The following is a 55,475-nucleotide window of genomic DNA, read 5'->3' on the forward strand; positions in this document are numbered from 1 at the left end:
GATCGGCTCGGGCGAAGTCTTCGATCCCTCGATTACCGTCGAGGGGGCCGCGACCGCGAAGGCCCTGAACAAGCTGGCCCATGCGCGCGAGCTGGAGATTCCGGTCGCCGCGATGGTTCTTGCGCTTACCGAACAGTCAATCAGCGTGGATGAGGCGATGCAGGCTCTGCTCGCCCGCCCCTTGAAGGAGGAATGAGATGTATTTTGCCGTGATCTGCCGTGACAAGCCCGGCGCCCTGCAAACCCGGATGGACAACCGCGAGAAGCACCTCGCCTATATCGAAGAGACCGGCGTTGTCTTCATGGCGGGCCCGTTTCTCGAGAATGACCAGATGGTCGGCTCGCTCGTGATCGTGGAGGCCGAGAGCCTCGAGGCCGCACAGGACTGGGCCGCGAACGATCCCTATGCCAAGGCGGGGCTGTTCGAGGATGTGCAGGTCAAGGCGTGGAAAAAGGTGATCGGCTGATGCGGTACTGGCTGTTCAAATCGGAACCCAACAAGTTTTCCTGGGACGATCTGGTCGCCAAGGGCGATGCGGGCGAGGAATGGGACGGCATCCGCAACTATCTCGCGCGTAACAACATGCGCGAGATGAAGGTCGGCGATCGCGGCCTGTTCTACCATTCGAATATCGGCAAGGAGGTCGTCGGCATCTGCGAGGTCGTGGCCGAGACCCATCCGGATTCCACCACCGACGATCCGCGCTGGGATTGCGTGGACCTCAAGGCGGTGCGGCCCTTCACCAAGCCGGTCACGCTGGCCGATGTGAAAGGCGAGCCGCGCCTGTCGGAGATGTCGCTTGTGACCTCGATGCGGCTGTCGGTTCAGCCGGTCACCGAAGAGGAATGGAAGATCGTCTGCGAGATGGGCGAGACCGATCCGACCTGAACCGGATAAAACAGGAGGGTTCCGGCACCCCAGCCAGAACCCTCCTTCACCCACGTGCACCCCTACGCACCACACGTGAAACTAAATCTCGGGTCTGGCCATCCTGGCCTCTGCCTTATGCGTATATGCAAAGATGCGGTCGCGCAAATGGCATCTACGGACAATATTCCTAAAATTCAGGGCGTTAACCGAAAACTCACGCCGCAAACGCGTGATTGCCATAGCGCGCTGCCGCGCTAATCTAGAGGCATGCAGCCGGTCATTCTCGTCGCCCATGGATCCCCGTCCGAGCCTGAAATTCAGGAGAAGGCTCTCTTTTCCTTGGCCAATAAGGTCTCGGAGGAGATGCCGGGCCGCAAGATAGACGCGGCGACCCTTGCAAAACCCGGGTCGTTGGAGGCTGCCTTGGCGCGGCACGATAATCCGGTGATCTATCCCTATTTCATGGCGCAGGGCTGGTTCACCAAGACCGAACTTCCGCGGCGGCTGGCGGCGGCTGGCTCACAAGCGCGCCAGTTGGAGCCGTTTGGCGTCGACCCTGCGCTGCCCGATCTGCTGACCAGAGTAATCCTTGAGGCCCGCGCTTCGAAGGGAATCCCAGCCGACTCGCCCCTGATTCTCGTAGCGCACGGGTCGAAAATATCGCGAAAATCGCGCAATTCGGTTTACGACATGGCCGAAACCTTGGGCCGCAATTCCGCGATGCCGGAGATTCATGTGGCCTTGATCGAAGAGCCCCCGTTCCTCGAAGATGTGGCCCGCGCGCACCCGGATGGCGTGTGTCTGCCCTTCTTCGCGCTGCGGGCGGGACATGTGACAGGCGATATTCCCGAGGCCTTGCAAGCAGCTAGCTATCGGGGGCACCTTTTGCCCGAAATCGGGGCCCATCGTGAGGTTCCCGTCCTGATTGCACAGGCGGTTTCGCGTGTCTGATCACGAACCTTCACGGACTCGTAGATTGTCACATAGCTGTTACATAATGTTTGCATAAGCGTCACCGAAGACCCCTAGGACCGCGCTGAGGCCACTCGACGGCCCAAATTTGAGAACACTGGGAGTGATCTATGAAATCGTTCAACCTCGCCGCCTCCGCGATCGCGATCGTTGCCGCTTCGGGCACCGCCGCTTTCGCGCGTGACAACATCCAGGTCGCCGGTTCCTCGACCGTGCTGCCCTACGCCTCCATCGTCGCCGAAGCCTTCGGCGAAAACTTCGATTACCCGACCCCGGTCGTGGAATCGGGCGGTTCCTCGGCTGGCCTGAAGCGCTTCTGCGAAGGCGTTGGCGAAAACACGATCGACGTCGCGAACGCTTCGCGCAAGATCAAGGACAAAGAAGTCGCGACCTGCGCCGACAATGGCGTCACCGACATCATGGAAGTCCGCATCGGCTATGACGGCATCGTCTTCGCGTCGCAAAAAGACGGCCCGGCCTTCAACGCATTCACCCCCTCGGACATCTTCAACGCGCTCGGCGCGAAGGTCTTGAAGGACGGCGAAATCGTCGACAACGGCTACGCCAAGTGGAACGAGTTCAACTCCGACCTGCCGGATGCCGACATCATCGCCTTCATCCCGGGCACCAAGCACGGCACCCGTGAAGTCTTCGAAGAGAAGGTTCTGGAAGCTGGCTGTGAAGCGACCGGCGCGAAAGAAGCCTTCATCGCTTCGGGCATGGACGAAAAAGCAGCCGGCAAGGCCTGCATGGAAGTCCGCACCGACGGCAAGGCTGTCGACATCGACGGCGACTACACCGAGACCCTCGCCCGCATCGGCTCGAACCCGAACGGCATCGGCGTCTTCGGTCTGGCGTTCTACGAGAACAACACCGACAAGCTGAAAGTCGCGACCATGTCGGGCGTCGAGCCCTCGACCGAGACCATCGCTTCGGGCGAGTACCCGGTGTCGCGTCCGCTCTACTTCTACGTCAAGAAAGCGCATATCGGCGTGATCCCCGGCCTGAAAGAATACGCTGAGTTCTTCGTCTCCGACGAGATCGCTGGCCCCGACGGCCCGCTCGCTCAGTACGGCCTCGTTGCTGACCCGGAACTGGCCAAGACCCAGGACGCCGTGTCGAACGAAGTGACCATGGGTTCGGGCTCGTAATCGAGACCGCTATCTTCAGGGGGCGGCATATTTCGCTGCCCCCTTTTTCCTTTTTGGTTATTTTCAACTGGTGGGGCTGAAATGCCTGTTTTGTGGATCGTTGTGATCGTGGTCGTGCTGGCAGTCGTCGGCTTCGTGATGGGCCGTATGCGTGCGCTGCATTCGGCAGGCGAAGACCGACGGTCTCTGCACAGCCTGCCGAATTACTACGGCTTCAACGTCGCGATGTTCACCGCCGTGCCGGCTCTTCTCCTGCTGCTGGTCTGGATGGTGGCGCAGCCGCTGATCGTGAATACCCGCGTCTCCGCCGAGATCCCCGAGGCGCTGCTGGATGGCTCGAACATGAGCCTCGTGATGTCCGATGTCCGGCGCGTCGCGGATGGTCTCGACACCGCAATTGCCCAAGGCGCGCTGAGCGCACGGCAAGCCGCGAATATCGATCTGCAAACCACGGACCTGCGCGAGGTTCTCGGCTCGGTCGGGGTCGCGCTCGGCTCCAGTGTCGATCCGGCGACGCTGAACGCGGCGCAGACCTATCGCGGCATGACCTCGACGGGCGATCTGGCGATGACGGTACTGGTCCTGCTGGCAGCCATCGCGGGCTTTGCCTTCGCCTACCTGCGCACGAACAAGGATTTCCGCGCCCGCAACACGGTGGAGAAAGGCGTGCGCGTTCTGCTGATCGCCGCGGCCTCCATCGCGATCCTGACGACGATCGGTATCGTTCTGTCGCTGGTCTTCAACACGATCGAGTTCTTCCGCCTCTATCCGATCACCGACTTCTTCTTCGGCACGACCTGGTCGCCGAGCTTCGGCGGCGGATCGGAGCTGGGCATCTTGCCGCTTCTCTGGGGGACGCTCTACATCTCGCTGGTGGCCCTTCTGGTCGCGGTGCCGATCGGGCTGTTCGCCGCCGTCTACCTGTCGGAATACGCGACCAAATCGGTGCGCGGCGTCGTGAAACCGCTGCTCGAAGTGCTCGCCGGTATCCCGACCATCGTTTACGGCCTTTTCGCGCTGCTGACCGTGGGCCCGTTCCTGCTGTCGATCTTCGGCGCGAATGGTCCGACCGCGGCGATGGCCGATGGCGGCTGGATGCATGCGGGCACGGCCGTAATGACCGCGGGTCTGGTGATGGGCATCATGCTGATCCCCTTCGTCTCCTCGCTGTCCGACGACATCATCAACGCAGTGCCGCAAAGCTTGCGCGACGGCTCCTACGGCCTCGGCGCGACGAAATCCGAAACGATCAAGCAGGTTATCCTGCCCGCAGCCCTGCCCGGCATCGTCGGCGCGGTGCTTCTCGCGACCTCGCGCGCCATTGGCGAGACGATGATCGTGGTGCTGGGCGCAGGCGCCGCCGCGCGGCTCAGCATGAACCCGTTCGACGCCATGACCACCGTCACCGCCAAGATCGTCTCGCAGCTGACCGGTGACGCCGATTTCGCCTCCCCTGAGGCGCTGGTCGCCTTCGCACTCGGCATGACGCTGTTCGTCCTGACGCTCGGGCTCAACATCTTCGCGCTCTACATCGTGCGCAAATACCGGGAGCAATACGAATGAGTGATGCGACCCAACACGGCGCAGGCCAACCCGCGACGCGTTCGCTGCATCATCTCGATGCGCGCACGAAACGCCGCAACGCCTCCGAGAAACGCTTCAAGGCACTCGGCATCGGCGCGATCGGGATCGGTCTCGCGTTCCTCGTGATCCTGCTGGTGACGATCGTCTCCAACGGCGCGACCGCGTTTCAGCAGACCTTTGTCGAGGTGCCGGTCTATCTGGACGCCGCGAAGCTTGACAAGAAGGGCAACCGCGATCCGGAGGATCTGAAGAAGGCGACAACCTTCACCTACAAGCCGCTGATCGAGAAAGCTCTGCTCGACGCGGTGGAGAAATCCGGCGCGACGACCGATCTCGCCAAGGCGAAGGACATGAAGAACCTGATCTCGGCCTCGGCTGCGAGCCAGGTGCGCGACGCGGTCCTCGCCGACCCGTCGCTGATCGGCACGACGGTGGATTTCAAGATCCTCGCCTCGTCGCGGGTGGACAGCTACCTCAAGGGCCGCGTGCATCGCGACGAGATCGCCAAGGACAAGAACATCACCGTGGCGCAGCTCGACCTCGTCGATCAGCTTCGCGATGCGGGCATCATCCATAAAGGTTTCAACTGGGCCTTCATCTTCGGCGCCGACGCCTCCGACAGCCGTGCCGAGCAGGCCGGGATCGGGATCTCGATGCTGGGCTCGTTCTACATGATGCTGGTGGTGCTGGTGCTTGCCCTGCCGATCGGGGTCGCGGCCTCGATCTATCTGGAAGAATTCGCACCGAAGAACCGCTTCACCGATCTGATCGAGGTGAACATCTCGAACCTCGCGGCGGTGCCCTCGATCGTCTTCGGTATCCTCGGCCTCGCGGTCTTCATCCAGTTCGCGCATCTGCCGCAATCGGCCCCGCTGGTCGGTGGCCTCGTGCTGACGCTGATGACCCTGCCGACGATCATCATCTCGACCCGCGCCGCGCTAAAAGCCGTGCCGCCCTCGATCCGCGACGCAGCCCTCGGCGTTGGCGCATCGAAAATGCAATCCGTCTTCCACCACGTTCTGCCGCTGGCCATGCCCGGCATTCTGACCGGCACGATCATCGGCCTGGCGCAGGCTCTGGGCGAGACCGCACCGCTCCTGCTGATCGGGATGGTGGGCTATATCGCGACCAACTCGCCGGACGGGTTCCTCGACGGGTTCGTCTCGCCCAACTCGGCCATGCCCGCGCAGATCTACGAATGGGCCAAGCGCGCCGACCCGGCATTTTACGAACGCGCCTGGGGAGGTATCATCATTCTGCTGATCTTCCTTCTGGGCATGAACATCATCGCCATCATCCTGCGCCGCAAATTCGAGCGTCGTTGGTAAGGGAGCGCGAGAAATATGGAAGACATGAGCCTGACGGAGAGAGCCGTGACCACTGACGACATCAAGATCACCGCACGCAACGTGCAGGTCCATTACGGCGACACCCACGCGATCAAGGACGTCGATGTCGACATTCTCGACAAGACCGTAACTGCGTTCATCGGCCCGTCGGGCTGCGGGAAGTCGACCTTCCTGCGCTGCCTGAACCGGATGAACGACACGATCGATATCTGCCGCGTCGAGGGCGACATCAAACTCGACGGCGAAGACATCTACGACAAGCGCGTCGATCCGGTGCAGCTGCGCGCCAAGGTCGGCATGGTGTTCCAGAAACCGAACCCCTTCCCGAAGTCGATCTACGACAACGTGGCCTATGGGCCGAAAATCCACGGCCTCACGAAGAACAAGGCCGAGCTGGATCAGGTGGTAGAGGACTCGCTGCGCAAGGCCGCGCTGTGGAACGAGGTGAAAGATCGCCTGCACGCGCCCGGCACCGGACTTTCGGGCGGTCAGCAACAGCGCCTGTGCATCGCACGCGCCGTGGCGACCTCGCCGGAAGTGCTGCTGATGGACGAGCCCTGCTCGGCGCTCGACCCGATCGCGACCGCGCAGGTCGAGGAGCTGATCGACGAACTTCGGGCGAATTTCTCGGTGGTGATCGTGACGCACTCGATGCAGCAGGCCGCACGCGTCAGTCAGAAGACCGCGTTCTTCCACCTCGGAAACCTCGTCGAATACGACGACACGGACAAGATTTTCACCAACCCGTCCGACAGCCGGACGGAAAGCTACATTACCGGCCGTATCGGCTGAGGAGGCTAATAATCATGAGCGAGCACATTCTTTCCGCCTTCGACCGCGACCTTGAGGCGGTGCAGGCATTGGTCGTCAAAATGGGCGGCCTCGTCGAGGAACAGATTCTCGAAAGCGCCCGCGCCCTCGAAGTGCGCGATCTCGAACTGGCCGAGCAGATCCGGGCCCGCGACCGTGCCGTCGACGAGCTGGAAGAGAAGATCAACGAAGAAGCCGCGCGCCTGATCGCCCTGCGTGCCCCCGCCGCGCGCGACCTGCGCATGGCGCTCTCGGTCATCAAGATCTCGGCGAGCCTCGAGCGGGTCGGCGATTACGCAAAAAACATCGCCAAGCGCACGCAGGTTCTGTCCGACGGGCCGCAGATCAGCGGCACCGCGACCGCGATCCGCCGCATGGCGGGGACGACGGAGGCGATGCTGAAAGACGCGCTCGACGCCTATATCCAGCGCGACCCGAAACTGGCCGCCGATGTGCGCGAGCGCGATCTTGAAGTGGACCAGATGTATAACGCGCTGTTCCGCGAATTCCTGACCTACATGATGGAAGACCCGCGCAACATCACGCCCTGCATGCACCTGCATTTCATCGCGAAGAATATCGAACGGATGGGCGACCATGCGACGACGATCGCCGAGCAGGTGATCTACCTCGTGACCGGCGAAATGCCGGAAGACGCGCGCCCGAAAAGCTCGAGCGTAATGTGACGGAGACCTGAGAAATGTCGCCAGCCCAACAACCCTGTGTCCTTGTGGTTGAAGACGAAAACGCCCAGCGCGAAGTTCTCAGCTACAACCTCGAAGCCGAAGGGTTTCGCGTAGTGATGGCGGAGAACGGAGACGAGGGCCTCTTGTTCCTGAAGGAAGAGAAGCCCGATCTGATCGTGCTGGACTGGATGCTGCCCAACGTCTCGGGCATCGAGATTTGCCGCCGCGTGAAGGCCAATTCCGAGACCCGCAACATTCCTGTCATCATGCTCTCGGCACGCTCCGAAGAGGTGGACCGGGTGCGGGGCCTCGAGACCGGCGCGGATGACTACGTCGTGAAACCCTATTCGGTCGTCGAGCTGATGGCGCGCGTCCGCACCCAGCTGCGCCGCACGCGGCCCGCGACGATGGGCGAGCGGCTGAGCTTCGAGGACATCATCCTCGATGCCGAGGAACATCGCGTCTTCCGCAACGGCCAACCGCTGAAACTCGGGCCGACCGAGTTCCGGCTGCTCTCGACGATGATGGAAAAACCGGGCCGCGTCTGGACCCGCGATCAACTGCTCGACCGGGTCTGGGGCCGCGACATCTATGTCGACACCCGCACTATCGACGTCCATGTCGGGCGGCTGCGCAAGGCACTGATGGCCAATGGCGGGGATGATCCGGTGCGCACGGTGCGCGGCACGGGCTACGCGCTGGGATAAAGCGAAACAGGCGCGCGGATCACCGCGCGCCTTTTCAATTCAGTCCTTCAGGCACAGCTTGCACGAGGCAAGCGCCGCCATGTTGAGGATGTCGTTCACCGTCGACGTGGTCGAGCACAGCTGCACCGCGTGGCTCGTCCCGGTCAGGATCGGGCCGATCACGGTGGCGCCCGCCATCTCCTGCATCAGTTTCACAGAGATCGAGGCCGAATGGCGTGCCGGCACGACGAGAATGTTGGCGGGGCCGGTCAGACGGCAGAACGGATAGTTCTTCATCTGATCCATGTTGAGTGCCACATCGACGGTCATCTCGCCATCATACTCGAAATCCGCCCCGCGCGCGTCGAGCACCTTCGGCGCGACATGCATCTTCGTGGCCCGTTCCGACACCGGATAGCCGAAGGTCGAGAAGGAACAGAAGGCCACGCGCGGCTCGAGGCCCAGACCGCGGGCGACATGCGCGCCCGCCGTCGCGATATCGGCCAGATCGTTCTCGTCGGGCCATTCATGCACCAGCGTATCGCCGATCAGCACCACGCGACCCTTGTTCAGCAGGGCGGTGATCCCGACAGCACCATCCGAGGGCTTCGCGTCGATCACCTTGTTGATCAGCTCCAACACATGCGCCGATTTCCGGGTCGCGCCCGTGACCATCGCGTCGCCATGCCCATGCACCAGCATCAGCGCCGCGAAGACATGCCGGTCGCGCGTCGCCAGCTTATGCGCATCCTCGCGGTCCACACCCTGCCGCTGCAGGCGCTTATACAGGAAGTCCTTGTAGGTCTCGGTATGCTTGGAGTTGGCCGCATTGACCACGCGCAGCTCGCGATAGGCATCGCCCAGGCCAGCCGCTTCGAGCTTTTCCTTCACGTCCTGCTCACGGCCCACGACCAGCGCCTCGCCCATGCCGGAGCGCTGATAGGCCACAGCGGCGCGCAGCACCCGCTCGTCATCACCCTCGGCAAAGATCATCTTCGCCTGAGCCTGACGCGCACGGCTCTGGATGCCCTGCAGGATCGACGCGGTCGGGTCCATCCGGGCTTTCAGGCTTTGGGCGTAGCCTTCCATGTCGATGATCGGACGCCGCGCGACACCGGTATCCATCCCGGCTTTCGCCACCGCCGGCGGGATCACGTGGATCAGCCGCGGATCGAAGGGCGTCGGAATGATGTAATCGCGCCCGAAGCTGAGCTTGCGCCCATAGGCCATCGCGACCTCGTCGGGCACATCCTCGCGCGCCAGTTCCGCCAAGGCGTTGGCGCAGGCGATCTTCATCTCGTCATTGATCGCGCGGGCATGGATGTCGAGCGCGCCGCGGAACAGGTAGGGGAAGCCGAGGACGTTGTTCACCTGGTTCGGATAGTCCGACCGCCCCGTCGCCACGATCGCATCGGGACGCACCGATTGCGCCTCTTCCGGCGTGATCTCCGGGTCCGGGTTCGCCATCGCGAAGATCACCGGATTGTCGGCCATCGACTGCACCATCTCGGGCGTCACCGCGCCCTTGGCCGACACGCCGAGGAACACATCCGCGCCCTCCATCGCCTCTTCGAGCGAGCGCGCATCGGTCACCGCCGCATGGGCCGATTTCCACTGGTTCATGCCCTCGGTGCGCCCCTGATAGATCACGCCCTTGGTGTCGCACATGATGCAATTGTCATGCTTCGCGCCCATCGCCTTCACAAGCTCCAGACAGGCGATGCCCGCAGCGCCCGCGCCGTTGAGCACGATCTTGCAGTCTTCGATCTTCTTGCCCGACAGCTCCAGCGCGTTGATCAGCCCCGCCGCACAGATCACCGCCGTGCCGTGCTGATCGTCGTGGAACACCGGAATGTCCATCAGCTCCTTGAGCCGCTGCTCGATGATGAAACATTCCGGCGCCTTGATATCCTCGAGGTTGATCCCCCCGAAGGTCGGCCCCATCAGCTTCACCGCGTTGATGATCTCGTCGGCATCCTCGGTATCCAGCTCGATATCGATCGCGTTCACGTCGGCGAAACGCTTGAAGAGGACCGCCTTGCCCTCCATCACCGGTTTCGAGGCCAGCGCCCCGAGATTGCCAAGCCCCAGAATGGCCGAGCCGTTCGAGATCACGGCGACCATGTTCCCCTTCACAGTGTAATCGTAGGCCAGTTCGGGGTTCTCGGCGATTGCCTCCACCGGCACGGCAACGCCCGGGCTGTAGGCCAGCGACAGATCGCGCTGCGATGTCATGGGCTTCGACGCGGTGATGTCGTATTTCCCCGGATGCGGGTCGAGGTGATAGGCCAAGGCCTCCTCGGGCGTGATACGGTTCTTGCTGGGCATTGGGCCGGCTCCTCCTGCAGGTCCGAACCCGTTTAACGTCCCGTGATCCGTCACTCAACGGAATTGCGCCCGAATCCGGGGTTTTGTAGGGTCGCGCGACCAGCAAATGGGGGGCACATGGCCAAGCCGACCGTCACACCGATGATGGAACAGTATCTGGGGATCAAGGAGGCCAATCCGGGCGCGCTCCTGTTCTATCGGATGGGTGATTTCTACGAGATGTTCTTTCAGGACGCGGTCGATGCCGCATCCGCCCTCGATATCGCGCTGACCAAGCGCGGGCAGCACATGGGCGAGGACATCGCGATGTGCGGCGTTCCCGTGCACGCGGCCGAGGGCTATTTGCTCACGCTGATCCGAAAAGGCTTCCGCGTGGCGATTGCCGAGCAGATGGAGGACCCGGCCGAAGCGAAGAAGCGCGGCTCGAAATCCGTCGTGAAACGCGATGTGGTGCGGTTGGTCACGCCCGGTACGCTGACCGAGGAAAGCCTGCTGGAGGCGCGCCGCCACAACTTCCTCGCCGCCTGGGCGGAAGTGCGTGACGAGGCCGCGATCGCCTGGGTCGATATCTCCACCGGCGAGTTCCGCGTGACGCCCTGCCCGCTGTCGCGACTGGGCCCCGAGCTTGCCCGGCTCGCGCCGCGAGAAGTTCTGGTCAGCGAGGCGAAAGAGGCCGATTGCGCCGAAATAGTCTCTGATATGCGAGCTGCAATGACGCCCTTGTCGCGTGCGAGCTTCGACAGTCAGGCCGCCGAGACGCGGCTTCTGTCGCTATATTCCATCGGGTCGCTCGATGCGTTCGGCAGCTTCACCCGCGCCGAGATGGCCGCGATGGGGGCGATCGTCGATTACCTCGAGATCACGCAGAAAGGGAAGCTGCCCCTGCTGCGCCGTCCCGTGCATGAAGACAGCGGCGCGGCGATGCAGATCGACGCCGCCACGCGGCGTAATCTGGAGCTGACGCAGGCTCTGTCGGGCGGACGCGAGGGCTCGCTCCTCAACGCCATCGACCGCACCGTGACGGCTGGCGGGGCACGGCTTCTCGAACGCCGGATCTCCGCCCCGTCCCGGAACCTGAGCGAGATCCATGCACGGCACGATTCCGTGCGTTTTCTGCTGGAACAGGGTCGATTTGCCGAAGATATCCGCGCCGATCTGAAGCGCTGCCCCGATATGGATCGCGCACTGTCGCGCCTCGCCCTCGACCGCGGCGGGCCGCGCGACATGGCCGCGATCCGCAACGGGTTGGAGCAGGCCGAGCGGATCGCCGAAGCCGTTGCAGCCGTCGAGGCCCCACCACTTCTCGCCGAGGCAGCCAAGGCGCTCACGGGCCACGACGATCTAACCGCCCTTCTGGATGCGGCGCTCATCGCGGAGCCGCCGCTTCTTGCGCGCGATGGCGGCTTCATTGCGGCGGGCTACGACGAGGATCTCGACCAGACGCGCCAGCTGCGCGACGAGGGCCGCGGCGTGATCGCGAAAATGCAGGCGGAATACATCGAGGCCACGGGCATCAATTCGCTGAAGATCAAGCACAACAACGTGCTGGGCTACTTCATCGAAACCACGGCCACCCATGCCGAGAAGATGCTCGCCCCGCCGCTGTCGGAACGCTTCATCCACCGTCAGACCACCACAAACCAGGTGCGTTTCACGACCGTCGAACTGAGCGAGATCGAAACCCGGATTCTCAATGCCGGAAATCATGCGCTTGAGATCGAAAAAAGGCTCTATTCTAGCCTAAGACAGGGAATTCTCGACCGCGCGGGCCCGATCAATGAGGCCTCGCGCGCACTTGCCGAAATCGACCTCGCCAGCGCTTTCGCGACACTCGCCCGCAACGAAGACTGGACAGAACCCACCGTCGATGACAGCCACGCGTTCGAGATCGAAGGCGGGCGACATCCGGTCGTCGAAGCCTCGCTAAAGAAATCCGGCGAGCCTTTCATCGCGAATGACTGCGAACTGACCGAGGGCGCGACCCCCGCGATCTGGCTGCTCACCGGTCCCAACATGGCCGGTAAATCGACCTTCCTGCGTCAAAACGCCCTGATCGCGCTTCTCGCCCAAGCGGGCAGCTTCGTTCCGGCGAAATCCGCCCATATCGGCCTTGTGTCCCAACTCTTCAGCCGTGTCGGTGCGGCGGACGATCTGGCACGGGGCCGGTCGACCTTCATGGTCGAGATGGTCGAAACCGCCGCGATCCTCAATCAGGCCGATGACCGCGCTCTGGTCATCCTCGACGAGATCGGCCGCGGCACCGCGACCTATGACGGGCTCTCGATCGCCTGGGCGGTCATGGAGCATCTGCACGCCTCCAACCGTTGCCGCGCGCTCTTCGCGACGCATTACCACGAGATGACCGCGCTTTCGGCCAAGCTCGACGGCGTCGAAAATGCGACCGTCGCGGTGAAGGAGTGGGAAGGCGAGGTGATCTTCCTGCACGAGGTTCGCAAAGGCGCCGCCGACCGCTCCTACGGTGTTCAGGTCGCGCGCCTCGCCGGGCTTCCGCATTCCGTCGTGGAACGCGCCCGGATTGTGCTAGATGCGCTGGAGAAGGGCGAACGCGAAGGTGGCGGCAAGAAACAGGCGGTGATCGACGATCTGCCGCTGTTTTCAGTGTCTAACACACCGCAACCGGCCGCCGCGCCCGCCGGTCCGTCGGAGTTGGAAGAGCGGCTGAAAGCCCTCATTCCAGACGATATGACACCGAAAGACGCGCTCAACGCCCTCTACGAGCTTCGCGCGCTTCTCACGGAGTGATCTTCGTTTTGGGGAAAATATCCCGGGGGTCTGGGGGCAGCGCCCCCAGCCTTGCCGATCAGGATTTCGGAGTGGAGCTGACGCCCACTTTCGCCGGCCGCAGCAGCCGGTCGTGGATCATGAAGCCGTTCTCCATGACCTGAATAATGTCGCCGGCCTTGGTGCCGGGCGCGGGCGCTTCGAACATCGCCTCATGCATCTGCGGGTCGAATTTCTCACCGACCTCGGGCGCCACCGTGGTGATGCCGTGACGGGCGAACACGTTCAGCAATTCGCGCTGGGTCAGCTCGACGCCTTCGAGGAACGGCCCGGCCTGCGAACGAACATCCTCATTCGCGGCTTCGAGCGCACGCGAGAGCGCGTCGAACACGGGCAGCATGTCGCGCGCCAGACGCGTCCCACCGTAATTCGAGGCTTCCTGACGCTCTTTGTCGGCACGTTTGCGCGCATTCTCGGCATCCGCCAGCGCGCGCATGAATCGGTCGCGATAATCGTCGCGCTCCGCACGCAATGCCTCGAGCTCGTCTTCCTCATGGGACAGCACATCCTCGAAGCTCTCGTCGATATGCGCCTGATCCTCGGCAATCTCGTCTTTTTTCTCGCTCATGCCATTCATCCTTTGCCCTGGCCGGAGATCATCCGCCCGACCAGTTGCGCTGTGTAGTCCACGATCGGCACGATGCGCCCGTAGTTGAGCCGGGTCGGCCCAATCACGCCCACCGCACCAATGATCTTTCGGTCAGCGTTCATATATGGAGAGACAACCAAAGAGGAACCCGAAAGAGAGAAAAGTTTGTTCTCCGAGCCAATAAAAATACGCACGCCCTCGCCATCCTCGGCCAGATCGAGGAATTCGGCGATGTCGCGCTTCCGCTCGAGATCGTCGAACAGCGAGCGAATGCGGTCGAGGTCGTCTTCGGAGCCCAAAAGATTGGCACGACCGCGCACGATCAGCCGCTCGTAGCGCTCGCCTTTATTCTCCCAGGCTGCCAATCCGCTGTCGATCAGCTCGGTCGCGAGCGAATCGATTTCGGTGCGGTGATTTGCGATTTCGCGGGCGATGTGACCACGCAGCTCCGACAAGGTCTTCCCCTCCGCCATCGCGTTGAGGAAATTCGCGGCCTCCCGCATCGAGGACGGCGTCTGACCCAGCGGCGGCGTGAAGACGCGGTTTTCCACCTGCCCGTCCGCGAAGACGAGCACCACCAGCGCCCGGTCCGGCGAGAGCGAGACGAATTCGATATGCCGGATCGGGGCCTCGTGTTTCGGCGTCAGAACGAGGCTCGCGCCCTGCGTCATCCCCGAGAGCGCGCTGGAAACCCGGTCCAACAAAGACCCTACATCGCCTGAATTCGCGCCCATCGTGGCATCGAGCGCAGCGCGGTCCTCGTCGCCGAGATGGTTCACCTCCATCACCCCATCGACGAACAGCCGCAGACCCGTCTGGGTCGGAACACGTCCGGCGGAGACATGGGGGCTGTCCAGAAGGCCGAGATATTCGAGGTCCTGCATCACGTTGCGGATCGTCGCCGCAGACAGCTTCTCGTTCATCTCTCGGGTCAGGCTCCGAGAGCCCACGGGACCGCCGGTCGTGAGATAGCCTTCGACCACCCGGCGAAACACTTCGCGGGAGCGGTCGTTCAGTTCGGAAAGAATATCGTTCTGGTCACTCATCGCGCTTCATCCCTGCTGACTTAAAGCCGCGCGAAGCCGAAGGTCAATCACGGCACGGGGGTTGCATCGCTGCGCATGGGCGATCAAATGGGGTGAATTCATTAGAAAGGTCCCCACGATGCGCCCATCCGGCAGAGAGTTAAGTGAACTTCGCCCGATTTCAATCGAGACCGGGGTTACGAAACACGCAGAAGGGTCTTGCCTGATCAAAATGGGCGACACCCATGTGCTGTGCACCGCCACGATCGAAGACCGCGCGCCGTCTTTCCTCAAAGGCTCCGGCCTTGGCTGGGTGACGGCAGAATACGGCATGCTGCCGCGCGCAACCAACACGCGTAATCGTCGTGAGGCCGCTGCGGGCAAGCAAGGTGGAAGAACCGTTGAAATTCAACGACTTATCGGCCGCGCCCTGCGCGCTGGCGTTGATCGTTCGGCGCTTGGCGAACGTCAGATCGTCGTCGATTGCGATGTGATCCAAGCCGATGGCGGCACGCGCTGCGCCTCGATCACCGGCGGTTGGGTCGCGCTGCGTCTCGCCACGAACAAGCTGATGAAATCGGGCGCCTGCACCTCCGATCCGCTGCTCGATCATGTCGCAGCCCTGTCCTGCGGGATTTACGCGGGCCAGCCGGTCGCCGATCTCGACTATGCCGAGGATAGCGAAGCGGGCACTGACGGGAATTTCATCATGACCGGGCGCGGCAAGTTGATCGAAGTGCAGATGTCGGCCGAAGGCGCGACATTCTCGCGCGAACAGATGGATCGGCTTCTCGATCTGGCCGAGGAAGGCGCTGCGAAGCTTGTCGAAATGCAGAAAGCCGCAGTCGAATGAGAAGCTTCACCGAAAAGAAGCTGCTGGTTGCGACCCATAACGCCGGAAAGCTCGAGGAGATCAAAGCGATCCTCGCGCCTTTCGGCGTCGAGGTCGTCGGCGCGAAGGAAATGAACCTCCCCGAGCCGGAAGAGACAGAGAGCACCTTCGTCGGCAATGCGCGGATCAAGGCCCATGCGGCGGCGAAAGCGACCGGGCTGCCCGCATTGGCTGACGATTCCGGCATCGAAGTCGACTGTCTCGACGGTGCGCCGGGCGTCTACACCGCCGATTGGGCGACCACGCCGAACGGGCGCGACTTCACCATGGCGATGGAAAAAACCTGGAAAGCCTGCGACGAGATCGAAGCGGAGCTGCCGCGGACCGCGCGCTTCCGCTCCACCCTGGTTCTCGCCTGGCCCGACGGGCATGACGAGGTGTTCGACGGCCGTGTCGAAGGTCAGCTGGTTTGGCCGATGCGCGGCGCTCTCGGGCATGGATATGACCCGATGTTCCAGCCCGATGGCTATGACCAGACCTTCGCGGAGATGGATCCCGCGCAAAAGAACGAGATTTCGCACCGTGCGGATGCTTTCCGCAAGTTTGTGACGATTTTCGACGCGAAATGACTGAGGATTGGCGGCACGGAGGGTTCGGCCTCTACCTTCACTGGCCGTTCTGTGCCGCCAAATGCCCCTATTGCGACTTCAATTCCCATGTCGCGACCGCCATCGACCAGAAACGATGGCTCTCTGCCTATCTCAGCGAACTCGACCGCTATGCCGCGCAGACGGAAGGCCGGATTCTGAACACGGTTTTCTTCGGCGGCGGCACACCCTCGCTGATGGATCCCGAGATCGTCGCCGCAATCATCGAGCGCATCCGCAGAAACTGGCAAACCAGCAACGACTTCGAGATCACCCTCGAAGCGAACCCCACAAGTGTCGAATCCGGGCGGTTTAGAGCCTTTTCCGAGGCTGGCGTGAACCGCGTCTCGATGGGGATGCAGGCCCTGAACGACGAAGATCTCCGTCGTTTGGGCCGAATGCACTCAGTCGCGGAAGGCCAGAAAGCTTTCGACATCGCGCGCAAGCAATTCGAGCGTGTGAGCTTCGATCTGATCTACGCGCGCCAGCACCAGACGATCGAAGATTGGAAAGCAGAGCTGGATGAGGCGCTGAAAATGGCGGTCGACCACCTCTCGCTCTATCAGCTGACCATCGAACCCGGCACGGTTTTCGGCGCGCGGCACGACGCGGGCAAGCTGCGCGGCATTCCTGAGGACGATATCTCCGCCGAGATGTATTTCGCGACGCAGGAAATCTGCGAGAAGCACGGCCTGCCCGCCTACGAGATCTCGAACCACGCGCGCCCGGGCGCCGAGAGCCGGCATAACCTGATTTACTGGCGTTATGGCGACTACATCGGCATCGGTCCCGGCGCACATGGGCGCCTTACCGAAGGCGGTGTCCGTCACGCTACCGATACGCTCAAACAGCCCGGCGCCTGGCTTGCGCAGGTGGAAAAAACCGGTGCCGGAGAGAATGAGCGCGCCGCGCTGCCCCGCGAAGAGCAGGCAATCGAGTATCTTCTCTTCGCGCTGCGCCTGTCCGAAGGGCTCGAGATGGAACGGTTCAACACCATCTCGCGTTCACCGCTCGATGAGGCGACAATGCGCCATCTTGAGGATATCGGCATGGTTGAGAGAGAGAACGGATTTCTGCGCGCGACGGATCAAGGCCGCCCGGTCTTGAACGCCATTATTCGCGATCTCATCCCCTGATGCGCATCCTCTGGCTCACGCTTGGCATCATCTCGGCCGGGATCGGGATCATCGGGCTATTTCTGCCGCTCGTCCCGACCGTTCCGTTGATGCTTCTGGCGACGTTTTGCTTCGCGCGATCCTCTGATCGTCTGCACAACTGGATCATCACCCATCCGCGCTTCGGACCGCAGATCATAGACTGGCAGGAGCGCCGCGCCATCGCGAAACGCGCGAAAATCGCGGCAACAGTGTCTGTTTTCGCGGCTTTCGGCCTGTCTTTGGTCTTCCGGTTACCGGTCGAAATCCTGGCAATTCAGGGGATCACCTTGCTCGGCGTCCTGATTTTCATCTGGACGCGCCCGAATAGCTGATCAGCCGTTGCTGAGCATCTGGCAAAGCTTGTCGAGCTCCTCCAGATCGTCGTAAGAAATCGTAATCTTGCCACCGCCGCTGCTGGTATGATCGATCGCGACCTTCATCCCGATCGTCGCGGACAAATCGCCCTCAAGCGCCCGCGTGTCAGCGTCTTTCTGGGGTTTTGGACGCGCTTTACGCTCTTCCCCGCCCTGCTGCTTCTTCGCAAGTTTCTCGACATCGCGCACCGAAAGCGTCTTCGCAACGGCCTGTTTCGCCAGGCTGACCGGATCTTCGGCGGTGATCATCGCCCGCGCATGACCGGCAGACAGCTTCCCTTCGCGCAGATAGACCTGCACTTCTTCGGGAAGCTGCAACAAACGCATCAGATTCGCGATATGGCTGCGGCTTTTCGACAGCGCCTCGGCCAGCTTCTCCTGCGTATGCCCGAAGCGGCTCATCAACTGCTTATACGCAAGCGCCTCTTCGAGCGCATTAAGGTCGGCGCGCTGAATATTCTCGATGATCGCGACTTCCAGCACTTCCGTGTCGTTGAATTCGCGAATGATGACCGGAAGCTGGTGCAGCTTGGCCATCTGCGACGCGCGCCACCGGCGTTCACCGGCCACAATCTCGTAATGATCGGGCTTCGTCGGGTGTTTGCGCACGATAAGCGGCTGAATCACGCCCTTTTCGCGGATCGATGACGCCAGTTCTTCCAAAGCGGCCGGTTCGAAATCGCGACGTGGCTGATCGGGGTTCGGCTCGATCTTTTCGACCGGGACATATTGCTCCGGACGACGCGGAGGCGCCGTCGTCTCGGTCGGATTCAAATCAACATCCGCCATCAAAGCCGACAAACCACGCCCCAATCCACGCTTTTCGCGTTCCTTCGCCATTCTCACACCGCCTTTGCCAGTTCATGCCGCGACATCAATTCGCTGGCGAGATTCCGATAGGCCAACGCCCCGCGCGAACTGCTGTCGTAGCTGAGCACCGGCATCGCATAGGACGGCGCCTCGGAGACCCGCACGTTCCGTGGGATCATCGTCCGGAACACCAACTCGCCCAAAGTCGCGCGCGCATCCGCCTCCACCTGCTGCGAGAGATTGTTCCGCACGTCATACATCGTGAGAACGACCCCCTCGATTCGCAGGTTACGATTCGCGCTTAGGCGGATCTCCCGGATCGTCAGCATCAGCTGCGAAAGTCCTTCGAGCGCGAAGAATTCCGCCTGCAGCGGCACTAGGACCGAATGCGACGCAACCATTGCGTTGATCGTCAGAAGGCTCAACGAAGGTGGGCAGTCGATCAAGATATAGTCGAAGCCATAGCTATCAACATCTGGATGTCGTAGCGCGTCATGCAGAAGGAAGCTGCGCTTTTCGGTCGAGACAAGCTCCATATCCGCCGAAGACAGGTCCGTCGTCGCCGGGCAGAGGTAAAGACCGTCGATTTCGGTCTTGTGCAAAACCGAAGAAACCGGCGCGTCTTCGATCAGCAGATCGTAGGTCGTCAGCTCGCGATCATCGGGCTCGATACCCAGACCCGTCGACGCATTCCCCTGCGGATCGAGATCGATCAAAAGAACCTTACGCCCGGCTTCAACCAGCCCTGCAGCGAGGTTGATCGCCGTCGTCGTCTTCCCCACGCCGCCTTTCTGGTTCGCAATCGCAATGATTTTCGGTTCATTTGCGCGAATTGGATCAGACACGCTCGGCTCCGTGGATTTTCAGGACAACACTGTTTGGATCGCTGAGGCTTTCGATCGCCTCGTAGTCAAAGGACCAGCTTTCCTTCGCCTGCGCAAGTTCTTCCTGCCAGCGCGCACCTTTCGGGAAGATAGCGATGCCGGAGGGCTTCAGATGCCGCGCAGTGAATTCCAGTAGTTTCGGTAGGTTCGCGAGGGCCCGGGCCGAGACGACATCGGCCTTCAGCGGGGCGATCTCTTCGATTCGTTGCGCAAGAACGCGGATATTGAGCGACAGCTCCCGCGTGACCGTCGAGAGAAAAGCCGATTTTCGCAGATCCGATTCGACCAGAATGACTTGGCGTTCCGGTGCCTTTTCCGCCGACAGAATCGCAATCACCAAACCCGGAAAGCCGCCCCCTGCCCCGAAATCCGCCCAAATCCGCGCATCTTCGGGCGCCATCGCGAATATTTGTGCCGAATCGAGGAAGTGGCGCGACCACATATCCTCCAAGGTCGACTTCGCGACGAGGTTAATCGCAGGATTCCACTTCTTGAGCAGCGCCTCATAGGCAAACAGCTTATCCAATGTTTCACGTGAAACATCGAATCGCTCAGCGAACTCTTCAGTTTCAGGCGCCGTCATGCAGAGCGTGCCCGCTTTGATTGCCGCAGCCGCGCCAAGATCAACGTAAGTGCCGCCGGCGTCACGCCGTCGACACGTCCCGCCTGCCCCAAAGTTTTCGGCATCGCGCGCTTAAGTTTACCCTTCAACTCGTTCGAGAGCCCCTGCAGCGAATCGAAATCGAAATCTTCGGGAATCTCCCAGCCCTCATCGCGCTTAAGGGAAGCCGCGTCGACCTCCTGACGCGCAACGTAATTCGCATAGAGCGCATCGATCGACAGCTGCCGCGCGGTCTCATCGGAGAGATCCTGTAATTCCGGCAGCGCCTCTTGCAGAGCGGGCATCGTGATATCGGGGAAAGACAGCAGATCGAAAACGGTCCGCCGCGTCCCGTCCTCGTTCACCTTGAAGCCCTTCGCCTTGGCTTCCTTGGGCGTCAGCGAGATCGACTGCAGCAGATCCCGCCCTGCCGTCAGATCGGCGGATTTCTCTTCAAACAGAACCCGGCGCGCCTCGCCAACACAGCCGATCTCGATCCCCATGCCCGTGAGGCGCTGGTCGGCATTATCGGCCCGCAGCGACAGGCGGAACTCAGCCCGCGAGGTAAACATGCGGTAAGGTTCGGTTACCCCGCGCGAGGTCAGATCGTCGATCATCACGCCGATATAGCTCGACGTCCGACTGAAATGCACCGGTGCGCCCGCCTTCGCAGAGGATGCCGCGTTCAAGCCAGCGACGAGGCCCTGAGCTGCGGCCTCCTCATATCCTGTAGTCCCGTTGATCTGACCCGCAAGATATAGGCCGGGCACAGCACGCAACTGCAGCGTCGCGTCCAACGCGCGCGGATCGACATAGTCATATTCGATCGCGTAACCGGGCTGGAGGATCTTCGCCTCTTCCAACCCGAAAATCGAATGGACGTAATCTTCCTGAACATCCACGGGCAGCGAGGTGGAAATCCCGTTCGGATAGACCGTGTCGTCGTCCAGACCTTCCGGCTCGAGGAAAATCTGATGCGAGTCCTTATCCGCGAAGCGCACGACCTTGTCTTCGATCGACGGGCAATAGCGGGGCCCCACCCCGGAAATATGACCGCCATACATCGCGGAGCGGTCAAGGTTGCTCCGGATGATGTCATGCGTCCGCCCATTCGTATGGGTAATCCCGCAAGAAATCTGCCGGACCTCGGGACTCCGGTTCAGGAAGGAAAACATCACCGGATCATCATCCCCGGGCTGACTCTCCAGTTTGTCCCAGGCAATCGTCTTCCCATCCAGCCGCGGCGGCGTGCCCGTTTTAAGGCGCCCCATCGGCAGATCCATCGCGTAAAGCCGTTCTGCCAACGCCCGCGAAGGCCGATCCCCGATGCGGCCACCCGGACGCTGCTGGTCGCCGATATGGATCACGCCATTCAGGAAGGTCCCAGACGTCAGGATCGCGGACTGACAGCTCAGTGCCACGCCATCGGCCAGCACTACACCAGTGACCCGACCGCCTTCAACGCGCAGATCGGTCACCTCGCCCTCGACCACCTCAAGGTTGGGCTGCGCCGCGGTCATACGCTGGGCAGCCTCGCGGTAGAGTTTGCGATCCGCTTGAGCGCGCGGGCCTTGCACGGCGGGGCCTTTACGTCGGTTAAGAAGGCGGAACTGAATACCGGCCGCGTCGGCAAGACGGCCCATCACACCGTCCAGCGCGTCGATCTCACGGACCAGATGGCCTTTACCAAGCCCACCGATCGCCGGATTGCACGACATCACCCCGATCGCATCAGCGCGAAGCGTCACCAAAGCCACCTGCGCACCCATCCGGGCCGCCGCGTGGGCTGCCTCGGTTCCGGCGTGCCCGCCTCCGATCACGATGACGTCGTAATGTTTCACGTGAAACACTCCTTACTTTCCGATGCAGAAGCTCGAGAAAATTTCGTCCAACAGGTTCTCGACATCCACCCGACCGAGCAACGCTTCGAGCGCCCAAGCCGCCTGGCGCAGTGATTCCGCTGCCAGCTCGCTTCGGTCGGACCCGCGCAATACCTCATCTCGCGCCGATTCCAAAGCCCCGAATGCCCGCTGCATCGCAACCCTGTGCCGTTCGCGCGTCATTACGCCGGCGCCTTCGCCCAGCCCAGACAGACGTTCTTCGATCGCAGAGAGCAACTCGCCAAGCCCCTCACCCGTTTTGCCTGAGACGTTCAGCCCATCATGCGCGGCGATATCAGCTTTGCCATGCACCACCAGATCGCCCGGTTCTGGCGCGATCAGCGGGACTTCCTCGCCGTCGAGCAGGAAAACACGCAGATCGGATTGTCGCGCGCGGTCGAGCGCCCGTTCCACCCCGATCGCCTCCACGACATCGTCGGTTTCGCGAAGCCCAGCGGTATCGAGCAAGGTCACCGCCTGCCCGCCAATCTCCATCCGCACCTCGATGACGTCGCGCGTCGTGCCTGCGAATTCGGAGGTGATCGCCGCTTCACGCCCCGCGAGCGCGTTAAGCAAGGTTGATTTCCCGGCATTCGGCCGCCCGACAATCGCGACCTCGAACCCTTCGCGAATACGCTCCGCGGCACCAAGACGACGTAATTCATCACGAATTCCGGCGCTGACCGCGTCAATCAGCTCCAGTACCTCGGGCGAAACATCTACCGGAACTTCCTCATCCGCAAAGTCGATCGTGGCTTCGATCAGCGCCCCCGCCCGGATCAGCTTTGCGCGCCAATCCTCGACCAGAGCGCCAACCGCGCCCGAGAGAACCTTCAATGCCTGCTTGCGCTGCGCCTCGGTTTCCGCCTCGATCAGATCGGAAAGCCCTTCGACCTGCGCCAGATCGAGCCGTTCGTTTTCCAACGCCCGCCGGGTGAATTCACCAGGTTCTGCAAGCCGCAACCCGTCGATCTGCCCAAGCGCGCGAAGCACCGCAGAAACCGTCGCAATCGCGCCGTGGATATGCAGTTCCGCGACCTCATCGCCGGTAAAGCTGGCGCCGCGCTCGAAACACAGCACCACTGCCTCGTCGAGTTCCTCACCCGCGAGCCGCAACCGCCGCAGCCCTGCGACGCGCGGCTCCGGCAGGGTCCCTGCCAAGTTCCGCGCCGCCTGCCACGCCAGCGGTCCTGAAATACGAATGACGGCCACGCCCGCTTTTCCGCGGGCCGTGGCCAGAGCATAGATCGTGTCCATAGCAATCCTCTTCCCTGCGGAAGATAGGACGGCCTCAGCCGTTCATCGAGTCGAAGAATTCCGAGTTCGTCTTGGTCTGCTTGAGCTTCGAAATCAGGAACTCGATCGCATCGGTCGTGCCCATCGGGTTCAGGATGCGGCGCAGAAGGTAGGTTTTCTGCAGATCCTTCTGATCGACGAGCAGTTCCTCTTTCCGGGTACCGGATTTGAGGATGTCCATCGCCGGGAAGACGCGCTTGTCCGCGACCTTGCGGTCCAGCACGATTTCCGAGTTACCCGTGCCCTTGAATTCTTCGAAGATGACCTCGTCCATCCGCGAGCCGGTATCGATCAGCGCCGTCGCGATGATGGTCAGCGAGCCGCCCTCTTCGATGTTCCGCGCGGCCCCGAAGAAGCGCTTCGGACGCTGCAGCGCGTTTGCGTCGACACCACCGGTCAGCACCTTGCCCGAGCTCGGAACGACGGTGTTGAAGGCGCGGCCCAGACGGGTGATCGAGTCCAGCAAAATAACCACATCGCGCTTATGCTCGACCAGACGTTTCGCCTTCTCGATCACCATATCGGAGACCGCGACGTGACGCGTTGCCGGTTCGTCGAAAGTCGAGGACACGACCTCCCCCTTCACCGAGCGCTGCATGTCGGTCACTTCTTCCGGGCGTTCGTCGATCAGCAGCACGATCAGGTAACATTCCGGATGGTTCTGCTCGATCGAGGTCGCAATATTCTGCAGCAGCACCGTCTTACCGGTCCGCGGCGGCGCCACGATCAGCGAACGCTGACCCTTACCGATCGGCGCGACGAGGTCGATGATCCGGGCCGAGCGATCCTTGATCGTCGGATCCTCGATTTCCATCTTCAGACGCTCGTCGGGATACAGCGGCGTGAGGTTGTCGAAGGCGACCTTGTGGCGCGCTTTCTCCGGCTCTTCGAAGTTGATCCGCTCAACCTTCGTTAACGCGAAATAGCGCTCGTTCTCGCCCGGGGCGCGGATTACGCCTTCGACGGTGTCGCCGGTGCGCAGGCTGTGCTGGCGGATCATGTCGGGCGAGACGTAGATATCGTCGGGACCCGGCAGATAGTTCGCTTCGGTCGAGCGCAGGAAGCCGAAGCCGTCCTGCAGCACTTCCAGCACGCCATCGCCGCCGATGACCCAGTCATCCTCGGCATGCTCCTTCAGGATCGAGAACATCATCTCGCCCTTGCGCATGGTCGAAGCGTTTTCGATCTCCCATTCTTCGGCCAGCGCCAGAAGTTCCTTCGGGCTCTTAGCTTTCAAATCGGAGAGATTGAGGCGTTCATCGCTCATCGGATCACCTGCAGCTGGCGCCTCATCTCAACGATGGACGCATAAATTCGTCATGTAACAGAAAAACCGGTCGACCAGGACGGCCGTGGCTTAGCGACGCAGATAAGCGCAAAGCGTCGCTGAGTCAACGAAAGTCAGAATTTCACGATCACCGAGGCGACGATAACGATCATGAAGATCGTCGGGATCTCGTTCATCATCCGGTAGTAGCGCCCGCTGCGGTTCGCCCTGCCCTCTGCGAGCGCCTTGCGTTCCTTCGCGCACCACATGTGGAACCAGGTCATACCGAGAACGGCTGCGGCTTTGGTCCACGGCCAGATGCTCGACCAATCGACGATCCCCGGCGTGAAGACCAGCATCAGGCCGAAGAGCCAGCTCGCAATCATTCCCGGATTCATAATGGCCTTGAGGAGAAGCCGTTCCTGATGCCGGAACAGGAGTTCCTGATCGCTATCGCGCTCCATGCCCGCCTTGTTCAGCCCCTCGACGTGGTAAACGTAAAGTCGCGGCAAATAAAACAGGGCCGCCATCCAGGTGATGATCGCCATCACATGCAGTGCTTTGATCCACAAATACCAAGTGCTCAGGAAATCGGTCATCTCGCCTCCGGCTGACAGCTGCCATCATCTTCAAAAAAGATTCTTTAAAGAAAAAGATGATGATGATGTAGGGCCTGTTGATGATGTGGATTAACACTTTATCAAGACTTTCTCCACAGGCGGAAAACATCAGGCGAGCACTAATCTTTTACTCGGCTCACGTTTCGTAAAATATTGATATCGCGTGATTCTTTTTCAGAGAGTCACAACGTCAACCTGTGGATAACTCTTGGGAGAAAATTGTGAAATCCCCGGCATGTCCCCAACGACTCGAATCCGAATTCCACAGGTGGACAAGTTTCGGAAATCTGCCATGAAACATGCCGATCCGGTGGAGTAATCCGCCGATCCGCGTTATGCCCAATTTGACCCCGAGACTTCTGCGCCCGCTTATCCACAAGTTCATGAACATCCTCCTCGCCTCCGCCTCAGAAATCCGCGCGCAGCTTCTGCGCAACGCCGGCCTGTCCGTGACCGTGCAGCCCGCACGCATCGATGAAGACATGATCCGCCGGAGTTTGGAGGCCGAAGAGGCGAAGCCGCGCGATGTGGCGGACCTCCTTGCCGAGATGAAGGCCGCGAAGCTCTCGGCGCGCCACCCCGGGGAGCTGGTGATCGGCGCGGATCAGGTTCTCGAACTCAAAGGCGCGGTTTTGTCGAAACCGGAGACGCCGGAAGATGCGAAATCGCAGCTGCGCGCCCTCTCCGGCCAGACCCACAAACTTCTTTCCGCGATGGTCGCGATCCGGGATGGCGAGCCGCTGTGGCGGCATGTCGGCGAAGTACGCCTGACGATGCACCCGCTGTCGGAGCCGTTCATCGACGATTACGTCGCCCGCAACTGGGACAGCATCCGCTGGTCGGTTGGCAGCTACAAACTCGAGGAAGAAGGCGTGCGTCTTTTCTCCCGCGTCCAAGGCGACTATTTTGCCGTACTCGGCCTTCCCCTGATCGAATTCCTTAACTGGCTTCACGCCCGAGGAGATTTCACAACATGACGGATCATCCGCGCATTCCCCTCGCTGGCGTCATCGGGTCGCCGGTCGCGCATTCGCGCTCGCCGCTCCTGTTTCGGACGTGGTTCGCCGAATACGGGATCGACGGGTTCTACATTCCGATGGATGTGGCGCGCGATGACCTGGAAACCGTGCTGCGGAGCCTGCCGAAAGCGGGGTTTGTCGGCACCAATGTCACCATCCCGCACAAGATCCGTGCGCTTGAGATTGCCGATGTCATTTCCGATCGTGCGGCTCTGATCGGGGCGGCGAACACTTTGGTCTTCCGGCCTGACGGAAAAATTTACGCTGATAATACAGACGGTTACGGGTTTATCGCTAATCTTCGGCAGAATGCGCCGAACTGGGATCCCAAGTCCGGTCCGGCCGCAGTTCTGGGCGCTGGCGGGGCTGCGCGCGCCATCGTCGCCTCGCTTCTGGAAAGCGGTGCGCCGGAGATTCGTATCTCAAACCGCACCCGGGCCCGCGCAGACGCGCTGCGTCAGGAATTCGGCGCGCGTCTCGTCGTTTACGATTGGGTGCAGGCGGGCAATATGCTCGAAGATGCCGCGACCGTCGTGAACACGACCTCGCTCGGCATGGTCGGGAAATCCGAATTCCGCGTTCCGCTCGATGCGTTGCGGCCAAGCGCGACCTGTTGCGATCTCGTCTACACACCTCTTAAGACGAAATTCCTCGCCGAGGCTGAAGATGTGGGATGCACCGTGGTCGACGGGCTCGGCATGCTTCTGCATCAAGCCGTTCCCGGGTTTGAGCGCTGGTTCGGCCAGCGCCCGGAAGTGACCGAAACTGTCCGCAACGCGGTGCTCGGGGCATGAGCAATCCTTTCCTGCTCGGGCTGACCGGCTCCATCGGGATGGGAAAATCCACGACGGCAGCGATGTTCGCCGAGGCGGGAATTCCCGTGTGGGATGCCGATCGGACGGTGCACGATCTCTACGCGAAGGGTGGCGAGGCCGTTGCGCCGATTGCCGCGGCCTTCCCGTCTGCGGTCAAGGATGGAGCGGTGGACAGGGCCGAGCTGAAAAAGCTGCTCGCCAGCGATAAAAAGGCTCTAACCCGCCTTGAATCGATCGTTCATCCGCTCACCACGGCCTCGCGGAGCGACTTCATCGCCGCGCATCCGGAGGCGGATCTGATCCTTCTCGACATTCCGCTTTTGTTCGAGACCGGGGCCGACGCTGCCTGCGATGAAACGCTCGTGGTCACCGCCCCGCCTGAGGTTCAGCGCGCGCGTGTTCTCGAGCGGCCTGACATGACCGAGGCGCAGCTTGATTTCATTCTGTCGCGCCAGATGCCGGATGCCGAAAAACGACGTCGCGCAACCTTCGTGATCGAAACCCTCGATCTTGAGCAGACCCGCCAAGATGTGCGAAACCTGATTGCGAAGATCAGGGGTGAGCAAGATGCGTGAAATCGTTCTCGATACCGAAACCACGGGCTTCGAGCCGGGAGAAGGCGACCGGATCGTCGAGATCGGTGCGGTTGAGCTCTTCAACCACATGCCGACCGGTAACACCTATCACCAGTACATTAACCCTGAGCGGTCGATGCCCCAGGAAGCTTTTCAGGTGCACGGGCTGGGCGATGAATTCCTGTCGGACAAACCCAAATTCGCCCAGATTGGCCTCGATTTTCTGAATTTCATCGGCACGGACTCGGTCCTCGTGATCCACAATGCCAAGTTCGACATGAAATTCCTGAATGCCGAGCTTGGCTGGGCCGGATTGCCGCTGATCCCGGATGATCGCGCGCTCGATACGCTGGCAATGGCGCGGCGGAGATTCCCGGGCTCGCCCGCGACGCTCGATGCACTGTGCCGCCGCTTCAGCATCGACAACTCATCGCGGACGCTGCATGGCGCGTTGCTCGATAGTGAAATTCTGGCCGAGGTTTATCTCGAGTTGATCGGTGGCCGGCAGCCGGGCTTCGGGCTGCAACCCGTTGAAACGGGACAGAAACGTCAGGCCGGAGCCAATCAAGACTGGCGTCCAAAGCCTCGCCCTGAGCCCCTGCCCCCGCGCTTGACTGCCGAGGAGGCCGAGGCGCATGCTGCCTTCGTAGCCCAGCTCGGCGAAGCCGCGATCTGGAACCGCTACGACTGAAAACGTCGGGTTTTCTGACATAATAAGCAAGTTTTCCATTTAACCGAGCGTCAACCTCCCTTAAATCGGGGGCTTCTTAGGGAGAGAGCGGGAGGACCGTCCATGCTGGACCTGACCGAAATGCGTGCCACGCTGGCCGAGACTTACGATCTTGCGCCATCCATTGAGTTGGCAGAAGAAATGCGGGACATCCACGCAAAGATGGATCGCGTTATTCCCTTGCCGGATTTCGCGCGCTACGCGCCCTACATCCGCGCGATTAATCGTCTGAAAAAAGAGAAAAACGCGGTAATTCTCGCGCATAACTACATGACGCCGGAAATCTACCACGGCGTGGCAGATGTTGTGGGTGACAGTCTTCAGCTCGCCATTGAGGCCACGAAGGTTCAGGCCGGGACGATCGTCCAATGCGGCGTGCATTTCATGGCCGAGACGTCGAAGATCCTGAACCCTGCCAAGACTGTTCTCATCCCTGACATGAAGGCCGGTTGTTCGCTGGCGGAGTCGATCACCGCCGACGGTATCGCGGAGATGCGCGCCAAATATCCCGGTGCGCCCGTGGTAAGCTACGTTAACACGACTGCCGAGGTGAAAGCGGCGTCCGATATCTGCTGCACCTCGTCCAATGCTGCGCAGATCGTGCGCGCGATGGAGAGCGACACGGTCATCATGACCCCGGACCAGTATCTCGCGCAGAACGTGGCGAACGAGGTCCCCGAGAAGAATGTCGTCTGGTGGGAGGGCTCGTGCATCGTTCACGAGCAGTATACTGCCAAGGATATCAATGACTTCCGATCGATGCATCCGAATACACGGATCATCGCGCACCCCGAATGCCCGCCCGATGTCGTCGCGGCGTCGGATTTCTCGGGCTCGACCTCGGGCATCATCAACTACGTCGAAACCAACAAGCCGAAAGAGGCGATGTTGGTCACCGAATGCTCGATGGCGTCGAACATCGCCGATGCGTTGCCGGAAGTAGATTTTGTGGGTCCGTGCAATATGTGCCCCTACATGAAGAAGATCACGCTCGAAAAAATCCTGTGGTCGCTGCATACCGGGACCGAGGAAGTGATCGTCGATCCGCAGGTCGCCGAAAAGGCGCGCGTCGCGGTTGAGCGGATGATCGAGCTGTCCCGGACCCTCGCGAAGTGATCGAAACGCGACGGATCATCATCGTCGGCGCAGGTCTGGGGGCGCTTTATGCGGCGCTCAGCCTCGCGCCCCGCCCCGTTCTCATCATCTCGCCGGAAACTCTGGGCGAAGGCGCATCTTCGGCTTGGGCCCAGGGCGGCGTCGCGGCAGCGATGTCGGTTGGCGATACGCCCGCCTCTCATGCGCGCGACACGATGATCGCCGGCGCAGGCACTGTTTCACCGCAAATCGCGCATTTGGTGACTGAAGAAGCGCGTCAGCACATCCTTGCATTAACCGAACTCGGCACGCCTTTCGATCGCGATCCGGAGGGTGATTACGTGATGTCGCGCGAGGCGGCGCATAGCCACGCGCGGGTCGTTCGGGTGAAGGGCGATCAGGCAGGGCGCGAGATCATGCAAACCCTCGTGGCCGCGGTCCGTCAGACCCCGTCGGTTCAGGTTCTGGAGGGCGTTTTGGCGACGCATCTGGAGACGGAGGACGGGCGCGTCACCGGAGTGTGGATCGAGCGCGCGTTTGAGCCCTCGGGGCCGGTGCTGATCAAAAGCCCGGCGATCCTGCTGGCGGGCGGCGGGTCGGGCGGGCTGTTTGCCGTCACGACGAACCCGCCGCGAATTCGTGGGCAGGTGATCGGGATGGCGGCGCGCGCCGGGGCGCGGATCGCCGATCCGGAATTCGTGCAGTTCCATCCGACCGCGATCGCGAGTGGCGAAGACCCTGCCCCGCTTGCGACCGAGGCGCTGCGCGGTGAAGGCGCAACACTCGTTAACGCGGATGGCGAACACTTCATGCTTTCGGTTCATCCCGATGCCGAGCTTGCGCCGCGCGATATCGTGGCCCGGGCTGTGTATCTGGAACGCAAAGCCGGGCGCGAGCCCGCTCTGGATACGCGCGAAGCCCTTGGAGCCGAGGTTCTGACGCGCTTTCCGGCTGTGGCCGAAGCTTGCGAAAGGGCTGGAATAGACCCTGTTTCCGGCGTGATCCCCGTCGCACCCGCCGCGCATTATCACATGGGCGGGATCGATACCGATACCGAGGGACGCAGTTCGCTCGATCGGCTTTGGGTCTGTGGCGAGGCGTCGTCGACCGGGCTTCACGGGGCGAACCGTCTGGCGTCGAACGGATTGCTGGAGGCCCTAGTCTTCGCGCGGATATGCGCTGTCGGGATCGCCGCGGAGCTTGGGGAGATCCCCGACGTCGGAATGGTTAATCCCGATTTTCCGCAAGGCGATGTCCCGGTGAATGAGCCAGCCGTACAGGTCTTGCGAAAAGCCATGACCGACGGCGTCGGTGTCGTGCGCGATGCGGACGGTTTGAAAGCTGCGCTTCGGGTCATTGCGAAGATCGAGGCGGAGGCTCGCACGGAAACGATGCGGAACATGACCGCCACGGCCACGTTGATTGCTGCGGCGGCGCTTGCGCGCGAGGAAAGCCGCGGGGGGCATTTCCGCTCGGATTTCCCGGAGATGAACCCGAAACTCGCGGAAAGAACGAAAATTACGCTGGAGGAGGCGCTGAACATCCGCGCCGCTGCCTTGGAGGACTGACATGCTGCCCGATTTGCTGATCGAACCGATTGTCCGCGCCGCGCTGGTCGAAGACCTTTCGCCCATGGGCGACGCGACGACCAATGCGGTGATCCCGGCGGGCAAAACCTATTCCGCGCGGCTGAAAGCGCGCGAAAATGGCGTGGTTTCGGGGATGCAGGTCGCGGCGATGGCGTTTCGGCTGGTCGATCCCACGCTGCGCGTGTCGATCCTGATCTCTGACGGCAACCCCTGCCAAGCGGGTGAGACTTTGCTGACGGTCGACGGATCGGCGGCCTCGATCCTGATGGGGGAGCGTGTGGCGCTGAATTTCGCGGGCCGTCTGAGCGGGATCGCCACGAAAACCGCAGGCTTTGTCGCGAAAACCGCAGGCACCAAGGCGCGTATCACCTGCACGCGGAAAACGACGCCGGGGCTGCGCGTTCTGGAGAAGGCCGCAGTGACCCATGGTGGCGGTTTTAACCATCGTTACGGTCTGTCCGACGCGATCCTGATCAAGGATAACCATATCGCGGCGGCTGGTGGCGTCCGTGCGGTGCTCGAAGCGGCGAAAGCGGCGCGCAGCCACATGATGCGGATCGAGCTGGAAGTCGACACGCTGCGCCAGATGGAAGAAGCGCTGAAGATCGGCGGGGCCGATGTCATCCTGCTCGACAATATGGACAGCGCGGAACTGCGTGCGGCGGTGGCGCTGAATGCGGGCCGCGTGGTGCTGGAAGCCTCGGGGAACATGACGCTCGAGCGGATTGCCGAAGTGGCGGCGACCGGTGTGGATTATATCTCTTCCGGCGCGCTCACCCATTCGGTCCGGACGCTCGATCTGGGCCTCGATTTCTGAAAATTCAGCCGAGATAGTCTCTGAATTCGGCGCGCACGGCCTCATAGACCGAGCGTTTGAAGGGCACGATATTCTCGACCAGCTCGTCGAAGGGCATCCATTGCCAAACCGAAAATTCGGGATGGTCAGTCTCGATCTGCACCTGATCGTCGGAACCGAGGAAGCGCATCAGAAACCATTTCTGCTCCTGCCCGCGCCAGCGGCCGTTCCAGATTTTCGGCACGAGATCATGCGGCAGGTCGTAGCGCACCCAATCGGAGGTTTTCGCGACGATTTCGACGAGATCGGGGTTCACCCCGGTCTCTTCTTCCAGCTCGCGTAGGGCTGCTTCTTTCGGTTTCTCGCCTTTGTCGATCCCGCCTTGCGGCATCTGCCAAGCCGGGCCGGGATTGTCGATGCGCTGGCCTGCGAACACGAGGCCAGCGGGGTTCATCAGCACGACGCCGACATTGCGGCGGTAAGGAAGTTTAACGATCTCTTCGGGGGTCATATGAAAAAGGGGCCCGAAGGCCCCTTCCCTCAATTCTGCTGCGTGTCGGATTTGCCATCGGCGCTCGGCGCTTCGGCCTTCTGCGTCGAGGCGGTGTCAGCCTTCGTCTCGGGGGCAATGGCCGAGAGGCCTTTGATCAGGTCGATCGCGTAGGACATCTGGAAATCTTCCATCCGGCGCTTCGCAGCCTCTTCGGCTTTCGCGCGCTCGTCCTCGGCCTGCTGCTTTTCGTCCTCGGTCATCGAGTCGTTGGTGATCGCACCCTTCAGATCGGCCTCGGAGGTCATCTTGCGGGCGTTGTCGCCTTCGGCGGCCGCTTTATCCTCGGATTTCGGCTGATCGGGCTGCGGCACGACCACATCGGGGGCGATACCCAGCGACTGGATCGAACGGCCCGACGGCGTGTAGTAACGCGCGGTGGTCAGACGCATCGCGCCTTCGCCCTGGATCGGCATGACCGTCTGGACCGAGCCTTTGCCGAAGCTCTTGGTGCCGACGACGATCGCGCGGTGATGATCCTGCAGCGCACCGGTCACGATTTCCGACGCCGAGGCCGAGCCACCGTTGATCAGCACGACGATCGGCTTGCCGTCCGCCATGTCGCCCGCGGTCGCGTTGAACCGCTCGCTATCCTGCGGATTCCGGCCACGGGTCGAGACGATCTCGCCCTTGTCGAGGAACGCATCCGCCGTCTTGATCGCCTGCGTCAGCAGACCGCCGGGGTTGTTGCGCAGATCGACGATGAAGCCATCGACCTTGTCCATGCCGCCGACTTCCTTGACCTGCTCCTTGATCGAGGATTCGAGGTTCGGGAAGGTCTGGTCGTTGAACGTGGTGATGCGCAGAATGACGGTATCGCCGTCGTGGCGGCCTTTCACGGCGGTCAGCTTGATCGTGTCGCGGGTCAGCGTGACGTCGAACGGATCCTGCTCGCCTTCGCGGACGATGGTCACGGTGATGTCCGAACCGACCGGCCCGCGCATCTTGTCCACCGCCTGATCGAGCGGGATCCCCATCAGGGACTCGCCATCGACCGCGGTGATGAAATCGCCGGACTTGATGCCAGCCTCGGCTGCGGGCGTGCCGTCCATCGGCGAAACCACCTTCACGAAGCCGTCTTCCTGCGTGACCTCGATGCCGAGGCCGCCGAAGGAGCCGCGCGTCTGAACGCGCATATCGCTGTAATCGGAGGGCGGCAGGTAGCTGGAATGCGGATCGAGCGAGCTGAGCATGCCGTTGATCGCGGCTTCGATCAGCTTCTTGCTGTCCACCGGCTCAACGTAGTCTTGGCGGATTTTTTCGAAAATGTCGCCGAACAGGTCCAGCTGCTGGTAGACGGTCTCGTTGCGTTTCGTTTCTTCGGCCATCAGCGGCGCCGCGACTTGCGTGGACAAAAGCGCCCCCGCGAGCGTGCCGCCAACCGCTGCCATCATGAACTTTTTCATACTCAACCCTTGTCGTCTTTTGTCTGGATGAACCACGGCGTCGGGTCCACGGGCTTACCGCCCTCTCTCAGTTCCAAATAAAGCGTCTCGCTGCGATCTGCACCAGCGCCATCTGCCGCCGCCTGCACGAATTCCTTGCCGAATTCCTTCGCTCCCGGCTGAATTCCGCCCATCAAACCGATGGGCGTGCCCTTTGGCAGCACGTCTCCGACCTCACCATAGACGGTTCCGAGGCCCGCAAGAACCAGAAGATATCCATCTGCGGGTTCGAGGACCATCACATTTCCGTAGTCGAGCAACGGACCACGGTAGCGAATTGTCGCAGCCCAGGGCGTTGTGACCAGCGAGCCCGGCTCACTTGCGATCACGAGGCCGGGACGTTTGATCCCCGCGGCATCGGGCTCGTTGAAGCTCCGCAGAACCGAGCCGATCACCGGCAGATTCAGCGTGCCTTTCGCGCCCGCAAAATCGCCGCGCGGCGGGCCGATATCGTTTTCCATATCGCTCAGGCCCGTCGCGAAGCCTTCGAGCGTATCGGCGCTTTGCACCAGCGCGGTCAGCTCCTCGGGCTCTTCGAGATAGCGTTGCGGGAGTTTCTCGCGGCGCTCGGAGATCGCCTCGGACAGCGCGGTGCGGGCCTTGGTCACCGAAACCATCCCCGCTTCCAGCGTTTCGCGCGCGTTTTCCTGCAGTTTGCGCAGGGTCGCGATCTCCTCGAGGTGGACGCTCAGCTTCTGCGCCTCTTCCTGCAAGGCCGGCGCGACCGAAGACAGCACCATTCCCGAACGAGCCGAGCCTTCGGGCCCCGAGGGATGCAACAGTAAAAGCGGCCCGTCGGATTGCTGCATCGTCGACATCACGGCCAGCAGCCCGCCAAGCTCCTCGCGTTTCGCGTCGAACCCTTGCTTGATCTCGCGCTCGCGGATCGCGGCCCGGCGCAGCCCGTCGCGTAGCGCGCTCAGCCCTTGCTCATAGGCGTGGATCGTTTTCGTCAGCGCAGCGATGCGATCCGATTTCGACTGCGCCGCATCGAGCGCAGTGATCGCTTTGCGCAGATCGGCCGAGGCCTTGAGTGCGGCGTCGCCCGATCCTTCCGCCCAAAGCGGCCCGGCCGAGATCAGAAGAGCTGCGAGTGCGGCGCGGATCACGATACGATCAGGCTCTTTCCGGTCATTTCCTCGGGCTGCTCGATCTGCATCAGCTCCAGCAGCGTCGGCGCGAGATCCGCAAGCCGACCTTCGCGCAGCTTGGCGCCCTCCGGCCCGCCGACCAGAGAGACGGGCACGAGGTTCGTGGTATGCGCGGTATGCGGTCCGCCGGTTTCGGGGTCGATCATGGTTTCGCAATTGCCGTGATCGGCGGTGATGATCATCGCGCCGCCCGCAGCTTCCAGCGCCTCGACGACGCGGCCGATATCATGGTCGATCTCTTCCACCGCCGCGATCGCGGCTTCCAGCGAGCCGGTATGGCCGACCATGTCGGGGTTGGCGTAGTTCACGATGATCAGGTCGTACCCGGTCTCGATCGCCTCGACGAATTTGTCGGTGACTTCCGGCGCACTCATCTCGGGCTGCAGGTCGTAGGTCGCGACCTTGGGCGATTTCGGCATGTAGCGGTCTTCGCCTTCCCACGGCTCTTCCTTGCCGCCGTTGAGGAAGAAGGTCACATGCGGGTATTTCTCGGTCTCGGCGAGGTGAAACTGGCTAAGCCCTTGTTTCGAAATCCATTCGCCGAGCGTGTTGACGATCTCGCGCTTCGGATAGGCGGTCTTCATATAGGCGTTATGCTTGTCGGAATACTCGACCATCCCCAGCAGCGCCGCCCATTTCGGACGGGTCCCGGTTTCGAATTCCGAGAAGTCCGGCTCGCCGATCGCGCGCAGGATTTCACGAGCTCGGTCGGCGCGGAAATTGAGACAGAAGAACCCGTCGCCATCCTTTGCGCCGTCGTAATCGCCGATCACGGTGGGCTTGATGAACTCGTCCATTTCTTTCTTGTCGTAGCTGGCCTCTACGGCCGCGACAGGGGTGTCGGCTCCCTGCCCTTTGCCGTTGATCATCGCATCATAGGCAAGGCCCACGCGCTCCCAACGGTTGTCGCGGTCCATCGCGTAATAGCGGCCATCTACCGTGACGACCGTGCAGCCTTCGGGCAGCCGGTCGCAAAGATCGGAGACGAAGGACTTCGCGCTATCGGGTGCCACATCGCGTCCGTCGGTGATCGCGTGGATCAGCACTGGAACGCCCGCCTCCGAGACCATCTTCGCCGCGGCGAGCGTATGTTCGATATGGCCGTGCACGCCACCGTCCGAGATGACGCCCATCAGATGCGCGCGCCCGCCGCTCTCTTTCATCGTGTCGATGAAGGACAGGATCGCCTCGTTCTTGAAGAAAGAACCGTCCTCGATCGCCAGATCGATCTGGCCCAGATCCATCGCCACCACCCGGCCTGCGCCGATATTGGTGTGACCGACCTCGGAATTGCCCATCTGACCGCTCGGTAGCCCGACATCGGGGCCGAAGGTCACCAGCGTCGATTTCGCCGGGTTGTTCCACAGAACGCGGTCGAGGTTCGGGGTATCGGCCAGCAGGGGCGCGTTGCCTTCGCGCTCCTTTCGCTCGCCAAAGCCATCGAGAATGCACAGGACGACGGGTTTCGGACGGGTCATGGCGGCCTCCTAATCTGTTGCCCCCTCATACGCCTCGCAAGCCTTGGCGGCAACCGGGGGCGTGTGCGCCTTAGGCCTGGAACATGATCCGCCGGGCTTTCTTCTCATAGCTGAGTATTTCGGTCTGTCGCGTGGCCGCGATCAGCGACGAAAGCGCCGCGTCGGGCTTTTGTATGTAGCGTCGACGCAGGTCCAGCACGACCGCGCCGCCATCCCGGATTACCCGCATCATAAGGTCGAGATAGTCGCCGATCGGGTAATGGAAACCGCAGGAAATCAGGCTGGTGACGAGATCGCCCGTGACCCCCTCCAAAGCATCAGGCTGCTTGACCGGGTTGAGCGTCTCGACCGCATGGGCGCCATTGTCGCGTAGAAACGCCGCCGCGGCGTCGAGCGAGGCATAGCCCGCACCGGTATCGCTCCAGAAATGGTATTGCTCCGGGGTTTCCTCGATATCGATCAAGGTCACGGCGCAATCGTAATCCTTGATCAGCAGCGCGTCGTTGAGACCCTGTCCGCAGCCGATGTCGATCACATGGGTCGGGCGGCGACCGGTTTCCTCGAGCGCCTTGCGCAGCGGGAGATACTCGGTGAAGACCTCGGCGAGCGCCCCCCGGAAAATCTCCTCGTTGCGGGCCTCGACTTCTTCCAGCGCGGGCCCCCTGTCGCCGGCTTCCCAGGCCTTGCGCGCGGTGCCGGAAATCTGGCGCGTTCGCTGGAAGCCCATCAGCATCATCGCCTCGCGCGAAATGGACGCGCCGGAAATATTCATGTCGCGAAGTGTATTCATGGAGCCTGACCTGCTGGGCATTGTTTTCGAGCGCAGCGTAACGTCGCGGAGACGCTGCGCAAGCTATTGAAAACTGCACAATCTAAAGATGTGCTGATCAGACGCGGTGATAGGGCGTGCCGGCGATGATCTGTCCGGCGCGGTAGATCTGTTCGGTCAGCATGACGCGGGCCAGCATATGCGGCCAGACCATCTTGCCGAAAGAGATCGAGAACTCGGCGCGGCTGCGCAGGGACGGGTCGATCCCGTCCGCGCCGCCGATCACGAAAGCCACATCACGCGCCTTATCGCGCCAGCCTTGCAGCTTCGTGGCAAATTCGGGCGATGAGATCAGGCTGCCGCGCTCGTCGAGCGTGACGATCACCGATCCATCAGGAATGGCGCGGCTCAGCAGGTCTGCCTCTGCGCCCTGCCCCAGGCCCTTCTTGTCTTCGACCTCGACGACGGAAGCCGGGCCGAGCCCGAAGGCGCGCCCGGATTTCTCGAAGCGTTTCAGGTAGTCGTCGATCAGCTCGCGTTCGGGCCCCTTGCGCAAGCGGCCCACCGCGCAGATCGTGATCTTCATGCAGCCGAACTCAGACGGGGGCGCCCGCAGGCATCCACATCTTTTCCAGCTGATAAAACTCGCGCACTTCCGGGCGGAAGACGTGAACGATGACGTCGGAGCTGTCGATCAGCACCCAGTCGCCCTGATCCTTGCCCTCGACTTTGCAAGCCCGGTCGAATTCGTGCTTCAGCCGCTCGGTCAGGTTCTCGGCGATGGCGCTGACCTGACGCGTGCTGCGCCCGGAGCAGACAACCATATAGTCACCGATCGAGGACCGACCGCGCAGGTCGATGGTCACGATATCTTCGGCCTTGTCGTCTTCGAGGGAAGAGATGACGCGCGCGAGGATTTCTTCGCTCGTCGCTTCGGCATTGACGGCCCGTGTATTCATGGCCGCTGCCTTTGTGCCGGCATCACTCGGCACGATGGAAAGATGAGACAGGACATGGTCCTCCAGATGTTACGCACCGAAATGGCCCCGGCGCTGGACGTCCTCCGAAAATAGCATCCCGAAGGTTCAATTTCAATTTTCATGCGGCGAATTTTCGCTATGCGTTTCCGGCCCGGGTTGCAAGTCCAGTTGCGAACCTTCGAGCAAACGCACTTCGCGCTGCGGGAACGGGATCGAAATGCCGTTCGCTTTGAACGTATCCCACAATGCGAGGAACACCTGCCCGCGCACGTTCGTCAGCCCTTCGACGGGGTCCGTGATCCAGAACCGCAGAAGATAATCGACCGAACTGTCCCCGAACCCAGTCACGTGACACACGGTCGGGCGGTTCTTCAAAACGCGGTTCACCGATTGCGCGGCCTCCACCGCGAGCTTGCGCACCACGTGCGGGTCATCGTGATAGGAGGTGCCGAAGGGCAGGTCGATCCGCACGAATTCGTTGGAATGGGACCAGTTGACGACCTGCCCGGTGATCAGGTCTTCGTTCGGGATCAGGTATTCCTTGCCGTCGCGCGTAACGACAGAGACGTAGCGCGCGCCCAGCGAATTGATCCAGCCGAAAGTCTCGCCAAGGCTGATCACGTCGCCGGGCTTGATCGATTTATCCAGCAGGATGATCACGCCCGAGACGAGGTTCGACACGACTTTCTGCAGACCGAAGCCGAGGCCGACGCCGATCGCACCCGACAGAACCGCAAGCCCGGTCAGGTCGAAGCCCACCGCCTTGATCCCGATGAACAGCGCCGCGCCATAGAGCAGAACCTGCATCACCTTGATGACCAGCTCCGACATCGAGGGGCTGATATCCTCGTTGGTGCGCAGCCGCACCGAGGTCTGCCCCGAGATGATCCGCGCGACCGACAGAAGGATCGTCGTCAGCACCAGCGCCTTGAGGACGCCGTAGGCCGTGATCCGGAAATCCCCGAATTCGACCGCCGTGCCGTTCAGAAGCCGCACGGTCTCGTCCCACAGCCCGAGATAATAGAGCGTCACCCAGATCCACGCGCCCCAGCGCACGATGCGGCGTAGAAGCGCGTTGCGGATCAGTCGCGCGACGAGGCCCACGACCAGCCACGCCGTGACCAGTGTTGCCACCAGCACCACGAGGAAGCGCCAGGAATAAAAGCCTTTGGTCGCCTCGAGCACGAAGACCGAGCCCCAAGCGAGAAGAACAAAGAGGAAGCCGCGCAGACGTTGCCGGAACAGGATCAGCAGGCGTAGCTGGCGGGTCGAAAGCTCACGCCTCCGCCCCCAGTCGTCGACTTTCGGCGCAAGCCAGATCCGCCCGAGATGGGCCAGCGCGAAACATGCCGCGATGATCCCGAATTGCCAGAGCCGCGAGGGCAACACCATCGAATTGAGGAAGATTTCGATCTGTGCCCAGATCGAAGCCAATATCTTGACGATGTCCCCATTCGCGAAATCCATGGAAATGACGTTAGCCCGGTTTTGCGATCAGTCCAAACACGGACTCTTCGATTGCCTCAGCGTCGGATTCGCCGTATTTAGCGCCCCATGACACTCGTTTTCGACATGGATGACCGCGCCCGCCTTCGCGAGCGCTTCTACGGCGAAAGCCGCTCGGTGCTGGCACGACTTTGACGGCGCGCCGCCCTTGGGCGTTCGCGCCCGCATACCCATGTCCAAAATCAGCTATCCAAAGAAAGTGAGAGCCATGTCTGCTCCGAAGACCCTCTATGACAAGATCTGGGACGCGCATGTCGTGTCTGAAGACGAAGACGGCACCAGCCTGCTCTATATCGACCGTCACCTCGTCCACGAAGTGACCTCGCCGCAAGCCTTCGAAGGGCTGCGCATCGCGGGCCGCAAGGTGCGCGCACCCGAGAAAACCATCGCCGTTCCGGATCACAACGTGCCGACCACGCTCGACCGCGCCAAGGGGATCGAGAACGAGGAAAGCCGGATTCAGGTCGATGCGCTCGACAAGAACGCCAAGGATTTCGGGGTGAACTATTACCCGGTCTCCGACGTGCGTCAGGGCATCGTGCACATCGTCGGCCCCGAACAGGGCTGGACCCTGCCGGGCATGACCGTCGTCTGCGGCGATAGCCACACCGCGACCCATGGCGCGTTCGGCGCGCTCGCCCACGGCATCGGCACCTCGGAAGTCGAGCACGTTCTGGCCACCCAGACGCTGATCCAGTCGAAGTCGAAGAACATGAAGGTCGAAATCACCGGCAAGCTGCGTCCGGGCGTCACCGCCAAGGACATCACGCTGTCGGTCATCGGCGCGACCGGCACCGCCGGCGGCACCGGCCACGTCATCGAATATTGCGGCGAAGCGATCCGCGATCTGTCGATGGAAGGCCGTATGACCGTCTGCAACATGGCGATCGAAGGCGGCGCGCGCGCTGGCCTCATCGCACCGGACGAGAAGACGTTCGAGTATGTCAAAGGCCGGGCCCACGCTCCGAAAGGTGCGCAATGGGAGGCGGCTCTGCATTGGTGGAAGCAACTCTACACCGATGAGGGCGCGCATTTCGACAAGGTCGTCACCATCAAGGCCGAAGAGATCGAGCCGGTCGTGACCTGGGGCACCTCGCCCGAGGACGTGCTGCCGATCTCGGGCTCTGTCCCCGCGCCGGAAGACTTCAAGGGCGGCAAGGTCGAAGCGGCCAAGCGTGCGCTCGACTACATGGGCCTCGAAGCTGGCACCAAGCTGACCGACATCAAGATCGACGTGGTCTTCATCGGGTCCTGCACCAACGGCCGGATCGAGGATCTGCGCGCCGCCGCCGAAGTCGTCAAAGGCCGCAAGCTGGCCGATGGCGTCCGTGCGATGGTCGTGCCGGGCTCGGGTCTCGTGCGCGCGCAGGCGGAGGAAGAAGGTCTGGACAAGATCTTCCTCGATGCCGGTTTCGAATGGCGCATGGCGGGCTGCTCGATGTGTCTCGCGATGAACCCCGACCAGCTGGCCGAGGGCGAGCGCTGCGCGTCGACCTCGAACCGGAACTTCGAAGGGCGTCAGGGCTACAAGGGCCGCACCCATCTGATGAGCCCGGCCATGGCCGCCGCAGCTGCTGTCACCGGTCATCTGACCGATGTGCGCAAGCTGATGGAACTGGAAGACGCGTAAGGAGCGACGAGAATGGAAAAATTCGAAAAAGTTACCGGGATCGCCGCCCCCATGCCGCTGGTCAATATCGACACCGATATGATCATCCCCAAGGGCTTCCTGAAGACGATCAAGCGCACCGGGCTCGGCGTGCATGCGTTCGACGAGATGCGTTACGACCGTCAGGGCAACGAGAACCCGGATTTCGTGCTCAACAAGCCGCAATATCGCGAAGCGCAGATCCTCGTGGTCGGCGACAACTTCGGCTGCGGCTCCTCGCGTGAGCACGCGCCGTGGGCGCTCGCGGATTTCGGTATCAAGGTGATCGTTTCGACCTCGTTTGCCGACATCTTCTACAACAACTCGTTCAAGAACGGGATGCTGCCGATCGTGCTGCCGCAGGAGCAGGTCGACATGCTGATGAAGGATGCCGAGAAAGGCTCGAACGCGCGGATGACCGTCGATCTCGAGAACCAGGAGATCACGACCTCGGAAGGCGAGACGATCAAGTTCGACGTCGACGCCTTCAAGAAGCACTGCCTGCTCGAAGGTCTCGACGATATCGGCCTGACGCTGGAGAAGGCCGCGGCCATCGACACGTTCGAGACGCAGATGCATCAAGCGCGTCCCTGGGTGTAACCCACGACGCCATCGCGAAATGAAAAGCCGCTCCGACCGGGGCGGCTTTTTACATGTGAGGGGGGCGCGGGAACTCGGCGCCCATGGTAGGGTTCATCATTTGACGTAGATCGAGAGGATGATGCGATGCGCGTTTCGACCCTGTTTCTGGTGACCGGCCTCGTGCTGATCGTTCTCGGCGTTGCGGCCATCACGAATCCCTTCGCGACCTCGCTGGCCCTGACCACCTTCGTCGGTATCCTCTTCCTGATCGCCGGGGTCGTGCAGGCGTGGCTCGCGTTCAACGACCGCGACGGGGCACATCGGGCGTGGCATGCGCTGATCGCACTTCTCAATATCGTCGTCGGCGTCTGGCTGATGTCCGATCCGATGTCCGGCACGGTTTCGCTCGCGGCGGTGGTCGGTGTTCTCTTCCTGCTGATGGGGGCGCTGCGCCTACTTATCGGGCTGCGCCTTGCCGGGCCGCGCCTGCGGTGGATGCTGGTCCTGTCGGGCGCGGTTTCGATCCTGATCGGCGTGCTGATCTTCTCTGCGTTCGATCAGATAGCGACGCAAATCCTTGGACTATTGCTAGGAATCCAGTTGCTGGCGGATGGTGTCGGGCTTGCCGCACTTGGCTTTGCCAATCGCGACTCCTGAGGGTTTTTGAGGCGCTAACCCCTTGATCCACAAAATATGGTTTCGCCTCCTAGGTTGCCACATTTTTGCACCTTTGTTGATGCAATGTCGCACCAGGTCTTCCAAGAAAATGCCTTAATGCGGCACAGAGTCTGAAAACACTATTTGCTTGGATCGGGAACTTGGGCAAAATCATGGCAAGTTTGAGGCAGCGCGCCACAGTCGGCGCGCGTCTTGCGGGTAAAAGGATCGGCAATGTACCGCATCCGACCGCAGGGAAGGGTAGGGTAACTGTGTTCTCACGTCTCTCAGGGGCGCTTGTTCGCGCGATCCTCGTCGCGGTGGTGATCTGCACCCCCGCGCTCATTCTGCCCGATACCAGTAGTGACACCGCACAGATCGTGGCGCTCATGGCGCTGTTCGGTTTCGCGCTGACCCTTTTCGAATATGCTTCCGTTTATCCCGGCTTGATCGAGTTTCGCGATGCGCCGCCCTTCAACCGCATCCGCTTCATGTCGCTGTTCCTGACCGTTCTGCTGCTCTCGCTTGCCGTGCAGTCGCAATATCACGCCTCGACTCTGACCCGGCTGATCGAGGTTCTGGGCACGACCGTCGCCAGCTCCATCGACGTGCCTTACAGCCCCGTTCGCCTGCTGCAACTCGCGCTGCCGGCGGATGCCTCACTGCATCAGGTCGCGCTGGTGCGCACCGCTGCGGGGATGGCCTACCTGATCTCGCTGCTGACCCTTGGCTATTTCGTCATCGTCATGCGGATCATGGGCTGGCCGCAGGCGCATACGAAATTCAACGTCTGGGTCAATCTGCCCACCTTCGACCCGACCGCAGGCGGCGACGTGGTCGAGCGTCTGCGCCGCGATTCCTGGTTCAACATTGCGCTGGGCTTCCTTTTGCCCTTCCTTATTCCGGCGGTGCTCAAACTCGTCTCGGTCAGTTTCGTGATCGTGACGCTCGAAGTGCCCCACACGATGATCTGGATGGTGACGGCATGGGCCTTCCTTCCCGCAAGCCTGTTCATGCGTGGCATCGCGCTGGCGCGGGTGGCGCAAATGATCGAAAACAAGCGTCTCGCTTCCGGGGCGAGCGACTACTTGCCGGCCTGATCGCGGCGTTTCTGGCGCTGCCCGCCGCGGCCGAGGGCTTGCGCGTCGCGACATGGGATGCCGGGCTGTCCCGCCGGGGTCCAGGGCTTTTGCTGAAAGATATCCGCAACGACACAGCGCAGGTCGCGGCTGTGACTCGCATCGTCGATGCGATCGCGCCGGACGTGCTTTTGCTGACCGGGATCGACTGGGACTATGACGGGCAGGCGCTGGCCGCGCTGAATGAGACTTTCGCGCAGCCTTATCCGCATCTCTTCGCGCCGCGTCCGAATAGCGGATGGCCGAGCGGCGCGGATCTAGACGGAAACGGCAAGCTTGGTGAAGCACGCGATGGGCACGGCTATGGGCGGTTTCCGGGGCAGGGGGGCATGGCGCTGCTGTCGCGTTACCCGATCGAGGCCGACCGGGCGCGCGATTTCTCCAAGATGCTGTGGAAGGACCTGCCCGACGGGCAAAGCGCAGGGGCGGACCTGTCGCCGGAGGCTTTATCCGTGCAGCGTCTCAGTTCGACTGCGCATTGGGATGTGCCGCTCGAACTGCCCTCGGGCGCGCAGCTGCATCTTCTGGCCTTCGCCGCGACGCCGCCGGTTTTCGACGGACCCGAGGACCGCAACGGGCGCCGCAATCGTGACGAAAGCGCCTTCTGGCTGCACTATCTGGATGGCGAGCTCGACGCGCTGCCGCCCGAGGCGCCGGTGATCCTGCTGGGCGATGCCAATCTCGATCCGATGGACGGGGAGGGGCGGCGCGACGCGCTCGATCTGCTGCTGAACGGCCCGCATCTGCAGGACCCGCAGCCGCGCAGCGATGGCGCGACGCAAGCGGCCGATCCCGCGCATCAGGGCGATCCGGGTCTCGATACCGCCGATTACGATGGGCCGGGCAATCTTCGGCTCGACTACGTTCTGCCGGCGACCGATCTGAAAGTGACGGGGGCGGGCGTCGTCTGGCCGAAGCCGGGCGCGCCCCTGGCGAAGGCGGCCGAAGCCGCCTCGCGTCACAAGATGGTCTGGGTCGACATCGCGTTGCCCTGATCGGGCACGACCTTGAGGCCCCGGATATAGAGATGTTCGAACACCACGCGCTGCAGCGTCTTCGGCGTGAATTCCGGGAAGCGCGCGTGAAAGTCGGTGCCGTCGATCTCGTGGCTCATGTCGAACAGGTAGCGCATTTCGCGCAGCTCGCGCGCCAGCTCCCATGCGGGCGAGGCAAGCAGCAGCGCCGTCCACGGGAATTTCTTGATCGAGATGTCGCGCCCCATCTGGCGCGAGAATTCCTCGGCCAGTTCGCGCGCGGAGAACCGGGTGCCGGGGAACCCGAGGTCGAGCAGACCGGGCGTATGATCTTCGGTCTCGGCCAGTTGCACGGCGATCCGGGTCATATCCTCGAGATCGGCATAGACGCGCTGTGCATCGGGCTTGCCGAGCGCGGTGATCTTACCCTTGCGCAAATCCTTCAGCATCACCCGGTTCATCAGCGTGTCGGGCGACTCGGCATTCAGGAAATCTCCGCCGCGCAAGATCACGACCGAACGGCCCTCTTCGGCATGGGCACGGTAGCGCGCCTCCATCTCGGCGCGGATCTTGCCCTTGCGGGTGCAGGCGTGATGCGGGGTCGAGGCGCTCCACGGAGACGGCTCGCGTCCGTAGACATAGACATTGCCCGGCACCATCACCGAGGCTCCGCTGTCGCGCGACGCGGCCAGAACCTGCTTGGTGATCTGGGGGATCTGGTTCGCCCAGTCGTGGTAATTCGGCGGGTTCATCGCATTCACGATCCACCGCGCGCCGCGCGCTGCGATAGCCATGTCGGTGCCCCGGCGATAGCGATCGACGTCCCAGCCAGCGGCCCTGAAGGACCGTGCCGCAGCAGATCCGAACAAACCGCCCATTCCCAGGATCAATACCCTGCGATTCATTTCGCCCTCATGTGTCGTCTGCCTGCTATAAACTCTAGCATGCGCTCATACGCGTGCAGGGGCCACTCGCCAACCACTCGATCCGCAAAAGCCCGCCGAAGCCTCGGCAACCGCTTGCCGATCGTCCAGACACGGTTTCGCGACCTGTGCCGCTTGACCAAGGGGCGGGCAGGGGATACGCCCTTCGAGACCCTGTTTTCTTGGGAGATTATCCTCATGTCCAACCCCTCCATCCTCATCCTGCCCGGCGACGGGATCGGCCCCGAAGTCATGGCCGAGGTTCGCAAAGTCATCGACTGGTACGGTGCCAAGCGCGATCTCGCCTTCGACGTCAGCGAAGACCTCGTCGGTGGTGCGGCCTACGACAAGCACGGCGTGCCGCTGGCCGATGAGACGATGGCGAAGGCGCAGGAAGTGGACGCAGTTCTGCTCGGCGCCGTGGGCGGTCCGAAATACGACGTGCTCGATTTCTCTGTGAAGCCCGAGCGCGGCCTGCTGCGTCTGCGCAAGGAGATGGACCTGTTTGCCAACCTGCGCCCCGCGCAATGCTTCGACGCGCTGGCGGATTTCTCCTCGCTGAAGAAGGAAGTGGTTGCAGGCCTCGACATCATGATCGTGCGTGAATTGACCTCGGGTGTCTATTTCGGCGAGCCGCGCGGCATCTTCGAAGAAGGCAACGAGCGTGTGGGCATCAACACCCAGCGCTACACCGAGTCCGAGATCGAGCGCGCCGCCCGCGCTGCGTTCGAACTTGCGATGAAGCGCAACAAGAAGCTCTGCTCGATGGAGAAAGCCAACGTGATGGAGTCGGGCATCCTCTGGCGCGAGGTCGTGACCCGCGTCGGCGAGGAATACCCGGAAGTCGAACTGAGCCACATGTATGCCGATAACGGCGCGATGCAGCTCGTGCGCGCGCCCAAGCAGTTCGACGTGATCGTCACCGACAACCTGTTCGGCGACATCCTGTCCGACTGCGCGGCGATGCTGACCGGCTCGCTCGGGATGCTGCCCTCCGCGTCGCTCGGCGCGCCGATGGCGAACGGTCGCCCGAAAGCGATGTACGAGCCCGTGCATGGCTCGGCCCCCGACATTGCGGGGCAGGGCAAGGCCAACCCGATCGCCTGTATCCTCAGCTTCGCGATGGCGCTGCGCTACAGCTTCGATCAGGGTGACGAGGCGACCCGTCTGGAAACCGCAATCGAAAAAGTTCTGGCTGATGGCGTGCGCACCGCGGACCTGATGGGCCCCGAAGGCGGCACCCCGGTCTCGACCTCCGAGATGGGCGACAAGATCATTGAAGCGCTCGACGCCTCGCTCTGATCCACGAGACAAGTTTTGTGAAAGGCGCGGGCGAAAGCTCGCGCCTTTTTCACGTCGTGGCCTTGCAACTCCCGAACATCCGCTCAAGATGTGAGCGATAACACCGGGAGCCTCCCATGCCCGATTTCGGCGGAAAATCAAACGCACGCGGTGCGTCCCTCGGCCTGACCTCGATGGCGATTTTCGCCACGCATGACGTCATCATCAAACATCTGGGTCAGACCTATTCGCCGGTTCAGATCGTGTTCTTCGCGGCGCTCCTGTCTTTCCCGTTGCTCTCGGTGATCCTGCTCAACGACAAGCGCGGGGGAAGCCTGCGCCCGGTTCACCCCGGCTGGGTTGCGGGACGGGTCTTTACCACCGTCGTCACCGGGCTCTGCGCTTTCTACGCCTTCTCGACCCTGCCGCTCGCGCAGGTCTATCCGCTCCTCTTCGCGATGCCGCTTTTGGTCACCGTTTTCTCGATCCCGATCCTAGGTGAGAAGGTCGGCATTCACCGCTGGGCTGCGGTTATCCTCGGCCTCATCGGCGTGGTGATCGTGGTGCGCCCCGGTCAGGCGGATCTCGCACCCGGCCATTTCGCGGCGATGACGGCAGCAGTCACCGGTTCGCTGGCCTCGGTGATCGTCCGAAAGATCGGCTCGGAGGAGCGTTCTGTCGTCCTTCTGCTTTCGCCGCTTCTGGGCAACGTGATCGTCATGGCGATCCTTCTGCCCTTCGTCTGGCAGCCGCTACAGATCGGCGATCTTGGCCTCATGGCGGTGATCGCGATCTTCGGCCTGACCGCCTCCTTCCTGCAAATCCTCGCCTATCGCGCGGGCGAGGCCGCCATCGTCGCGCCGATGCAATATTCGCAGATCCTCTGGGCGGTCTTCTACGGCTGGATCATCTTCCACGAGAGTGTGGACATCCCGACGCTTGTCGGCGCGGGCGTGGTGATCCTGTCTGGCATCTACATCGTCATTCGCGAGACGCGTGTCTCCGAGAACCAGCCGGTGCTGCGCACAAGGGGCCGGTCGGAAACCGTCACCGCCCCGCGATCGTCGCTTCTGGGCCGCGTTTTGGGCCTTCGTGCACGCAATTCAAGAAGCTGACTCAGACCCCCTTGCAAAACCCTGCACAAGCGGCTAATTCCCCGCCCACGGTCGGAGCGTAGCGCAGCCTGGTAGCGCACCTGCTTCGGGAGCAGGGGGTCGGAGGTTCGAATCCTCTCGCTCCGACCATTTTCCCGATTTCCCCTGATTTCTTGGCATGCAGCGATGTCGCTGGCCTTTCGGGCCGTGCTTTGGCACAACTTTCCCGAAGCAATGAAGGCAGGGCGAATGCAGGTCGAACCAACTCCTCTCAGCGGCGTTCTTGTGATCACCCCGAAGCGATTCGGTGATCACCGCGGATTTTTCTCCGAGAGCTATTCGGCGAAGCGATTTGCCGAAGCCGGGATCGAGATCGAGTTCGTCCAAGACAACCATTCGGTCTCGGAGGCCGTGGGCACGGTGCGCGGGCTGCATTTTCAGGCCCCGCCGCACGCGCAGGCGAAGCTCGTGCGCTGCGGGTGCGGGCGGCTCTGGGACGTCGCGGTGGATATCCGCGAGGGAAGCCCGACCTACGGGCAATGGTTCGGCACCGAGCTGAGCTTCGAGAACGGCAAGCAGCTGCTGATCCCGGCGGGCTTCGCGCATGGGTTCGTCACGCTCGAGCCGGGGACCGAGATCGTCTACAAATGCTCGGATTACTACGCGCCCGACTGCGAAGGCGCGATCCGCTGGGACGACCCGGATCTGGGCATCGACTGGCCGCTTTCCGCAGGAATAGAGCCTGTTTTGTCCGGTAAAGATGCCGAGGCGCCGCTGTTTGCCGGGTTCGACAGCCCCTTCACCTGGGAGGGCGCAGCATGAAACTCCTCGTTACCGGCGGTGCCGGGTTCATCGGCTCCGCAGTCGTCCGCCTCGCCGTCTCGCGCGGGCATGAGGTGGTGAACCTCGACGCGCTGACCTATGCCGCCTGCCTCGAGAATGTCGCGCCCGTCGCCGACAGTCCGCTCTACGCCTTCGAGCAGGCCGATATCCGCGACGCGGACGCGCTGGCCACCATCTTCGCCCGCCACAAGCCCGGCGCGGTGATGCATCTCGCGGCCGAAAGCCATGTCGACCGTTCGATCGACGGCCCCGGCGCCTTCATCGAGACCAACGTGATGGGCACCTACAACATGCTGCAAGCGGCGCGCAGCTTTTGGGAGGCCGAGGGTCGCCCCGAGAGCTTCCGCTTCCACCACATCTCGACCGATGAGGTCTATGGCACGCTCGGCGCCACGGGCCAGTTCACCGAAGAGACGCCCTATGCGCCGAACAGTCCCTATTCCGCCTCGAAAGCGGGCTCAGACCATCTCGTGCGCGCCTGGCACGAGACCTATGGGCTGCCGGTGGTGCTCACCAATTGTTCGAACAATTACGGCCCCTATCACTTCCCGGAAAAGCTGATCCCGGTCGTGATCCTGAACGCGCTCGCGGGCAAACCGCTGCCGATCTACGGCGACGGCTCGAACGTGCGCGACTGGCTCTATGTGGAAGATCACGCCGATGCGCTGCTTCTGGTGCTGGAGAAGGGTGCCTTGGGCCGCAGCTACAATATCGGCGGTGAGAACGAGCGGTCGAACCTCGAGCTCGTCCAGACGATCTGCACCATTCTCGACAAGCTGCGTCCGGGCGACGCGCCCTATGCCGATCTGATCACCTTCGTCACCGACCGCCCCGGCCACGATGCGCGCTACGCGATCGACCCGACCCGCATCCGTGAGGAGCTGGGCTGGCGCCCGAGCGTGACGGTGGAGGAGGGGCTCGAGCGCACCGTGCGCTGGTATCTCGAGAACGAGGTTTGGTGGCGCCCGCTGCTGGAGCGGCACGGCGTCGGCGAAAGGTTGGGCAAGGCATGATCCTCGTCTTCGGACAGACCGGCCAAGTCGCGCAGGAACTACAGCGCCTCGCGCCCGATGCGGCGCTTTTAGGCCGGAATAGGGTCGATTTGCGTGATCCCGGCGCCGCAGCGAAAGCGATCCGGGAGGCCAAGCCTGAGGCCGTGATCAACGCCGCCGCCTATACGGCAGTCGACAAAGCTGAAGAAGAAGAGGCGCTCGCTCAAACCGTTAACGGTGACGCGCCCGCCGCGATGGCCAAGGCCTGCTGCGACCTCGGTATCCCGCTCATTCACATCTCCACCGATTACGTCTTCGACGGCTCGGGCGACGCGCCGTTCAAGCCCACCGATCCGACCGGTCCGCTGGGCGCCTATGGCCGCACAAAGCTGGCAGGCGAAGAAGCGATCCGCGCCACGGGTGGCCCCTTCGCGATTCTGCGCACCAGTTGGGTCTTCTCGGCGCATGGCGGGAACTTCGTGAAGACGATGCTGCGCCTGTCGGAAAGCCGCGATCGGCTGACGATCGTCGCCGACCAGATCGGCGGGCCGACGCCGGCCAAGGCGATCGCCGAGGCCTGCCTGACGATAGCGCAAGAGTTGCAGCGCGCGCCCGAAAAAAGCGGCGTTTACCATTTCTCAGGCTCTCCCGACGTAAGCTGGTCAGGCTTCGCACGAGAGATCTTCGCGCGGACCGGGCGGGACGTGACGGTGGAGGACATCCCCACCACCGATTATCCGACGCCTGCGAAACGGCCGCTCAATTCGCGGCTCGACTGCAGCGATTTGGCCGTGTTCGGCCTGAATAGACCCGATTGGAGATCGGGATTGAATGAAGTGTTAATTGAATTGGAAGCGGTATGACGAAACGCAAAGGCATTATTCTGGCAGGCGGCTCGGGCACGCGGCTTTATCCGATCACGATGGGCGTCTCGAAGCAGCTTCTGCCGGTCTATGACAAGCCGATGATTTACTATCCGCTGACGACGCTGATGCTGGCGGGCATTCGCGAGATCGCGGTGATTACGACGCCGCATGATCAGGAGCAGTTCATCCGCACGCTCGGCGATGGCAGCCAGTGGGGGCTGAGCCTGACCTATATCACCCAGCCCTCGCCCGACGGTCTGGCGCAGGCCTATCTGCTGGCCGAGGAGTTCCTCGCCGGCAGCCCGTCGGCGATGGTTCTGGGCGACAATATCTTCTTCGGGGCTGGGCTTGGCGAAATCCTCAAAGCGGCGAATGCGACCACAGATGGCGGCACCGTCTTTGGCTACCGCGTGCGCGATCCGGAGCGGTATGGGGTGGTGGATTTCGACGAGAGCGGTACCGTGCGCGCGATCATCGAGAAGCCCGAAGTGCCGCCGTCGCAATTCGCGGTCACGGGGCTCTATTTCCTCGACGAAACCGCGCCGGACCGCGCCAAGACGATCACCCCTTCCGCCCGTGGCGAGTTGGAGATCACCTCGCTTCTCGAAACCTACCTGCATGACGGTGCGCTCTCCGTCACGCAGATGGGCCGGGGCTTCGCCTGGCTCGACACCGGAACGCATGGCAGCTTGCTCGATGCGGGGAATTTCGTGCGCACGCTGGAAGAGCGGCAGGGCCTGCAAAGTGGCTCGCCCGACGAGATCGCCTTCGAGAAGGGCTGGATCAGTGCCGACGCGCTCGCCGACCGGGCAAAGAAATTCGGCAAGAACAGCTATGGTGAGTATCTGCTGCGCCTGATCGAGTAAGCGACCGTGGCGCGGGTGACGATCCTGATGGCGACACGCGATCCGGGTCCGGAGCTGCGCGATCAACTGGAAAGCCTCGCGGCGCAAACCCATCGGGATTGGCGGCTGATCGTCGGGGACGACAGCCGAAGCGATGCCGCGCGCGACGTCTTGGCGGAGCTCGCCCGCAGCCATGATGTGCAGATCGTGAGAGGCCCGCGGACCAGCGCGGGAGGGAATTTCCTGTCTCTGCTGCGGGGGATCGACAGCGCGCAGCAGGATTACATCTCCTTTTGTGATCAGGATGATGTCTGGCTGCCGGATCGGCTCGCGCGCGGGATTGCCGCATTGGGTGAGGGGGGGCCTGCGCTTTATTGCAGCCGGACTTGGGTCTGCAACGCTGATCTGGAAGACCAGCATCTCTCCGTCCGACACACACGCCCGCCGTCTTTTCGCAATGCACTGGTGCAGAATATCGCGGCGGGAAACACCATTCTCCTGAACCCGGTCGGGGCCGAACTGGCCATCTGTGCGGCGCGCGAACTGCAAGTTGCGCCGCGTCATGACTGGTGGCTCTATCAGCTGTTCACCGGGTGCGGTGCGCGGGTCATTTATGATGCAAAGCCCACGGTTCTCTACCGCCAACACGGGGGCAACGCGGAAGGGGCGAATGTGAAAATACGCGCCAAACTCTCTCGACTCGGATGCATGCTGTCCGGCGATTGGCGGTGCTGGATCGACGATCAATGTTCAGCGCTCACTGCATCGGCGCATCGGTTCACGCCCGAGAACCAGGCCATTTTCGATCGCTTCAAGAGGATGCGCGACGCGACTCTTTTAACCCGTCTGAAAGAATTCGCCCGGCTGAGGCTCTATCGCCAAAGCCGGGCGGCAACGCTTGCCCTTTGGATCGGGGCTGTGTTTCGGCGGATTTAGGGTCTTAAATCCGAAAGATCGGCTGCAGCAAGCGCGGCAGAAGACCCTTGAACTTCAGTGGCGCATCGGTGGCGGCGAGGCAGATGCAGACATCCTCCATCCCCGCAATCGGCGTGTGATCGAGATCGTCATTCGCCACTTCCACGTCGCCGACGCCAAAGCGCCCGGTCTCGTCCGAGAAGGACCCCTGCAGCACCAGCGTCAGTTCCAGCCCGCCATGCGTGTGATCCGGCACCGCCATCCCCGGCGGAATATACAGAAGCCGGGCCGACCCTTCTTTATCCTCGCTCAGAATGGCTTGCTTGATGCCGCCGCCCAAGGCCCGCCAGCGCGGACTGTCGGCGCCCATCGCCTCGACCACGGCGCCCGGATAAATCCCGGCGCGCGCAGGTTGCTCCGCGACGATCACATCGTCGTCGTCCAACCCGTCGAACACACGTCGCCGCAAATCGTCGCTGGGGGCCATGCCTTTCAGGTCATCCAGAACCAGCCCGCCCGCCAGTTCCTCTGCTTCAAGCCGTGCGCGACACTCGTCGCACTGGCTCACATGCGCCGCCACGACCAGCGAAAACGCATGACCCAGCGAGCCGGTCGCGTAGGACCGTACCAACCAATCGGGCAAATGATGCGTAATCTCGGTCATTCTTCTCTCAGATCCCTTAACTCGTGTCTAAGCTTCTCCAGCGCCAGCCGGATCCGCGATTTAATCGTCCCAAGGGCGAGGCCCGTCGCCTCGCGTATTTCGGCCTGTGTGAGTTCGCCCACATAGGCCCGCTCGATGATCTCGCGCTGCGCTTCCGGCAGTGCCTCGATCGCTTCGCGCAGCTGCGCCGCTTCCTGTTCCAGCCCGATCGCCGCATCGGCCTCGCGCGTTTCCCGCGTCTCGGCCTCGGCGATCAGCTCGTCTGGAACGGGCCGGGGCCGTCTTCGGATCACATCAATCTGCCGATTGCGTGCAATCCGGTAAATCCATGCCGAGGCGCGTGCCCGCGTCTCGTCGTAAAGATGTGCCTTCCGCCAGATCGTGAGCATCACGTCCTGAACCACATCCTCTGCCGCCGCCTGCGTCATGCCGGATCGCACAAGCATCCCCTTCAGTCGCGGCGAGAAGTGATCATAAAGCCGCGCGAAGGCCAGTTTGTCACGCTTGTCACGAACTGCCACGAGCCAATCGGTCTGCTCGCAAGCCGCCTCGGGCGTCGGTTTCGCTGATTTCCTGTCGTCCATTATCTTCCCGGCAAAGGCCTGACCCGCCGCGATTGGCGGGGTCCCTGTGGTGTCGAAGTTGATGGTCGCATCTCTCAGCATGTGACCGATACGCAGCTTATGAGATAGCGGTTCACATGCGATGCGAAAAAACTTCTGATCCAAACGGTAATATGCACCGTTACGCCTTCAAGAGCTTGGGAGAATTCGAATGTCATTTGATGCCCTGCATCCACATGCGCAACGCATCGCGATCATCGGATCCGGGATTTCCGGTCTGGCGGCGGCGTGGCAACTCGCGCCGCATAATCGCGTCACCATCTATGAGGCGGAGACGCGGCTTGGGGGGCATTCGCGCACGATCACGGCGGGGCGCAACGGCGATCAGCCGGTCGATACCGGCTTCATCGTCTTCAATTACGCGAATTATCCGCATCTGACGCGCCTGTTCTCCGAGCTCGATGTACCGGTCGAGAAATCCGACATGAGCTTTGGCGTGACGATCGATCAGGGCCGCATCGAATATGCTTTGCGCGACCTGAACAGTCTCGTTGCGCAGAAGCGGAACCTCGCCCGGCCGGGATTCCTGCGGATGGTCGCGGATATCGCGAAGTTCAACGCCAAGGCCGTCGCTGTTGCGAAAAGCGACGACGTAACGATCGATGATCTGCTGGACGAGCTGAACCTGGGCGAGTGGTTCCGACGCTATTACCTGCTGCCGATCTGCGGGGCGATCTGGTCCACGCCTGCCGATCAGATCGGCGCGTTCCCGGCCAAAAGCCTCCTGCGCTTCTTCGAGAACCACGCATTGTTGTCGGCGACCGGTCAGCACCAGTGGTGGACGGTCTCGGGCGGGTCGATCGAATATGTGAAGCGGCTCGAGGCCGCCCTGCGCCTGCGCGGCGTCGAATTCCGCACCGGAACGCCGGTCACCGCGATCGAGCGGCAGCGCAATTCAGTCACTATTTCGGCGGAAAAGGCCCTTCCGGATCAGTTCGATCAGGTCATCATCGCCACCCATTCCGATCAGGCACTCAAGCTGCTGGCCAAGCCGACCCCAGAGGAACAGGCCGCGCTTTCGGCGGTCCGCTATCAGCCCAACGACGTCTATCTGCATCGCGACGTGGCGCAGATGCCGCGCCGCCGCGCGTGCTGGTCAAGCTGGGTCTATCAAGCCCAGACCCGCGCGAATGAGACGCGGCTTGGCGTGACCTATTGGATGAACAAACTGCAAAACATCCCCGAAAGCGATCCGCTTTTCGTCACGCTGAACCCCGATGCGCCGATTGCCGAGGAGACGATCTACGATCACGAGGTCTTCTGGCACCCGGTTTTCGACCGCGCAGCGATACAGGCGCAGGGCGAAATCCAGTCGATACAGGGTCTGAATCGGACGTGGTTCGCGGGCGCATGGCTCCGTCATGGTTTCCATGAAGATGGGTTCGCCTCGGCGGTTCGGGTGGCGCGCGAGCTCAATCGCGGGGCGCAGCCGCAGGTCGACTTCGAAAAGGTGCCCGCATGAGCGGCGAGTTCTGCCCCGGTCATACGGTTCATGCGCGGCGGGGCGCGATTTCCCACCAGTTCCGCTATCACGTCGATTACGTGATGATCGATCCCGATGCGCCGGGCCCGTGGCCGCGGATTTTCTCGCGCCGCGGACGCAACCTCGCGACGGTGCATGACAAGGATTACGGCGGGGCGCCCGGTCGCGGCGAGGGTGCTGCATGGGTCCGTAAACAGCTCTCGCGTCACGGTGCGCCCGAGATTTCG

Annotated in this window: 57 protein-coding genes and 1 tRNA gene (2 of these 58 cut by a window edge); 37 read left to right on the forward strand and 21 right to left on the reverse strand. The window is 62.1% G+C overall.

Features of this window, described 5'->3' with window-relative positions:
* From BMI91_RS15830 to phoB, 10 genes are all read left to right on the forward strand, one after another.
* Positions 1-196 carry the final stretch of an NAD(P)H-dependent glycerol-3-phosphate dehydrogenase gene (locus BMI91_RS15830; RefSeq protein ID WP_078602430.1) on the forward strand. The gene continues 761 nt to the left of window position 1, outside the view, so the window shows 196 of its 957 coding nt (coding positions 762-957); its start codon lies beyond the left edge, outside the window; it ends in the stop codon at positions 194-196.
* A 1-nt stretch (position 197) separates the two neighbouring features.
* On the forward strand, positions 198-467 hold the full coding sequence (locus BMI91_RS15835) for a YciI family protein (RefSeq protein ID WP_078605854.1): 270 nt from the start codon (positions 198-200) through the stop codon (positions 465-467).
* On the forward strand, positions 467-889 hold the full coding sequence (locus BMI91_RS15840; protein WP_078605855.1) for an EVE domain-containing protein: 423 nt from the start codon (positions 467-469) through the stop codon (positions 887-889). The genes BMI91_RS15835 and BMI91_RS15840 overlap by 1 nt, the downstream gene beginning before the upstream one ends.
* A 405-nt stretch (positions 890-1,294) precedes the next feature.
* Positions 1,295-1,822: a CbiX/SirB N-terminal domain-containing protein gene (locus BMI91_RS15845; RefSeq protein WP_158522188.1), complete on the forward strand. Its 528-nt coding sequence runs from the start codon at positions 1,295-1,297 to the stop codon at positions 1,820-1,822.
* Between the two features lie 131 nt (positions 1,823-1,953).
* The gene (locus tag BMI91_RS15850; protein WP_078551035.1) at positions 1,954-2,994 is read left to right on the forward strand and encodes a PstS family phosphate ABC transporter substrate-binding protein; all 1,041 of its coding nucleotides are present in this window, start codon (positions 1,954-1,956) and stop codon (positions 2,992-2,994) included.
* 81 nt (positions 2,995-3,075) lie between these two features.
* Positions 3,076-4,557 (forward strand): phosphate ABC transporter permease subunit PstC, encoded by a 1,482-nt coding sequence (pstC, locus tag BMI91_RS15855; RefSeq protein ID WP_078605857.1) that lies wholly within the window; start codon positions 3,076-3,078, stop codon positions 4,555-4,557.
* Entirely contained in the window at positions 4,554-5,906 is a 1,353-nt protein-coding gene (gene pstA / locus BMI91_RS15860; protein WP_078605858.1) for a phosphate ABC transporter permease PstA, read from the forward strand. The genes pstC and pstA overlap by 4 nt, the downstream gene beginning before the upstream one ends.
* A 15-nt stretch (positions 5,907-5,921) precedes the next feature.
* Positions 5,922-6,719: a phosphate ABC transporter ATP-binding protein PstB gene (pstB, locus tag BMI91_RS15865; protein WP_078522679.1), complete on the forward strand. Its 798-nt coding sequence runs from the start codon at positions 5,922-5,924 to the stop codon at positions 6,717-6,719.
* 14 nt (positions 6,720-6,733) lie between these two features.
* Positions 6,734-7,423, forward strand: coding sequence for a phosphate signaling complex protein PhoU (gene phoU / locus BMI91_RS15870; RefSeq protein WP_152844554.1), 690 nt, complete (start codon positions 6,734-6,736; stop codon positions 7,421-7,423).
* Positions 7,424-7,437: 14 nt separating this feature from the next.
* Positions 7,438-8,130 (forward strand): phosphate regulon transcriptional regulator PhoB, encoded by a 693-nt coding sequence (gene phoB / locus BMI91_RS15875; protein ID WP_078522678.1) that lies wholly within the window; start codon positions 7,438-7,440, stop codon positions 8,128-8,130.
* Between the two features lie 39 nt (positions 8,131-8,169).
* On the opposite strand, the gene BMI91_RS15880 is transcribed toward phoB, so the two are convergent.
* The gene (locus BMI91_RS15880) at positions 8,170-10,437 is read right to left on the reverse strand and encodes an NADP-dependent malic enzyme (protein ID WP_078605859.1); all 2,268 of its coding nucleotides are present in this window, start codon (positions 10,435-10,437) and stop codon (positions 8,170-8,172) included.
* A gap of 117 nt (positions 10,438-10,554) precedes the next feature.
* On the opposite strand from BMI91_RS15880, the gene mutS reads away from it, so the two are divergent.
* The gene (mutS, locus tag BMI91_RS15885; RefSeq protein ID WP_078605860.1) at positions 10,555-13,200 is read left to right on the forward strand and encodes a DNA mismatch repair protein MutS; all 2,646 of its coding nucleotides are present in this window, start codon (positions 10,555-10,557) and stop codon (positions 13,198-13,200) included.
* 58 nt (positions 13,201-13,258) lie between these two features.
* Here mutS and BMI91_RS15890 read toward each other — a convergent pair whose 3' ends face one another.
* Together BMI91_RS15890 and hrcA are read right to left on the reverse strand one after the other, a co-directional pair.
* On the reverse strand, positions 13,259-13,807 hold the full coding sequence (locus tag BMI91_RS15890; protein WP_078522675.1) for a nucleotide exchange factor GrpE: 549 nt from the start codon (positions 13,805-13,807) through the stop codon (positions 13,259-13,261).
* 5 nt (positions 13,808-13,812) lie between these two features.
* Entirely contained in the window at positions 13,813-14,874 is a 1,062-nt protein-coding gene (gene hrcA / locus BMI91_RS15895) for a heat-inducible transcriptional repressor HrcA (protein WP_078570602.1), read from the reverse strand.
* 118 nt (positions 14,875-14,992) lie between these two features.
* Here hrcA and rph point away from each other — a divergent pair, with 118 nt between their 5' ends.
* Genes rph through BMI91_RS15915 form a run of 4 tightly spaced genes read left to right on the forward strand, consistent with a single transcriptional unit; the run spans position 14,993 to position 17,821 of the window.
* Complete coding sequence (gene rph / locus BMI91_RS15900) at positions 14,993-15,706, forward strand: ribonuclease PH (protein ID WP_078605861.1); 714 nt, start codon at positions 14,993-14,995, stop codon at positions 15,704-15,706.
* Positions 15,703-16,314 carry an RdgB/HAM1 family non-canonical purine NTP pyrophosphatase gene (gene rdgB, locus BMI91_RS15905; RefSeq protein ID WP_078605862.1) on the forward strand — a complete coding sequence of 204 codons (612 nt, stop codon included), beginning with the start codon at positions 15,703-15,705 and terminating at the stop codon, positions 16,312-16,314. The genes rph and rdgB overlap by 4 nt, the downstream gene beginning before the upstream one ends.
* Positions 16,311-17,468 (forward strand): radical SAM family heme chaperone HemW, encoded by a 1,158-nt coding sequence (gene hemW, locus BMI91_RS15910; protein ID WP_078605863.1) that lies wholly within the window; start codon positions 16,311-16,313, stop codon positions 17,466-17,468. Before rdgB ends, hemW begins: the two co-directional genes overlap by 4 nt.
* Positions 17,468-17,821, forward strand: coding sequence for a YbaN family protein (locus BMI91_RS15915; RefSeq protein WP_078551026.1), 354 nt, complete (start codon positions 17,468-17,470; stop codon positions 17,819-17,821). Before hemW ends, BMI91_RS15915 begins: the two co-directional genes overlap by 1 nt.
* Here the strand turns inward: BMI91_RS15915 and BMI91_RS15920 are convergent, their stop codons facing one another.
* The 7 genes from BMI91_RS15920 to BMI91_RS15950 form a co-directional block, all read right to left on the reverse strand.
* Positions 17,822-18,703 carry a ParB/RepB/Spo0J family partition protein gene (locus tag BMI91_RS15920; protein ID WP_078605864.1) on the reverse strand — a complete coding sequence of 294 codons (882 nt, stop codon included), beginning with the start codon at positions 18,701-18,703 and terminating at the stop codon, positions 17,822-17,824. It abuts the gene before it with no gap.
* A 2-nt stretch (positions 18,704-18,705) separates the two neighbouring features.
* Entirely contained in the window at positions 18,706-19,518 is an 813-nt protein-coding gene (locus BMI91_RS15925; RefSeq protein ID WP_078522668.1) for a ParA family protein, read from the reverse strand.
* Entirely contained in the window at positions 19,511-20,140 is a 630-nt protein-coding gene (rsmG, locus tag BMI91_RS15930) for a 16S rRNA (guanine(527)-N(7))-methyltransferase RsmG (protein WP_078605865.1), read from the reverse strand. Before rsmG ends, BMI91_RS15925 begins: the two co-directional genes overlap by 8 nt.
* Entirely contained in the window at positions 20,137-21,999 is a 1,863-nt protein-coding gene (gene mnmG / locus BMI91_RS15935; protein ID WP_078606073.1) for a tRNA uridine-5-carboxymethylaminomethyl(34) synthesis enzyme MnmG, read from the reverse strand. The genes rsmG and mnmG overlap by 4 nt, the downstream gene beginning before the upstream one ends.
* Positions 22,000-22,011: 12 nt before the next feature.
* On the reverse strand, positions 22,012-23,295 hold the full coding sequence (mnmE, locus tag BMI91_RS15940; protein ID WP_078605866.1) for a tRNA uridine-5-carboxymethylaminomethyl(34) synthesis GTPase MnmE: 1,284 nt from the start codon (positions 23,293-23,295) through the stop codon (positions 22,012-22,014).
* A gap of 34 nt (positions 23,296-23,329) precedes the next feature.
* Positions 23,330-24,601: a transcription termination factor Rho gene (gene rho / locus BMI91_RS15945; protein ID WP_078522665.1), complete on the reverse strand. Its 1,272-nt coding sequence runs from the start codon at positions 24,599-24,601 to the stop codon at positions 23,330-23,332.
* A gap of 134 nt (positions 24,602-24,735) precedes the next feature.
* Complete coding sequence (locus BMI91_RS15950) at positions 24,736-25,200, reverse strand: CopD family protein (RefSeq protein WP_078541497.1); 465 nt, start codon at positions 25,198-25,200, stop codon at positions 24,736-24,738.
* Between the two features lie 356 nt (positions 25,201-25,556).
* On the opposite strand from BMI91_RS15950, the gene BMI91_RS15955 reads away from it, so the two are divergent.
* From BMI91_RS15955 to nadC, 7 genes are all read left to right on the forward strand, one after another.
* Positions 25,557-26,198: a Maf family protein gene (locus BMI91_RS15955; RefSeq protein ID WP_244176663.1), complete on the forward strand. Its 642-nt coding sequence runs from the start codon at positions 25,557-25,559 to the stop codon at positions 26,196-26,198.
* The gene (locus tag BMI91_RS15960) at positions 26,195-27,034 is read left to right on the forward strand and encodes a shikimate dehydrogenase (protein ID WP_078541499.1); all 840 of its coding nucleotides are present in this window, start codon (positions 26,195-26,197) and stop codon (positions 27,032-27,034) included. Before BMI91_RS15955 ends, BMI91_RS15960 begins: the two co-directional genes overlap by 4 nt.
* Complete coding sequence (coaE, locus tag BMI91_RS15965) at positions 27,031-27,630, forward strand: dephospho-CoA kinase (RefSeq protein WP_078605867.1); 600 nt, start codon at positions 27,031-27,033, stop codon at positions 27,628-27,630. Before BMI91_RS15960 ends, coaE begins: the two co-directional genes overlap by 4 nt.
* Entirely contained in the window at positions 27,623-28,321 is a 699-nt protein-coding gene (dnaQ, locus tag BMI91_RS15970) for a DNA polymerase III subunit epsilon (RefSeq protein WP_078605868.1), read from the forward strand. Before coaE ends, dnaQ begins: the two co-directional genes overlap by 8 nt.
* Before the next feature lie 102 nt (positions 28,322-28,423).
* Positions 28,424-29,476: a quinolinate synthase NadA gene (gene nadA / locus BMI91_RS15975; protein WP_078570612.1), complete on the forward strand. Its 1,053-nt coding sequence runs from the start codon at positions 28,424-28,426 to the stop codon at positions 29,474-29,476.
* Positions 29,473-31,023 carry an L-aspartate oxidase gene (locus BMI91_RS15980; RefSeq protein WP_078605869.1) on the forward strand — a complete coding sequence of 517 codons (1,551 nt, stop codon included), beginning with the start codon at positions 29,473-29,475 and terminating at the stop codon, positions 31,021-31,023. The genes nadA and BMI91_RS15980 overlap by 4 nt, the downstream gene beginning before the upstream one ends.
* A 1-nt stretch (position 31,024) precedes the next feature.
* Positions 31,025-31,861: a carboxylating nicotinate-nucleotide diphosphorylase gene (nadC, locus tag BMI91_RS15985; RefSeq protein WP_078605870.1), complete on the forward strand. Its 837-nt coding sequence runs from the start codon at positions 31,025-31,027 to the stop codon at positions 31,859-31,861.
* Between the two features lie 4 nt (positions 31,862-31,865).
* On the opposite strand, the gene BMI91_RS15990 is transcribed toward nadC, so the two are convergent.
* The 8 genes from BMI91_RS15990 to BMI91_RS16025 all read right to left on the reverse strand — a co-directional run bounded on the left by BMI91_RS15990 (position 31,866) and on the right by BMI91_RS16025 (position 39,680).
* Positions 31,866-32,351 (reverse strand): RNA pyrophosphohydrolase, encoded by a 486-nt coding sequence (locus BMI91_RS15990; protein ID WP_078605871.1) that lies wholly within the window; start codon positions 32,349-32,351, stop codon positions 31,866-31,868.
* Between the two features lie 29 nt (positions 32,352-32,380).
* Positions 32,381-33,796, reverse strand: a complete 1,416-nt coding sequence (locus tag BMI91_RS15995; RefSeq protein ID WP_078605872.1) for a S41 family peptidase — start codon at positions 33,794-33,796, stop codon at positions 32,381-32,383.
* Between the two features lie 2 nt (positions 33,797-33,798).
* Entirely contained in the window at positions 33,799-34,944 is a 1,146-nt protein-coding gene (locus BMI91_RS16000) for a murein hydrolase activator EnvC family protein (protein WP_078605873.1), read from the reverse strand.
* Positions 34,941-36,464 carry a 2,3-bisphosphoglycerate-independent phosphoglycerate mutase gene (gene gpmI / locus BMI91_RS16005; RefSeq protein WP_078551013.1) on the reverse strand — a complete coding sequence of 508 codons (1,524 nt, stop codon included), beginning with the start codon at positions 36,462-36,464 and terminating at the stop codon, positions 34,941-34,943. Before gpmI ends, BMI91_RS16000 begins: the two co-directional genes overlap by 4 nt.
* 70 nt (positions 36,465-36,534) lie before the next feature.
* A complete protein-coding gene (locus tag BMI91_RS16010) occupies positions 36,535-37,254 on the reverse strand; it encodes a class I SAM-dependent methyltransferase (RefSeq protein ID WP_078605874.1) in 720 nt (239 codons plus the stop codon).
* A 97-nt stretch (positions 37,255-37,351) separates the two neighbouring features.
* A complete protein-coding gene (rlmH, locus tag BMI91_RS16015; protein ID WP_078605875.1) occupies positions 37,352-37,819 on the reverse strand; it encodes a 23S rRNA (pseudouridine(1915)-N(3))-methyltransferase RlmH in 468 nt (155 codons plus the stop codon).
* Between the two features lie 10 nt (positions 37,820-37,829).
* A complete protein-coding gene (gene rsfS / locus BMI91_RS16020; protein ID WP_075776745.1) occupies positions 37,830-38,192 on the reverse strand; it encodes a ribosome silencing factor in 363 nt (120 codons plus the stop codon).
* A 132-nt stretch (positions 38,193-38,324) separates the two neighbouring features.
* A complete protein-coding gene (locus BMI91_RS16025; RefSeq protein ID WP_078605876.1) occupies positions 38,325-39,680 on the reverse strand; it encodes a mechanosensitive ion channel family protein in 1,356 nt (451 codons plus the stop codon).
* A gap of 247 nt (positions 39,681-39,927) precedes the next feature.
* On the opposite strand from BMI91_RS16025, the gene leuC reads away from it, so the two are divergent.
* From leuC to BMI91_RS16050, 5 genes are all read left to right on the forward strand, one after another.
* The gene (leuC, locus tag BMI91_RS16030; protein ID WP_078541511.1) at positions 39,928-41,349 is read left to right on the forward strand and encodes a 3-isopropylmalate dehydratase large subunit; all 1,422 of its coding nucleotides are present in this window, start codon (positions 39,928-39,930) and stop codon (positions 41,347-41,349) included.
* A 12-nt stretch (positions 41,350-41,361) separates the two neighbouring features.
* Positions 41,362-41,967, forward strand: coding sequence for a 3-isopropylmalate dehydratase small subunit (gene leuD, locus BMI91_RS16035; protein ID WP_078522648.1), 606 nt, complete (start codon positions 41,362-41,364; stop codon positions 41,965-41,967).
* A gap of 126 nt (positions 41,968-42,093) precedes the next feature.
* Entirely contained in the window at positions 42,094-42,606 is a 513-nt protein-coding gene (locus tag BMI91_RS16040) for an HdeD family acid-resistance protein (RefSeq protein WP_078605877.1), read from the forward strand.
* Between the two features lie 272 nt (positions 42,607-42,878).
* On the forward strand, positions 42,879-43,706 hold the full coding sequence (locus tag BMI91_RS16045; protein ID WP_133052000.1) for a hypothetical protein: 828 nt from the start codon (positions 42,879-42,881) through the stop codon (positions 43,704-43,706).
* Positions 43,707-43,795: 89 nt separating this feature from the next.
* A complete protein-coding gene (locus BMI91_RS16050) occupies positions 43,796-44,740 on the forward strand; it encodes an endonuclease/exonuclease/phosphatase family protein (protein ID WP_244176665.1) in 945 nt (314 codons plus the stop codon).
* Here BMI91_RS16050 and BMI91_RS16055 read toward each other — a convergent pair.
* The gene (locus tag BMI91_RS16055) at positions 44,704-45,513 is read right to left on the reverse strand and encodes a Rossmann-fold NAD(P)-binding domain-containing protein (RefSeq protein ID WP_244176666.1); all 810 of its coding nucleotides are present in this window, start codon (positions 45,511-45,513) and stop codon (positions 44,704-44,706) included. The two genes, BMI91_RS16050 and BMI91_RS16055, sit on opposite strands and share 37 nt — an antisense overlap.
* Before the next feature lie 327 nt (positions 45,514-45,840).
* Here BMI91_RS16055 and leuB point away from each other — a divergent pair, with 327 nt between their 5' ends.
* From leuB to BMI91_RS16095, 8 genes are all read left to right on the forward strand, one after another.
* Complete coding sequence (leuB, locus tag BMI91_RS16060; protein WP_078605880.1) at positions 45,841-46,944, forward strand: 3-isopropylmalate dehydrogenase; 1,104 nt, start codon at positions 45,841-45,843, stop codon at positions 46,942-46,944.
* A gap of 116 nt (positions 46,945-47,060) precedes the next feature.
* Positions 47,061-48,038 (forward strand): DMT family transporter, encoded by a 978-nt coding sequence (locus BMI91_RS16065; RefSeq protein ID WP_078570625.1) that lies wholly within the window; start codon positions 47,061-47,063, stop codon positions 48,036-48,038.
* Positions 48,039-48,090: 52 nt separating this feature from the next.
* Positions 48,091-48,167: transfer RNA gene (locus BMI91_RS16070), tRNA-Pro, on the forward strand.
* Between the two features lie 99 nt (positions 48,168-48,266).
* Positions 48,267-48,839 (forward strand): dTDP-4-dehydrorhamnose 3,5-epimerase, encoded by a 573-nt coding sequence (gene rfbC / locus BMI91_RS16075; protein ID WP_078605881.1) that lies wholly within the window; start codon positions 48,267-48,269, stop codon positions 48,837-48,839.
* Complete coding sequence (gene rfbB, locus BMI91_RS16080; protein WP_078605882.1) at positions 48,836-49,873, forward strand: dTDP-glucose 4,6-dehydratase; 1,038 nt, start codon at positions 48,836-48,838, stop codon at positions 49,871-49,873. The genes rfbC and rfbB overlap by 4 nt, the downstream gene beginning before the upstream one ends.
* Entirely contained in the window at positions 49,870-50,715 is an 846-nt protein-coding gene (gene rfbD, locus BMI91_RS16085; protein ID WP_078605883.1) for a dTDP-4-dehydrorhamnose reductase, read from the forward strand. Before rfbB ends, rfbD begins: the two co-directional genes overlap by 4 nt.
* The gene (rfbA, locus tag BMI91_RS16090) at positions 50,712-51,584 is read left to right on the forward strand and encodes a glucose-1-phosphate thymidylyltransferase RfbA (protein WP_078605884.1); all 873 of its coding nucleotides are present in this window, start codon (positions 50,712-50,714) and stop codon (positions 51,582-51,584) included. Before rfbD ends, rfbA begins: the two co-directional genes overlap by 4 nt.
* Before the next feature lie 15 nt (positions 51,585-51,599).
* Positions 51,600-52,499 carry a glycosyltransferase gene (locus BMI91_RS16095; RefSeq protein WP_146684129.1) on the forward strand — a complete coding sequence of 300 codons (900 nt, stop codon included), beginning with the start codon at positions 51,600-51,602 and terminating at the stop codon, positions 52,497-52,499.
* Between the two features lie 4 nt (positions 52,500-52,503).
* On the opposite strand, the gene BMI91_RS16100 is transcribed toward BMI91_RS16095, so the two are convergent.
* Positions 52,504-53,142, reverse strand: coding sequence for a ChrR family anti-sigma-E factor (locus BMI91_RS16100; RefSeq protein WP_078551001.1), 639 nt, complete (start codon positions 53,140-53,142; stop codon positions 52,504-52,506).
* Positions 53,139-53,726, reverse strand: a complete 588-nt coding sequence (locus BMI91_RS16105; protein WP_078541522.1) for a sigma-70 family RNA polymerase sigma factor — start codon at positions 53,724-53,726, stop codon at positions 53,139-53,141. The genes BMI91_RS16100 and BMI91_RS16105 overlap by 4 nt, the downstream gene beginning before the upstream one ends.
* A gap of 190 nt (positions 53,727-53,916) precedes the next feature.
* Here BMI91_RS16105 and BMI91_RS16110 point away from each other — a divergent pair, with 190 nt between their 5' ends.
* Both BMI91_RS16110 and BMI91_RS16115 read left to right on the forward strand, forming a co-directional pair.
* A complete protein-coding gene (locus tag BMI91_RS16110) occupies positions 53,917-55,227 on the forward strand; it encodes an NAD(P)/FAD-dependent oxidoreductase (protein WP_078605886.1) in 1,311 nt (436 codons plus the stop codon).
* A protein-coding gene (locus tag BMI91_RS16115; protein ID WP_078605887.1) for a DUF1365 domain-containing protein crosses the window boundary here: on the forward strand, positions 55,224-55,475 show its 5' end (the start). Its footprint extends 501 nt past the window's final position; only the first 252 of its 753 coding nucleotides appear in the window; its start codon is at positions 55,224-55,226; the stop codon falls past the right edge of the window. Before BMI91_RS16110 ends, BMI91_RS16115 begins: the two co-directional genes overlap by 4 nt.

The sequence above is a fragment of the Thioclava sediminum genome (assembly GCF_002020355.1).
GTDB classification, from domain to species: Bacteria; Pseudomonadota; Alphaproteobacteria; order Rhodobacterales; family Rhodobacteraceae; genus Thioclava; species Thioclava sediminum.

Excerpts from the sequence above, each read along its gene's own strand:
- BMI91_RS15960 (WP_078541499.1), top strand. The coding sequence starts at position 26,195 with ATGACGGATCATCCGCGCATTCCCCTCGCTGGCGTCATCGGGTCGCCG.
- BMI91_RS15915 (WP_078551026.1), top strand. The coding sequence starts at position 17,468 with ATGCGCATCCTCTGGCTCACGCTTGGCATCATCTCGGCCGGGATCGGG.
- BMI91_RS16100 (WP_078551001.1), bottom strand. The coding sequence starts at position 53,142 with ATGACCGAGATTACGCATCATTTGCCCGATTGGTTGGTACGGTCCTAC.
- BMI91_RS15990 (WP_078605871.1), bottom strand. The coding sequence starts at position 32,351 with ATGACCCCCGAAGAGATCGTTAAACTTCCTTACCGCCGCAATGTCGGC.
- BMI91_RS16065 (WP_078570625.1), top strand. The coding sequence starts at position 47,061 with ATGCCCGATTTCGGCGGAAAATCAAACGCACGCGGTGCGTCCCTCGGC.
- BMI91_RS16010 (WP_078605874.1), bottom strand. The coding sequence starts at position 37,254 with ATGAATACACTTCGCGACATGAATATTTCCGGCGCGTCCATTTCGCGC.
- mutS (WP_078605860.1), top strand. The coding sequence starts at position 10,555 with ATGGCCAAGCCGACCGTCACACCGATGATGGAACAGTATCTGGGGATC.
- mnmE (WP_078605866.1), bottom strand. The coding sequence starts at position 23,295 with ATGGACACGATCTATGCTCTGGCCACGGCCCGCGGAAAAGCGGGCGTG.
- BMI91_RS15850 (WP_078551035.1), top strand. The coding sequence starts at position 1,954 with ATGAAATCGTTCAACCTCGCCGCCTCCGCGATCGCGATCGTTGCCGCT.
- pstA (WP_078605858.1), top strand. The coding sequence starts at position 4,554 with ATGAGTGATGCGACCCAACACGGCGCAGGCCAACCCGCGACGCGTTCG.
- rph (WP_078605861.1), top strand. The coding sequence starts at position 14,993 with ATGCGCCCATCCGGCAGAGAGTTAAGTGAACTTCGCCCGATTTCAATC.
- BMI91_RS16025 (WP_078605876.1), bottom strand. The coding sequence starts at position 39,680 with ATGGATTTCGCGAATGGGGACATCGTCAAGATATTGGCTTCGATCTGG.
- leuD (WP_078522648.1), top strand. The coding sequence starts at position 41,362 with ATGGAAAAATTCGAAAAAGTTACCGGGATCGCCGCCCCCATGCCGCTG.
- rfbA (WP_078605884.1), top strand. The coding sequence starts at position 50,712 with ATGACGAAACGCAAAGGCATTATTCTGGCAGGCGGCTCGGGCACGCGG.
- gpmI (WP_078551013.1), bottom strand. The coding sequence starts at position 36,464 with ATGACCCGTCCGAAACCCGTCGTCCTGTGCATTCTCGATGGCTTTGGC.
- BMI91_RS15920 (WP_078605864.1), bottom strand. The coding sequence starts at position 18,703 with ATGGCGAAGGAACGCGAAAAGCGTGGATTGGGGCGTGGTTTGTCGGCT.
- nadA (WP_078570612.1), top strand. The coding sequence starts at position 28,424 with ATGCTGGACCTGACCGAAATGCGTGCCACGCTGGCCGAGACTTACGAT.
- rsmG (WP_078605865.1), bottom strand. The coding sequence starts at position 20,140 with ATGACGGCGCCTGAAACTGAAGAGTTCGCTGAGCGATTCGATGTTTCA.
- coaE (WP_078605867.1), top strand. The coding sequence starts at position 27,031 with ATGAGCAATCCTTTCCTGCTCGGGCTGACCGGCTCCATCGGGATGGGA.
- rdgB (WP_078605862.1), top strand. The coding sequence starts at position 15,703 with ATGAGAAGCTTCACCGAAAAGAAGCTGCTGGTTGCGACCCATAACGCC.
- BMI91_RS15835 (WP_078605854.1), top strand. The coding sequence starts at position 198 with ATGTATTTTGCCGTGATCTGCCGTGACAAGCCCGGCGCCCTGCAAACC.
- phoU (WP_152844554.1), top strand. The coding sequence starts at position 6,734 with ATGAGCGAGCACATTCTTTCCGCCTTCGACCGCGACCTTGAGGCGGTG.
- BMI91_RS15950 (WP_078541497.1), bottom strand. The coding sequence starts at position 25,200 with ATGACCGATTTCCTGAGCACTTGGTATTTGTGGATCAAAGCACTGCAT.
- BMI91_RS15890 (WP_078522675.1), bottom strand. The coding sequence starts at position 13,807 with ATGAGCGAGAAAAAAGACGAGATTGCCGAGGATCAGGCGCATATCGAC.
- rho (WP_078522665.1), bottom strand. The coding sequence starts at position 24,601 with ATGAGCGATGAACGCCTCAATCTCTCCGATTTGAAAGCTAAGAGCCCG.
- BMI91_RS15955 (WP_244176663.1), top strand. The coding sequence starts at position 25,557 with ATGCCCAATTTGACCCCGAGACTTCTGCGCCCGCTTATCCACAAGTTC.
- phoB (WP_078522678.1), top strand. The coding sequence starts at position 7,438 with ATGTCGCCAGCCCAACAACCCTGTGTCCTTGTGGTTGAAGACGAAAAC.
- hemW (WP_078605863.1), top strand. The coding sequence starts at position 16,311 with ATGACTGAGGATTGGCGGCACGGAGGGTTCGGCCTCTACCTTCACTGG.
- nadC (WP_078605870.1), top strand. The coding sequence starts at position 31,025 with ATGCTGCCCGATTTGCTGATCGAACCGATTGTCCGCGCCGCGCTGGTC.
- BMI91_RS16040 (WP_078605877.1), top strand. The coding sequence starts at position 42,094 with ATGCGCGTTTCGACCCTGTTTCTGGTGACCGGCCTCGTGCTGATCGTT.
- rlmH (WP_078605875.1), bottom strand. The coding sequence starts at position 37,819 with ATGAAGATCACGATCTGCGCGGTGGGCCGCTTGCGCAAGGGGCCCGAA.
- hrcA (WP_078570602.1), bottom strand. The coding sequence starts at position 14,874 with ATGAGTGACCAGAACGATATTCTTTCCGAACTGAACGACCGCTCCCGC.
- BMI91_RS16110 (WP_078605886.1), top strand. The coding sequence starts at position 53,917 with ATGTCATTTGATGCCCTGCATCCACATGCGCAACGCATCGCGATCATC.
- BMI91_RS15840 (WP_078605855.1), top strand. The coding sequence starts at position 467 with ATGCGGTACTGGCTGTTCAAATCGGAACCCAACAAGTTTTCCTGGGAC.
- BMI91_RS16055 (WP_244176666.1), bottom strand. The coding sequence starts at position 45,513 with ATGGCTATCGCAGCGCGCGGCGCGCGGTGGATCGTGAATGCGATGAAC.
- dnaQ (WP_078605868.1), top strand. The coding sequence starts at position 27,623 with ATGCGTGAAATCGTTCTCGATACCGAAACCACGGGCTTCGAGCCGGGA.
- rfbD (WP_078605883.1), top strand. The coding sequence starts at position 49,870 with ATGATCCTCGTCTTCGGACAGACCGGCCAAGTCGCGCAGGAACTACAG.
- BMI91_RS15880 (WP_078605859.1), bottom strand. The coding sequence starts at position 10,437 with ATGCCCAGCAAGAACCGTATCACGCCCGAGGAGGCCTTGGCCTATCAC.
- rfbB (WP_078605882.1), top strand. The coding sequence starts at position 48,836 with ATGAAACTCCTCGTTACCGGCGGTGCCGGGTTCATCGGCTCCGCAGTC.
- rsfS (WP_075776745.1), bottom strand. The coding sequence starts at position 38,192 with ATGAATACACGGGCCGTCAATGCCGAAGCGACGAGCGAAGAAATCCTC.
- rfbC (WP_078605881.1), top strand. The coding sequence starts at position 48,267 with ATGCAGGTCGAACCAACTCCTCTCAGCGGCGTTCTTGTGATCACCCCG.
- pstB (WP_078522679.1), top strand. The coding sequence starts at position 5,922 with ATGGAAGACATGAGCCTGACGGAGAGAGCCGTGACCACTGACGACATC.
- BMI91_RS16105 (WP_078541522.1), bottom strand. The coding sequence starts at position 53,726 with ATGGACGACAGGAAATCAGCGAAACCGACGCCCGAGGCGGCTTGCGAG.
- leuC (WP_078541511.1), top strand. The coding sequence starts at position 39,928 with ATGTCTGCTCCGAAGACCCTCTATGACAAGATCTGGGACGCGCATGTC.
- leuB (WP_078605880.1), top strand. The coding sequence starts at position 45,841 with ATGTCCAACCCCTCCATCCTCATCCTGCCCGGCGACGGGATCGGCCCC.
- pstC (WP_078605857.1), top strand. The coding sequence starts at position 3,076 with ATGCCTGTTTTGTGGATCGTTGTGATCGTGGTCGTGCTGGCAGTCGTC.
- BMI91_RS15995 (WP_078605872.1), bottom strand. The coding sequence starts at position 33,796 with ATGAAAAAGTTCATGATGGCAGCGGTTGGCGGCACGCTCGCGGGGGCG.